Below are 48941 nucleotides of genomic sequence, written 5' to 3' on the forward strand. Positions count from 1 at the left end.
CCCTAGGCGCCGTCATGAATTAGCGGCTATGGTAGGAAAGCGGTAAGCGAAACGACTGTACGCTCTGAAAGGATTCTGGGCGTTTCCCGTTATTGCGGAAGGGAAGACTATGCAGCAGCTACCAGTGGACGAAACCATCCGAGCGGCATTGAAGAAGACTCATGCGCGCTTGCACCGCCAACATGAGCTCGTGGTCGAGTTTGGCGTAATGTCCCTGAAGGCTGCGGACTTGGATCTGTTGCTGACCCGTGCATGTGAAGTAGTCGCTGAAGGGATGAGCACTCGTTTTTCCAAGGTGCTCCAGCCAGCAGAGGACGGGGAAGGGGAAGGGTTTGTTCTGACCCACGGCGTTGGCTGGGATGCTTCTGACATCGGGCGGGCAACCGTGGGCGGCGATGTGGCTAGTCCCGCAGGCTATGCATTGGCCACCTACAGGCCCGTACTCTCGAATCATTTGGGTATGGAAAACCGCTTTCGAACGCCGGAACTGCTGAAAAAATATGGAATCGAGCGGGCCATCAATGTCCCGATCCGGGGTTTGCTCAGCCCGTTTGGTGTACTGGAAGCCGACAGCAGCAACGGGGACGATTTTGTAGAGAGCGATCTGGTATTTCTGGAAGGCATCTCGAACGTCATTTCCATGGCTGTCGAAAGAATATCTGCAGGCGTGGATGTTCCAGTTCCCGACCCTTATTCCGAGACCATTCTGAACGCAAGCCCTGACTGGGTGGATATCTTGGCCCCGAACGGCGAGATCGAGTTCATGAATGAAGCCGGGCTGACATTCCTGGATACCCAACTGACCACTGTTAAAGGTCAGCGATGGTATGACTTGTGGCCTGAGGAGTCGCGATCATTTGTTTGGGAGGCGGTAGCTAAAGTCAGCGCTGGCGAAACCATGAGGTTCGAATCGTACTGCCCAATCGCTCCCGATGAACCCAAATGGTGGGACGTGACGGTGGCGCCGATCCTCGGAGCGGACGGCAAGGTCGAGCGAATGATTGCCGTATCGCGAGATATCACCGAGCGTCATCAATATGAGGCTCAATTGCTGTCGCTCATCGAGGCTCAGAATAGCAAGCAGAACCGAAGCGACCTCTATCTCGAAGAGATCCACCATCGCGTCAAGAACAGCCTTCACCTGGTAAACACACTGCTGTTGCTACAGGCCAATCTCACGCCCGATGCAGCGGTTAAATTGCAGCTTGAAACCGCTGCAGGCCGAGTAGTGACCATTGCCACGGTTCACGAGCGGCTGTACCAGGCTGCCGAAGATCAAGAACTTCGTGCGCGTGATTACCTCACTGCTCTGTTGGGGGATCTGGGCAGAGCCTTAGCCGAGCGCAAAATTGTGCTGGACGCTGACGAGTTCGTATTGCCTTCAGAAAGAATGGCGCCCCTGGGACTGGTAATTTCTGAACTGATCACCAATGCCCTCAAGTATGGTAAGGGCAACATTGAGGTGGCCGTCAAGCATGCCGGCGACCATGCGCTACTCACCGTCAGGGATGAGGGCGACGGCTTCCCTGATAATTATCCAAAGCCGACAGGTACGGGGCTTGGCATGCGATTGGTCAAAAGCTATTCCGGTTACGGTAGCGCGGCAGTGGAGGTTGATCGGCAGGATAGTAAAAGCTGTATCCATGTACGCTTCAAACTTTAGGCGCGCCTGCACACACCGATGGCACTTAGCCAAATGCGTATGGTCGTAATGAGGCTGATTCGAGACCTGGGATCATCATTGGAGGAGTAGGGTATGCGTAACTGGGGATGGCTGATGACTGCGGTAGGTTACGCTGGGCTTTCAGGAATGTTAGCCATAATCGGCGTTGCGGTTTCAGGGTTTCACAACCTCACTAGCGAGATGCTAGGGGTGAGCCTGTTGCTAGCGGCAGCGTCATTGGCGCTGGTGTTCGTTGGTGGTCGTCTTCGAGCGAGAGGCAAACCCTTGTTGCCCATTTCGCTGTCTTCTTAACACCGCTTTCATTTTCTCTAAAAGTGGCCAGAGTGCCATGCACCCCGGCCTGGCTCATTTCAAGTTAACGGTTCTCGCTACCGCGACCGCCGCCGTGGCTGTTTTGCCCGCCTTTACGGCCAGCCTCCGAGGCACGCTCACGGTCGTTGGCAAAGTTGCCGCCTGAGCTCTGCCCGCCTTTACGGCCAGCCTCCGAGGCACGCTCACGGTCGTTGGCAAAGTTGCCGCCTGAGCTCTGCCCGCCTTTGCGACCTGCCTCCGACGCTTTCTCGCGATCATTGGCAAAATTGCCAGGATTGTTCTGAGCAGTACCACCTTGATGGCCACGATTGGTTTGGTTGTTAGCCATGATCTTTCACCTCATGTCGTCACACAGGAAAGTCTGTGTTCAACTCGGACGTCCTGGGGCGGGGTGTTTACTCAGTGGGTTTTGGCCAAGGCCGACGGGTTGCGCGAAAGAACCGGTGCAGGCGTGTGTGGCGTCCTTAAGCTTTGTTCGCGAACGTTTGGGAAAGATCAAGCTTGGCAGACGCCGACCTCCCACCCCCGTCGGCGTGGTTCAGCTGAGCGCAGAGCAGTTCCTGGAGCTGGGTTATTGGCCACGGCTTAGGAAGGAACTCCGCACCTGGCGGCAACACTCTCCCTGCAAATTCGTAGTATCCGCTCATGACAATGATGCGCGTCTGAGGTTTTTGCTGGCTTGCCATCCAGGCAAGATCAACCCCATTGAGTAAACCAGGCGTTTGTACATCCGTTATCAGCAGCGTCCAATCTTGCTTCCTCAACGCCTCATTACCGTCATCGGCAGTCGCCACCGCTGTCACCATGGCCCCCCATTCTTCCAGGTACAGGGTCAAAAGCTCTCGAATCATGGGTTCGTCCTCAACGATGAGAACAGTTGGGCGAATTATCTTCGCAGCGGAAAGCAGCTCTTTCATATGTGTACTCGGACATGCGGCTGCAGGAAGGGAGGGACATCCAGGTCTGCTTGCTTTCTTCCAGCAAGACGTAGCAGCGCGCCATCACTACGACATCGCTAGCGTTCAAGAAATTCACTCCAGCTTGAGTCAGTGCCATACATTCCCATCCGTGAGCGGATCTATAACGGGGGCGACCATCTGGACGCATCCATGCCGCTGACACCGCCCTACTGAACCTCTGCAATCTGCGTGACTCAACCCTCCATCAGCGTATGAGGCCTCCTGATGCGAACGCTCGAGAAAAACCTGTCTGCCGCCCAATTGCTGAAGCTCAATTGTTTGGCGGTTTGGTATCGGATGCTTGAAGACAGGGCATTGCGCATGGACTCGCCTGACGACTATCACGAGGAACTGCTTCGCCAGGCCGATGAGATGGATCGTCGAGGGATTATCTGCTGGCAGGAATGGCGCGATCTTCGTCTGGAGGCTGACGTTGCTTACCTGAGAGCGGTAGCAGGGGAGGACTATCACCCGGTTAAACCCACGAGCTCGTCAGCAGAGTAGGGATCGAACGTGATCTCGCAATGAAACCACGCTCATTCCTCTGTAAGCAGATCTTCTCTATCTATCCCTGCGTCGTGAATGTGTGAGTGTAAAACCCACAAGGATTCCCAGCGCCGCTGCGCCGATCAGCAGGGGCGTTTTATCTTTTGGCTTCCTCCAACCTCCTTCGATACCCCTCCCGCCACTTGGAGGCTCAAAGAGGTTGCCTGATGATGCTTCGGCTATGGGGCTGCGATTTATCCCCCAGCGCGACAGCCTTCCTGACAACAGAGGCAGGCCTGGTATCAGGTAGCTGGCCAAATGCGCGAGGCGCGCCGCAGCGCCAACCGTGGTGTGAGCACGAGGCGAGATTGCGCAGGCCACCATAGCCTTCGCCACCATTTCGGGATCGTATATGGGGCCTGGTGGTGTCAGCGCGTGCCCTGTGTAGTTGCCGCCGTCTCGGAAGCCAGGTGTGTCCATGACTGCTGGATAGATATCGCAGACATGGATGTTGGGATATTCAGTCAGCTCGCCTCGCAATGCCTCGGTCAGTCCACGTAAGCCGAATTTGCTCGCCGAATAAGCGGCGGCGTAGGGCTGGGCCACCCAGCTGCCCAGCGACAGCGTGTTGATGAGCGTGCCGTTACCCTGAGCCTTGAAGTAGGGAAGGGCGACGTAGGCACCTCGCAGGTAACCGATCAGGTCAGTCTGGATGACCTGCTCGTGCGCCTCCAACGGCGTTTCTTCGAAATTGCCGACCGCGCCGACCCCGGCATTGTTGACCCAGATATCGATCCGTCCATGTCCAAAGTCTGCGGCCTGAACGGCAAGCGCTTGAACCTGGTCGCTGTGGGTAACGTCGGTCGTGATCGCTATGGCGTCCGTACCGCAATCGGTGCATTCATCCAGTACGTCGAACAACGCCTCTTCGTCGCGTGCGGCGAGTACCAGGCGAGCACCTTTGCACGCAAAGGCATGCGCGGCTGCTCGGCCTATGCCGCTGGATGCGCCGGTGATGACCACGACCTTGCCGCGCAGAGGCCCTTTGAGCGGAGCGCCACGGACAGGCGCTTCTCGTTGCGCACCCGAGGCGCTGGGGTCAAGGGGGGCAACGGTTTCGCTGGCCTCGATCCGCGAGAGCTCAAGAGAGGTGCCATCGATCAGGGTCAACGTCAGCCCTTCCACCGTGCCTGCCTCCCGGTTTGGAAATACGGGCTCACCTTCGGCATCCAGGCTGTCGTAGATGAAGCGCGTACCTTCGAGCCAGCCCACGGCGGTGAGAAGCTCAGGGCCGAGATAATACTTCCCGTCTTGAAAGAAGCCGGGGAACTGATGAGCGCGCTCCACGTTTTCCACGCGATAGCGTTTGCCTGATTTCATGCCTGTCGCTTGATTGATCATGTTGAAACCCCTGTAAGTGGAGCTCGGAAATGTCAGCCTTTGCTGTGCTCATCGGAAGTGGGCCCGGTGCCTCGCTTGATGCCTCGCGGGCCGGCAACGCCCCAGATACCCAGGCCAACCAGCGGTAGCGCGAGTATCAGCAGAGCCCAGGCCGCTTTGACTGCATCTGACTTGTCGCTTCTGAAGACGCTGACGATGGCCCACAGATCGATCAGTAAAAGGATTGCCGCGACGGCAATCCAGAAGTAGCTGGCGATACCGTTCATGTGCTTGACTCCTCTACACGAAGTCAGGGCCCAAGGCGCCCGCTGCCGCGCCTGGCACGAGGATGACCTTGCGACAGTTGTCCTGCTTCTGATCGAACATTTTGTAGCCCATGGCCGCTTCTTCGAGGGCCAGGCGGTGGGTGACGATCAGCTCTGGTTGCAGGCGTCCTGCCTCGATGTGTTCAAGAAGTTCAGGCAAATATTTCTGCACATGGGTCTGGCCCATCTTGAAGGTAAGGCCTTTGTCGAAGGCATCGCCGAACATGAACGCGTGGATGAAGCCGGCGTACACACCGGGGACGCTGACAACGCCACCACGACGCACTGCAGCAATGCTCTGGCGCAGCGCCTTGCCGCTGCTGCCTTCGATCTTCAGCGCCGTCATTACCGTTTCGGCAGTGCTGCCTTTGGCCTCGAATCCGACCGCATCGATCACCGCATCGACCCCGCGCATGCCTGGAGTCTGACGGATGATGCTGTCGGCTGGATCGTCGTCCTGCTCGAAGTTGATGGGTATGACGCCGTAAGCCTCGCGGGCGTAAGCCAGGCGGTAGCCGTTGTCATCGACCATGAAGATGGTCTGGGCACCGAGCATTCGCGCACAGGCGGCGCTCAGCAAGCCCACCGGCCCGGCGCCGTAGATCGCCACCGATGACCCTTGGCCTATTTCGGCATTGATGACCGCCTGCCACGCGGTCGGCAGGATGTCCGAGAGAAACAGTACCTTGTCATCGGCCAGCTCGGTGGGCACTTTGAACGGGCCGACGTTGCCCTTGGGCACCCTCACGTAATCCGCCTGGCCGCCAGGGATACCGCCATAGAGATGGCTATATCCAAACAGCGCGGCGCCTGGGGGAATCCCCTTCTTGTTGATGATCGCACCACGACCTGTGTTGGTGGTTTCACAGGCAGCAAACAGATCGTGCTGACAGAAGAAGCAACTGCCGCAAGCGATCACAAAGGGAATCACTACGCGGTCGCCGATCTGCAGATTGGTGACGGCACTGCCAGTATCTTCGACGATGCCCATGAACTCATGGCCGAAGATATCACCCGCTTCGGTTTCTGGAATTTTGCCTCGGTAGAGGTGCAGGTCAGAGCCACAAATGGCCGTGGCGGTGACCCTGAGGATGATGTCGTCTTCGTGCTCGATGATGGGATCGGGGACGTTATCGACCCTGACGTCGTGTGCTCCGTGGTAGGTGAGCGCTCTCATGAGGGTAAGCTCCTGCAGGCGTTTTTCCGTGGTAGGTATGCAGGGGAAGCCAGGACAGATGGCAAAGTTCAGCCCAACAAGTCCGGTGGTACTTAAAACTCATTCTCGACGCCACCATTTCAAGCTGAACATTCCTGATCACACCGGTATCGAACGATCTGAGCCCGTGCCACAAGAGCCAGGCCGATTAAACGAGGGGCGGGGCGATGGACGACACGATGTTGGCATTCATGGTGTTCGCTGCCTCACGACCTGAAGTGCTTGAGCAGGTACAAGCGCTTACAGAAGCGGAGGCATTGGAGGCTGGCGAAGCACTCCCGGATCTGCGTGAAACCATGGCCGTTCAGATCCTCACTGCTGAAGCCAAGGCTCAGCGCAAAACCCTGGCCACGCTCGTTGAGGTGATTTTGGGCAAGGTCGTCATCGAGCCCGATACGGCCACCAATCCCGGTGCCTCCAGCCTTGAAAAATACAACCTGAATCGCCCCGGGTTTCGTGGAGGCCGTTTCGTTTAAGTCAGGCCGCAATGGCCTGACCTGCTTGTTGCTGGTGGAAGTTTGCCTCAGCCTCCGCAGGCGGGATATAGCCGATTGAGCTCAGCAACCGCTGGTGGTTGTACCAGTGCACCCATTTCAAGGTCGCCATCTCAACAGCCTCGCGGCTCTTCCACGACTGGCGGTAGATCAGCTCGGCCTTGTACAGCCCGTTGATAGTCTCAGCCAGGGCGTTGTCATAGCTGTCGCCCTTGCTGCCAACTGAAGGTTCAATGCCGGCCTCTGCCAGTCGCTCGGTATAGCGGATCGAGACGTACTGGCTGCCACGGTCGCTGTGATGGATCAGGCCACCCGTACGATGTGGCTGGCGGGCATACAGGGCTTGCTCCAGGGCATCCAGCACGAAGTCGGTCTTCATGCTGGTACTGACTCGCCAGCCGACGATACGGCGTGCAAAGACGTCGATCACGAACGCCACATACAGCCAGCCCTGCCAGGTCGACACATACGTGAAGTCCGATACCCACAGCTGATTTGGGCGGTCGGCATGGAATTGGCGCTGCACGCGATCCAGCAGGCAGAGCGACTTGTCGCCGGCCACCGTTGTGCGCAGGATCTGGCCGCGCCTGATGCCCTGCAATCCAGCCCGACGCATCAACCGCTCTACCGTACATCTGGCCGCCTCGATACCTTCTCGCCTGAGTTGCTTCCAGACTTTCACTGCGCCATAGCACTGCATGTTGGTGTCCCACACCCGCTGGACTTCCAGGGTCAACGCGTCATCACGCTTAGCACGGCAGCAGCGTAGTGCCGGGTTGCGTTGCTGTGCCGCGTGCCTGCGGTAACCGGACGGGGCGATTTGCAAGACACGGTAAATCGACTCGACCCCGAGACGGTCACGATGCTGATCGACGAATGCCCTCAGGACTTGGTGCGGCGGTCGAGCTCCGCCTGGGCAAAATACGCACTGGCCAGGCGCAGGATCTCGTTGGCTTTGCGCAGCTCGCGATTCTCTCGCTCCAGGGCCTTGATGCGCTCACGCTCTTCACTAGTCTGACCGGGGCGCTGCCCCACATCTGTCTGCTGGCGACGAATCCAGCCATGCAGGGTTTGCGCGGCACAGCCAATCTTCGGGGCAATGGCCTCAATGGCCGCCCACTCGGAGGGGTAGTCATTCAGGTGTTCCAGAAACATGCGCACGGCACGTTCACGGACTTCAGGGGAGCAGGTCGTAGTCTTTCTCATGGCCTCATCTTCTCAAGAGTTGAGGCCTCCACGAAACCCGGGGCTATTCAGAATAGATTGTCTGCGATGATGTCATTAAGCTATGATCGTGAAATTACTTATCAAATACGCTAGAGGATCCCTTTGAGGATATTGATCCCTTTGAGGATATTTAGTGCTTTCATTGTCTGAGCCAGTGTGAATGAATAAGCCGGTTAAATTTCTAAAATTTCTTTGGTCGCCTCCGCAGTCTGTCGAGATGCTTATCTGGATGGTTGTGCCATTACTTTTGTTCTTCCGTCAGACATATGTTTACGGGTACAGAGCTATTGATTATTCTCTTCAGGAAAATTTTGGATTAATTATTGTTTCTACGCTATTTATCCTTTTTCCAATATTCTTTAGGCAAATATTCTCAAGCTTTCCTTTGGAGTTTTTGCTGAAAGGTAAGGCTTTCCATCAGGCATCTGCCAGTCTAGAACATAATGTCCCACCAAGGGTTGGGGATGGTTTAGACGGTAGCCATGCAAAGCGTTCTCGCGTTGCAAGCGGAGCGGATCTCCTGTTTGATCAGGCTGAAAATTCCCGCAATTTGGCCAGAAGCATTTATGGGCGTGCTGGCGTATATCTACTTCTCGGTATATTGGTGGCATTTTCCGGCCTTGCTTTTTTCTATATCCAGACGCCCGTTTTAAATGAGCCGGGTCAGCTGATCGATAAGCTGCTGCTTTTGGCGCCAAAGTTCGGGATACTATTCTTTATTGAGTTTGTTGCTTTCTTTTTCTTGAGGCAGTATCGATCGGCTATGGATGAGTTTAGGTATTACGAGTCGATCGCAAGAAGGCGGGAGGAAGTCAGCGCGCTGCTCATACTCTCAGCTGAATCCGAGCCGAAGATCAATTTGATGGAGCTTCTGAAAAGCGACTGCTATTTCTCAAAGATTTCCGCACTTGAGAAAGATCAGTCTACAGAGATCCTTGAAGCCAGAAAGCTGGAGAAGGGTGAACTTGAGCTCTTGGAAAAAGTCGTAGATACGCTTGCTAAAGTTAAGCGCTGAGGATAAATAGGCTGCCATTCCTTTTGGCGATTCCAGGTTCTCGGAAGGGCGGCGTCACCCCATCGGCATTCGTGTAGAGGCTACATGCTGATAGGTGGCGCATCCAAGTGTCTGCTTTCGTAGCATCCCTATCAGCGCAACCCCTGTGATCTTATTCAGATTGGGCGATGTCCATCCAACAACTCTTGCCCTTGGCGAACCACAGATGCAACGGTCTCAATGGTTGAATTCAGATTTTGGGCCTCTTCCGGCATTCTAAGACTAAGGTAAGTGTCCCGAATTACCGATACTCGGATAAGGATTTCCTTAAGCATATTGTTGTAGAGTCTTATCTGTAGCCAGAAAAAATTAAGATTTTTTTCTTTATATAGCTGCGAAAGCTGATATTGCATTGTTCCAAACCTTCGGAAAAGGCCAGGCTCCTTTTCAAGCTCGTCGTCGATATAGTCGCCAGGATCTTCAATTTGCCTAAGTTGATGTATGAGGAGTTTGCTGCTGTATCGATGCGGGTTGTTTATTGATTCTATTTTGTAGAATTCAAGATAACCGCTGCTCTGCATGAATTCAGATATTTGTTGGTCGTACTCTGGGTGAGCAAGCAGGAAGCTGTTGACATCATCAAGCGCTTGGATATCCCATTTTTTAGCCAGTTCCTCATTCTCACCTACTAGATGTCTGACCTTGCCTAGCCAGTCATAGGTTTGCCGCTGATGCGTCTGGTTTGGATCCTCCGTCATCGCGAAGGTAACCTCTGCTTCGCTAGCAGGCCTAACCACCCCTGGAACGGGCTCAAAGGCTTGACACAGCGAGAGTTGTCTCGGAGTGCAGAACGCGGGATTTCTCAAATTGATGAGATTGAAGTTTGCGTGTTCAAAGGACTTAGCTACCAAGCGAGAACAGAACTGTCGTTCACTTTCCTTGTGCCGCAGTAGCGATCTCGCTCTTACCGTGATTGCCTCATTGACCGAGTAAAGACTTCCAACCTTCGATTGTGCATAGTCGCATATAGCGTTTACCTCTTCTTCGGAAAGTGGCCGTTTGGCGCGTAGTACAAGAATATCAGTTGCTTTGTCAAAGATCAGGCGCTGTGGACTTTTGGAAAACACACCATCGAGAGTAGCTTCGATTGTGGTTCCTCCGATGTAAAGGGCAGCATGAGAGTATCTGCTTGCGGTGGCGGCTCGGATCCCCAGACTGGTGAGGCTCTTATCACCGGTCAGAAGGATATCGGCACGGCGGAGCAGTGAACGCTCTAGGATGAATTTATTGGAAGACATCGAAAGTCCTTCTTCTAGTTCTCAAATATGATTTTAATTGAGGGGTAGTGACGAAGGCCACGATTGGCATTTCTGCCGCCTGCGGCTCATCGGCGCCTAGTCCTGGTATGGCCGGAGACATGGTGCGATCTCACCGCCACGGGGCCATTGCGGGTGTTTCGGATGTGACCGCTTCGAACGTGTCCACTGACATGCTGAAAGATCGGCCAATCGGGCAGGAATGACAGCCCCTGTGTGTGGTGCCTGTAAACCTCAGGCATGTATTTCTTCAGGTACTCCTCCAGCGAGTCCTCTGCCACCTCGAAGTTGTAGACCCGCCAGTAGGCCTCGACCAGGTCTCGGTTTCGACGAAGGTAGTAGCGCTCGAGCCATCCTGGGTTATCCGTCTCGTATTCGTATTTTGCCAAGGCAGCAGCGTCGCTCAGCGATGCCTTGAAGCCCTCCTTCCAAGCCAGGAGCAGCATCAGGAGCACGCCTACGACGGCCATGTGATCTTTGTCGTAGATGAAGAAGTAGACGGCTGCCGGCGAAGCAAATCCGAATGCCAGCCAGCCAATAAGAGTGAAGGGAAAGAACAGGATCGGAGCAATGAGCAGGACAACCGCGGAGACGAACCAGGCTCCGAGAACGCCCGACAGCTTGAGCCAAATGTTCGGCATGAGTTCCCTCTGATCAACCAGTTCTGAGCCTGAAGGCCTAAACGAGCGTTACGAAGTGATGGCTATATGGTGGCAGGTCGATGGTAGCCTAACGGCTGACTAGCAAGGAATACGTGAACGATTTAGGGCGCTTTTTAGGTGCAGGAATGGCGGTTTGGAAGCGGGATGATAACGGGGGAGGCGACGTGTACGAGGGGGTGAAATGAGTACTTATATTCCAGAAACGAAAACCCCGGCTCGAGGCCGGGGCGGGTGTTTCGTGGTCTTTGCAAGGAGTCGTAAGCTTTCGCTCATTGGAGCTCAATGCCAACCGTTTCTCAATCCTACGAGCGGTTGACACTGATGTCAACCCCCTTTATACAGGCACCTGGCCAGTAGGAAGCCGAGCATGCCTCACACCATCCAGTATAGACCCCAGCTGATCGACCACCTCATCAGCTCTCACCGAATCGCCAGTTACAGCAAGGTATTTTCGACCAGCAATGACGCTGAGCTAGTGGGGGCCTACCTGTGGAACTCGCACGTTTGTGGGGTTCTCTACCCCCTGCTCAGCGCGGCGGAGGTCACGTTACGGAACTCGATTGACACCGCCCTGACGGCTGATCTTGGGAAATTTTGGTGGAAGGCAAAGACGCTTAAGTACAAGAGCTTTACTCCCGGAGGCCAGGTGCCCGATGCGGTCGCGAAACTGACTAAAAATTTCGGGTCAGCCTTCAACACCGCCTGGTACGAGCGCAAAAGCCGGCAGGTCAGTGGGCAGCCAGACCACCAAGAGGTCGTATCCAAAACGGAATTTTCCACGTGGGAATTCGTTCTGGACAACGAATATATGGGTAACAACCTTATCTGGCCGAAGAATCTTGGGCGGGTTTTCAAGGGCCAGTGGCCAACGAGTCAGGCGAGCGCCATGCTGGCCGGGTGCAAGGATCAGGTTGCGCCGGTACGGAAGTTCCGAAATCGAGTGTTCCACCACGAACCCGCTTGGAAGCGCTTCAACGTCAATGATGAACACCAAGCAGTGGCCCACCTGCACGAGAAAATCAGCAAAATCACTGAGCTGATCTCATGGATTTCGCCCGAAAAGATCGACCTTCTAGAGAGATCCGGGGTGATCCGAACGGCCTACCGTGCCTGCTCCGTGGCCGAAATCGAACGGTTCAAGTACCAGTCCAAGACGAGCACGGTCAACAGCATGGTCAAGCTCATCAAGGTTGCAGAGGCTGCAAGCGCTGGAAATGAGGTTATGAAAATCGCGTTATATGGAAAGCGGAAGGCGGTCTATACCCTTCAGGCTGACTGATAGGTGTTCTGCTGGCCGCCTCCGAGTCCTGCCCGCCCTCCCGGTATCAACCAGGCCAGCGGGCATCATCCTTCAGCTCTCTGTGGAGCTACGCCGACTGCTCTGGCACAGGTTTCAAGTTCAGCTGGGCTTCAAAGATCAGCAGGTCACTTTCTTCGTTCCGTCTCATCAGCCCGATTACATGGGAGCTGACCTCGATCTCACCATTCGCATTCATGCGCACATACCGAGGGTATCGATCAAGCAACAGTTCGGATAATCCGCGACTATACCCCTCGCGAATCAATTTGATTTTTGATTCATCGTCGGTACCGTACTTCACTCGCTTGTAGAAGCTAGGCTCTACGGCGCCCACTCCATTGAGGATCTCAAGGAATCTGAAGATTTTGTTGTCAAAAAAGTCGTCTTCGTCTTTGAGCCTTACGATTGCGAGATTGACTCGTTCTACGTCGTTCTTTCGTGAAATTCTTACATAGTGAGCACTATGGCTATTTTTGTACTTGGTGTCGCCCCAGCTGGACACGTATACATAGTCAGTGCCTTTCGTTTGGGGGAGATCTTCCCAGTATTTTAACGTGTGTCTGATGATTTGTTTTGTAGTGCGTTTTTTTAGTTTCCAATCCAGGAACATTGCGTAAAAGTCCAACGCTGCCTGATTTTTTAGGCGCAGCATGTCGCTATTTTTTGTTCCTGCATGAAACTTTTCGATGAAGCAAGTCTTGATGTCGGTTAAGAGCCGGTCGGCGGTATTGATTGGCCCATTCGCCTCGAGTGATAGGCTAATGGCTTCGTCCACGTCTTCTTCTGAGGCAAATACGTCGATTTCGCTGACGCTGTTGGCGATCATTAAGCGGCCAACCTCTGTCTTTACATATTTGCATTCTTCGCCAGTGACAACGCCTGGCTGAAGGTTTTCAAGCCTTGATACCGCGTCCTTGTGGCGTAGGGCGGCCTTGTCATCACTTATGTCAGCTGCTTCGAGGAGAACATTGTTGACCGTGTCTTCGTCTTCTTTCGAGACGTTTACGGAATTTTCGTAGAACGTCTTGAGGTTCGCTCTCTTGTGGGTGTATTCATCAACACCCAAAAGGTAAATGCTGGATTCAAGCTTTTGCAGCGCAGAACCCGCCTTGGGGTCAAATACCTCACTAAATCTGTTTACCCGACCAATCAAATTTTTGAACTGTGATGACGTCAGGTTTCCTATTCCTTTGGAGTAGTCAAATATAAACAGTCGCTCGATTGGTAAATTTACTCCTTCAAGCAACGTTGAGTTGCATACCAGGTATTTCATCGCCTTGGACTTATTGAACAGATTTTCAAGATAAAGACGGATGGTATCTGGGATTGAACCGTGATGGTACATCACACCCTTTCGTAGGCAAGCGATGAGCCGATAGCGCTTGTCGAACGTTTCCTCGAGTTCGTCGCAAGCTGTTTGAACCAGTGGGCATTCAATGTTTGGCAAGCTCTCGGCTAGTTCGAGCGCAAATTGCTCGATCCGTTTTTTCGTGTTTCCGTAGATAATGTTCTTGGCAAGGGATTCATTTTTAATAAGGTCAAAGCAGTTCTTGTGCTTGCGATCTAAGTCAATCCAGTGGTTAAGGAAATGATCATAGAGCTTAAGCTTTCCATCATCCTTTCCGGTTCTGAAGTCCCTAACAAGGAAACGCTCGGATTTTATATACTCATCAATCCTGAATCCCTTCGGTGTCATGTCCAAGTAGCGAACACGAACATTAAGCTCATTGCAAAGGAATGGAGTTAGAAACTTGAAGGAAGTGTCGGGGTTGCGAGCTCCCAAAATACATAGCATCGTGGCCAATAGTTCGTTGCGGCTATCGCCCTGGAGGAGGTTGTGCGCCTCGTCCACGAACACCATGTCGAATTTTAAATAACTATGCTCGTTAAGCATGCGATTCAGTCGTTCTTGAGTCAGTACAAAAACGCGGCAGTTTCGCTCAGGAGAATACATCTCGGGGTGCGTGATGACTTTGCCCATGTCGTTGATGTCAGCATAAATCAACCGCTTTTTTGTCTGAGCCAGTAAGGCTTTTGAGGGTACAAGAATGAGTACACGTTTTTCAGGGTTGTCTCTAACGGACTTAATGATCAGCTCTGATTTGCCGTAAGAGGTCGGAGCTACTACAACTGATGAATTTTCATACTCAGCTTGTACGAAAGTTCTCAAGGTGTCCTGCTGCTCTGTAAGCACCATCTCTTGATCGCGGAAGGTATCTACGTAGCTACTTACGATGTTCTGGATAAAAGAGTTGCTCAGCCGTTCATCTTGCTCAAACGACTTTCCGATAACGGCAGAAACTGGGAGAAGCCCGCTGTTCACGGCTACGTCGTAAAGAGGCTCGTATCGGCCAGTAAGGTTTCCATAAAGCAGGGTGATTCGATAACCTAGGCGCTTAATTTCTGCCGCGCTGTGATTAAGTAGTAATACAGCGATAGCGAGAAGTTTTACAGTTTCCCCATCGGACATTTCATGACCGCGCAGAAGGTTCATGTAAATGTCTTTGAAACGGGTTTTTGCTAACTCCTTGATGGTGAGCTCTTGCATTTAGCATCCTGCCTCTGTGCGAAGGAAGTCTTCTAGCTTCTGAAGCGTTCCTTTCTGAAGCGATAGCACTAGAACGGTTTTGAATATCGGGTTGGCTATCAGCTTGTTTGTGAAATGTTCGACTGTCTTCTCTTCTACTTTTCGCGTCGCATCGTTGAATAGCGCAGATACCAGAACGACATTGTTGTCTGAGGCAACAGCAGTGTTCAGGTAGGCGTTGTCACCCTCTAGACCTAGAATCTCAAGAACTGATTCTTTGTAGCCTTTACTTTCATTGATTGATTTCTGGGCGGCATTGATCGCGTTGTGCCAATGGTTCGTCTCGGCCTCGGCAAGTCGGCCCTTTAAGTCATCTCGAGCCTTGGCCAGCAATGCGCTAGTAGCTGCGCAAGAGGTTCTTGTGCCTGCTCCGCCCGACTTTACCTCGGTGATCCACACTTCATTCGAAGCGGATTCGTACAGGACGAGGTCAAAGCCTTTCCTGATGTGTTTTTCTTCCATGTTGAAGAGCGGGGAAATGACATCGAAGCTATCGAGCTTTTTAAGAATGATCACGTGTGCCAGGAGTTCTCCAAGCATACCAATTCGCGTCTTATCTTCTTTAGTCGAATAGCGATCCCAGAATGATTTGAGGGTGGCTGCATACTTGAACATGATTGAGCTGCGGCTGGCGAGATCGGCGCCATGGCAGATACGCGTTAGGTTGTCTCGTATCGTGGTCTTTAGCTCATCAGAAAAGTTTTCAACACAGCACACTGCGTACTGACCGGTTTGCTTGAAAATTACGCCATCCATAACACGATCTTTCCAAAGGGGCCGCAGCCTTTGCTTTCCCCATCGCCGTAGGCGACAGGACTCGAGGATCTGGCAGAAGAATCAGCTCCCCGGTGAGCGTCTGCGCTCGCGATCAGAGAGGCAATTCACGGCAATCAATGCCATGGAGGCACTGTGCCATTTAGTAGGAAGTATAGCGAGAGGTGTCTTTCACACCCCGAGATTTTCCCGCTCCCAAACTTAGCGTGGATTACCGTTTTAGGGTGAGGGGCGCGGGGTGTCAATCGTTGTGGAGCTGGATGCAGTCTGCGCACATTTTGGCTGTCAATATGTCCTCAAAATACCTGCAGAAGCGTCAATCCAGGGCGAATCCATTGACAGTCAATCACCGTCAATGGGTATGCGGGAGAAACCCAGGTTTTCTGCTGGTTTGAGCGTGTCAATCTATGCATCGCAGTTGCGATGCGGGGCATTATTGGCCAGATGACCCGCTGGTGGCCGAGGCCACCGCGCGGGCCAAGCCTCGCGGAACCTGAAGGCCTGGTTGACTGCGGTCAGCCAATCGGTTTGAGAAGGAACGTAAGTACCACACCTTGCTCTACGTTCAGCAGCGCCACAAGGTCTCCGTTGATGTGGGGTTCATCCATGATGCCCCCCACCCGGTAGCCTCGATGGTCGCGCAGATGGCAAACCAGGCCTTCCTCGGTCAATTGCAGCGGTTCGATTTTCCAGTCGTCGGTGACTTGGGCAAACCAGTAGAAACCCAGGTAGCCATTGAGGCTTACACCCAGCTTTTTGGTCTCTGGGCGCCCTGGAATGCTGATGTGGTAGTGCAGGCGGTTTTCGCTGCCTGACTGGTAATGAAAGTCCATCGTCGGCGAGTCGTGGTTGCCGCCGGCCTGCAACCAGTCATCCTCAGGGGTGACGCCCCAACTGAACTTGTCGGTGCTGCGGCTCAGGCGCAGCGGGATGTTGCCTTTGGCGCCGCGCACGTACAGCTTGCCGCGAAACGATCTGGCAAACCCGGTTTGAATGGCTTCGTTCATGGTGTGCTCCTCGATTGGCATTGAGGGGGCACCCTAATGCCAAGTGCGCAGACCACAGCAGATCGAAAGCCTTCCCTTGTTGGTTCAAGTGCTGGCTTCGCTCTCCAGCAGCATGAACAGGCGGTACAACACCACAGTGCTGAACAGCTGCAGGAAGCCACTGAGGCTGTCCATGGCCAGCTCCATGCCGGGCGATGGCTCGGGGAAGGCCATCAGCAGCAGCCCGTCGATCAGCCAGATCGGTGCCAGCACGGCCACCACGCAGATCATGATGCGCATGAAGTGCCCGGTGGTCATGGCTGCGCTTTCGCGCATCGCCTGTACCACGGGGCGGCCGCGAAGTACCAGCAGGTACTCGGCGAACACCAGGTTGATCATGATCCACACGCCCGGGAAGATGAACAGCGCCAGGCCCGCCATGATCAGCAGTGAGCTGATGAGGATCAGCAGGGCCAGCTGCGGCCACAGTTGCAGGGCGCGGGCGAACAGATCGCGCTTGGCGATGTCCTGGCCGTTGCTGCGGGTGTGCAGGTAAAGGATCAGCGCGGCGCTGTACAGCGGGTAGAACAGCAGGCTGACCAGCATGCCGTAGGCCGGTGATGCCTGGTCGCCCAGCTGCCGGTACAGCAGTTGGGTGAGCAGGGCTTCCAGCACCACCAGCGGCAGGCACAGCTGGAGGATGTTCGGCAGGTGGCGGCGGAAGAAGTACAGGGAGTCGCGCAGAACGCTCAGCGGATTCATCAGTCAACATCGCATGGCAGTTAAAACAGGGGCCTAACTTTAGCCCAAAGCGGGCTTGCGGCTGTCACTTGCTGAAAAAAGTTTCACCGCAGCGGTGATTGAATCCCGCGCCGGTACGCCCCATCTTTGACGCTGTCCGTTGTCCCGCTACCCCACGAGGTCGCCCCATGAACACTGAAGAACAAACCCTGATCGACGGCCTGTTCAGCCGCATCAAGCAAGCCGAAGACCCGAGCCAACCGCGTGACGCGCAGGCCCAGGCGTGTATCGAGCAACACCTGCGCCAGCAGCCGGCGGCGCCTTACTACATGGCCCAGGCCATCCTGGTGCAGGAGGCGGCAATCAAGCGCCTCGACGAGCAGAACAAGCAACTGGAAGCCGAGTTGCAGCAGGCCCGGGCTCAGGCCCAGGCCGCACAAGCCGCCACCAGTGCGCCAAGCAATGGCGGTGGTGGTTTCCTGTCCAGCATCTTTGGTTCGGGTGGGCGTAACGCGGCCCCGGCTGTGCAGCCTCAGCGCCCTTCGGCGCCGCCTGTAGCGTCCGGTGGTGGCTGGCGCGAGCCGTCGGCACCTGGCTTCTCCCAGCCGCAAGCGCAACAGCCCGGCTTTGGCGCGGGGCCAGCGCGCAGTGGTGCCAGCAGCTTTCTGGGTGGCGCCATGCAGACCGCAGCAGGGGTAGCCGGCGGTGTGTTGCTGGCGCAGGGCATCAGCAGCCTGTTCAGCCACAACTCGCAGCCGCAAGAGGTGGTCGAGGTGATCAAGGAAGAGCCGACACCGGCCAGCGACAGCGGCGGCTGGAACGACCAGGGCGGGCAGCAGCAAGTGGCTGACAACGATGGTTGGGGCAATGACCAAGGTGGTTATGCCGACACCGATTACGGCAGCGATGATGGCGGGTTCTTCTCGGACGACGATTCGTACGTCTGACAGGTCTGGCATACTGCTGGCATTTCTGGGGGCTGCTTTGCAGCCCTCTGTATTTCTGGCCGACCATGAGGTTCAAGGTGAAAAAGATCGCGCTGTTCGCCGATGTGCAGAACCTCTACTACACCGTGCGCCAGGCTCACGGCTGCCATTTCAACTACACCGCGTTGTGGTCCGACGTCAGCCGTGAAGGCCAGATCGTCGAAGCCGTGGCCTATGCCATCGACCGTGGCGATAGCAAGCAACAGCAGTTCCAGCAGATCTTGCGCAACCTCGGTTTTGATGTGCGCCTCAAACCCTTCATCCAGCGCAGTGACGGTTCGGCCAAAGGTGACTGGGATGTGGGTATCACGCTGGATGTAATCGATGCAGCCAGCCGGGTCGACCAGGTGGTGCTGGCCTCTGGTGATGGCGATTTCGACTTGCTGCTGGAGCGGGTAATCCAGCGCCATGGTACCGAGGCCGTGGTATATGGCGTGCCTGGGCTCACCGCCTTGTCGCTGATCCGTGCTGCCACCCGTTATGTGCCCATCGAGGGTAAGCTATTGCTCAAACATTGAGGCCCTTGCATGGAACGTATTGCTGTCATCGACTTTGAAACCACCGGTATCACCCCCAGTGCAGGTTGCCGTGCCACCGAAGTGGCGGTGGTGATGCTGGAGGGCGGGCGCATCGTCGAGCGCTACCAGAGCCTGATGAACGCGGGCGTGCCGGTACCGGCCTTCGTTGCCGGGTTGACCGGGATCACCACCGCCATGCTGCGCAGCGCGCCGCCGGTGGACAAGGTAATGAACGAAGTGGCCGAGTTTGTCGGCGACACCCCGCTGCTGGCACACAATGCGGCGTTCGACCAAAAGTTCTGGGATTACGAACTGAGCCGCATTGGCCGCAGCCGCAGGCAGTCTTTCGCCTGCTCCCTGCTGCTGTCGCGGCGCCTGCTGCCAATGGCGCCGAACCACAAGCTGGGCACCCTGACCCGCTGGGCCGGGCTGCCGGACACCGGTACCGCGCACCGGGCCATGGCCGATGCCGAGATGGCGGCCAACCTGTTGCAACACCTGGCCGGTGAACTGCGTCAGGCCCATGGTATCCAGCAACTTTCACACGACTTCCTGTGCCGCTTGCAGAAAGTGCCCGCCGCGAAGATTCGCGAAACCTTGGCCAAATACCGTTAAGGCTCCCCACCACCCAAACCGAACGCACCAAAAGTGTGCCGCTCATTTGCGCCGGTTCTGTAACGTATCTTCACCCAGGCAGGCCGTTAAACTGAGTCACCCGTAAACGGATTTCGAGTTTTTCCCATGCCTGCCGCCCGTCGTTTCCCGCTGTTGCTCATTGGTGCTTTCCTGGCCTTGTACCTGGTCTGGGGGTCTACCTACCTGTTCATTCGCATCGGCGTGGAGAGCTGGCCACCGATGCTCATGGCCGGCGTGCGCTTCCTGATTGCCGGGGGCCTGCTGTACGGCTTTTTGCGCTGGCGTGGCGTGCCGGCACCGACCTGGCCGCAATGGCGGGCAGCGGGGGCGATCGGCTTTCTGCTGCTCAGTTGTGGCAACGGCGGTGTGACCGTGGCCGAACACGCTGGGGTGGCGTCGGGTGTGGCGGCGCTGGCAGTGGCGACAGTGCCGTTGTTCACTTTGCTGTTTGGCCTGTTGTTCGGGCACCGTAATTCGAAGCTGGAGTGGGCGGGCATCGCTTTGGGTCTGGTGGGCATCGGCATGCTGAACATGGGGTCCAACCTGCAGGCGAGCCCGATTGGTGCGGCGCTGATCATTTTCGCGGCGGCGTCGTGGGCATTCGGCTCGGTGTGGAGCAAGACCTTGCCGTTGCCCCAGGGGCCGATGGCCAGTGCTGCGGAAATGCTGGTGGGTGGTGCGGTGCTGTTGCTGGGCAGCGTGCTGTCGGGCGAGCGCATGACGCAGATGCCGACCGCAGCAGGTTGGGGGGCGTTGGCCTACCTGGTGTTCTTCGGCTCGATCCTGGCGTTCAGTGCCTACATGTACCTGCTCAAGCATGTGCGCCCGGCTGCCGCCACCAGCTATGCCTACGTCAACCCGGCAGTGGCGGTGTTGCTGGGCATTGTCTTTGCCGGTGAACAGATTGGTGCCGAAGAGTGCGTGGCCATGGCAGTGATCATCGGTGCGGTGGTGCTGATCGGCCTGCCACAGTGGCGCAAGGCGCCCCAGCCCCCTCAGCCGTTGAAAGGCGAAATCTGCAAGTAGGCAGGGGCGATGCGGTAAACTTGCCGCCTTCGCTGAACCCCCTGACGGTATTGCCATGAATTTCGCCAAACTCGGCCTGATCGAACCGCTGCTGCGCACGCTGCAGCAGCTGGACTACACCACCCCGACCCCGGTGCAGGCCAAGGCTATCCCTGCCGTGCTGGCTGGCCGCGACCTGATGGCCGCAGCCCAGACCGGCACCGGCAAGACTGCGGGCTTTGCCTTGCCTGTGCTGCAGCGCCTGGCGCTGGAGGGTGAGAAAGTGGCCAGCAACTCGATCCGTGCGCTGGTGCTGGTGCCCACCCGCGAGCTGGCCGAGCAGGTACACAACAACGTGCGCGAGTACGCCGAGAACCTGCCGCTGAGCACTTACGCGGTGTACGGCGGGGTCAGCATCAACCCGCAGATGATGCGCCTGCGCCGTGGCGTCGACCTGCTGGTGGCCACCCCGGGCCGCTTGCTCGACCTGTTCCGGCAAAACGCGGTGAAGTTCAACCAGGTGCAAACGCTGGTGCTGGATGAAGCCGACCGCATGCTCGACCTGGGCTTTGCCGAAGAACTGCAATCGGTGTACGCCGCGCTGCCACGCAAGCGCCAGACCTTGCTGTTTTCCGCGACCTTCTCTGACCAGATCCGCATGCTGGCGGGGCTGGCGCTGAATGACCCGCTCAGCATCGAAGTGAGCCCGCGCAATGCCACGGCCGCCAGCGTCAAGCAGTGGCTGGTGCCTGTGGATAAAAAGCGCAAGGTCGACCTGTTCTGCCACCTGCTGCGCAAACAGCGCTGGAAGCAGGTCCTGGTATTTGCCAAGACCCGCAATGGCGTTGACCAGCTGGTTGAGCGCTTGCTGGCTGAGGGTGTGAATGCCGATGGTATCCACGGTGACAGGCCGCAAGCCACCCGCCAGCGCGCGCTGGACAGCTTCAAGGCCCGCGAGGTGCAGGTACTGGTGGCGACCGACGTGGCGGCCCGTGGCCTGGACATCGATGATCTTCCGTTGGTGGTCAACCTCGACTTGCCGATCGTGGCCGAGGACTACGTGCACCGCATCGGCCGTACCGGGCGAGCCGGCAACAAGGGCGAGGCGATTTCGCTGGTGTGCGCGGATGAAGTGCAATTGCTGGCGGCCATCGAAGTGCTGACTCGCCAGACACTGCCGCGCCATGAAGAGCCGGACTTCATCCCCGATCACCGGGTGCCGATGACCGATGCCACGGGCCAGGTGATCAAGAAGCCGAAGAAGCCCAAGAAGCCGAAAGAGAACAGCGCCAAGCGTGGGCTGGGGCGCTGGATGGATAGCACTGAAGCGGGTAATGCAGAGCCGGCGGTCAAGGCGGTGCGCAAGGTGCCAAGCTTCAATGGTGGGCCGCGTAAGCGTAAGCCTTGAGATTTTTGGGGCCGCTTTGCGGCCCCGGCAATCTATCAGGAATCCCGCGCCAGCCAATCCGCCGCCGCCCGCCCGGCGCGCAAGCCGCTGGCAAAGCACGCCGTCAGCAAATACCCCCCGGTCGGCGCCTCCCAGTCCAGCATCTCGCCGGCACAGAACACCCCCGGCATGCCCTTGACCATCAACCCTTCATCCAGCCCCTCGAAGCGCACCCCGCCAGCACTGCTGATCGCTTCATCCAGCGGCCGCGTACGCACCAGTGTGATCGGCAATGCCTTGATCGCCTGAGCCAGCGCCTGCGGGTCGGCAAAGGTCGCCTGATCGGTCAGCTCGCGCAGCAACGCAGCCTTCACTCCGTCAATCCCCAACTGGCTGTGCAAGTGTTTGGCCATGGAGCGCGAGCCGCGTGGCTTGGCCAGTGCCTGGGCAATCTTGTCCACAGGCTTGTCCGGCAGCAGGTCGAGCAACAGCAGCCCACGGCCTTCGCGATTGATGGCCTCGCGCACCAATGCCGACCAGGCATATACCAGGCTGCCCTCCACCCCTTGCACGGTGAGGATGAACTCGCCCTTGCGCGGTGCGTTGCCCGGAACGCTGAGGGCAATGTTCTTCAGCGGTGCGCCCGCGAACTTGTCCTTGAGCAGTGCGCTCCAGCCCTCAACTTCAAAACCGCAGTTACTCGGCTGCAAAGGCGAGATATCCACAGCCCGTTCGGCCAGCAGCGCTTGCCAGCTGCCGTCGGAGCCCAATCGCGCCCAGCTGCCACCGCCCAGCGCCAGCACTACGACCGCAGCCTTCACCGCACGCTCGCCCTGTGGATAAGCAATCCGCAAGGCGCCATCCGCGTCCCAGCCCAGCCAGCGGTGTCGGGTGTGGATAACTACCCCGGCGTCGCGCAGGCGCTTGAGCCAGGCACGCAGCAGTGGCGCGGCTTTCATGTCGGTGGGGAACACCCGGCCCGAGGTGCCGACGAAGGTCTCGATGCCCAAACCGTGAATCCACTGGCGCAAGGCGTCGGCATCGAAGTCGCGCAGCAGCGCATCGATTTCGCCCTGACGCCCGGCATAGCGGGCAACGAAGGCCGGGTAGGGCTCGGAGTGGGTGATGTTCATGCCGCCAACACCCGCCAGCAGGAACTTGCGGCCCACGGAAGGCATGGCATCGAACACCTCGACCGCCAGGCCCGCGTGGGCCAGTGCTTCTGCGGCCATCAGGCCGGCAGGGCCGCCACCGATGACGACAGCGAGGGGAGAGGGGGCGGGGTTGAGATCGGGCATGGTGGGCAGCAGGCTGTGGAAAAGAGGCGCATTCTAGCGCAGCGCTGCCCATGGAAGCACTGGTCAAAAAACAATCAGTATCCTGCAGGCCTTGCCCGCAAAGGGCTACAGCGCCTTTCCCGCAGGTTATCCACAAGCGGTTCCACAGTCATTGTGAACAACCGATGACCCGTGCAGCGCTGTGGTGAAGAATGCCGTGGCGCCTGGCCAAGGCCTCGCGGTCCTTGCTGTAGCCGCCGCCGATCACACCCACCACCGGGATATCGCGGCCCAGGCAATGGCGCAGCACTGCTTCGTCACGGGCAGCAACGCCAGCGTCGGTCAGTTGCAGGTAACCCAGCGCGTCGTCCTTGTGCACATCGACGCCAGCGTCATACAACACCAGGTCGGGTTGGTAGAGGGGCAGCAGGTAGTTGAGGGCGTCGTCCACCACCTTCAGGTAGGCTGCGTCGCCCATGCCGCGTGGCAGGGGGATGTCCCAATCGCTTTGTGCCTTGCGCGCCGGGAAGTTTTGTTCGCAATGCAGCGACACGGTGATAGCCTCGGGTGTGTCGTGCAGAATGCGTGCGGTGCCGTCGCCCTGGTGCACATCGCAGTCGAAGATCAGCACCCGGTGTACCCGGCCAGCCTCCAGCAGGTAGCGGCTGATCACGGCCAGGTCGTTGAAAATGCAGAAGCCGGCGGGGTGGTCGTAATGGGCGTGGTGGGTGCCGCCAGCGAGGTGGCAGGCGATGCCGTGCTGCAGCGCCATTTCGGCGGTCAGCAGCGAGCCACCTACGGCGCGTACGGTGCGCCGGGCCAGGGCTTCGCTCCAGGGCAGGCCGAGGCGGCGCTGGTCCTCGCGGGACAGTTCGCCGTTCATGTAGCGTTCGATGTAGCTGCGGTCGTGGGCCAGGGCGAGGATGTCGTTGGGGCAGATGTCCGGGCGCAGCAGGGCCTGATCAGTGGTCAGCCCGCTGTCGACCAGGTGGTCGTGCAGCAGGCGGAACTTGTCCATCGGGAAGCGGTGTTCGGCGGGGAACTCCGGGCTGTAGTCTTCGTGGTAGATCAGCGGCAGCGGCATGGGGTGTTCGCAATCGGGGCCAGTGCTGATCTTGCCAGTTATCGCCCTGCGCTGGCCAATACGCGTTGCCAGTCCGGCTCGTTAAGGCGCCCGAGGATACGCGCCTTGCCGTTGCCATCCACCGACACGAACAGGGCGCTGGCATAGCCGCTTTCACGCTCGCCCCCCACAACGTTCTGCTGGCGGGCGAAATGGTCGATGCAGCCGTTGTGGGTTACCAGCACCAGGTTATGCCCGGGCCGTTTATGGGCCAATGCCTCACTGGCGAATTGCTTGTCGCAACCTTCCAGCCAGTCCTCGCTGGCCACCGCCTGGCCGAGGATGAAGTGCGCGGTTTGCCGGGTACGCAGTTTCGGGCTGCTGAGCAGGTCGGCATTGTCCAGGCCCAACTGGTGCAGCCCCTGGCCAACGCGGCCAGCGGCCTGGCTGCCGGCCACGGTGATACCGGTGGGGTCGTCCAGGCAGGGGCCGGGCGCGCTGTCGCAGCGTTCGGCGTGGCGGATCATCACGATCACTGCGCCATCGGCCCAATCCTGCAGCAGGCCGCTGTCACTCAGTTGTTGCTCGTTGCCAAGGTCCACGATATGCGTCCTCGTCGCCAGCCAGGTGGTCAACGCCGCCACGACCATGCACAGGCCAAGGGCGGCACCGAGGGCTTTGCGGGACAGGCGTCGCTTGCGCCGGGCGTGGATGGCAGGGTGCCCCAGGGTATTGCTCGATAGCATGCGTTGCTCCATTTGGCATGGCCGCGCTTGGCGCGGCAGTGATGGCGGCATCCTGCCAAGCACCCTGTCGGGAGGCAGTGAAGGGCATGTGAAAATTGCATTCGGCTGATGGCGGCTGGGTGAAACCTGCGCCCGCGCCTACGCTGTAAACTGCAACACGGCAAAACCGGAGCAGGCCCGATGACCCCCATTCTTGAACTGGAAAGCGCACGGCTGGTGCTGCGCCAATGGCATGACGACGACCTGCGCGAGTTCGCCGCGCTGTGTGCAGACCCCCAGGTAATGCGCTACTTCCCGGCGCCGCTGACGCGCCTTGAAGCGGCTGCACTGATTGGCCGCGTGCGTGGGCACTTCAACGAGTACGGTTTTGGTTTATGGGCGCTGGAGCGCAAGGACAGCGGTGCGTTCATCGGCATGACCGGGTTGTTGCATGTCGGCTTCGATGCCGATTTTGCGCCGGCTGTGGAGATTGGCTGGCGCCTGGCACGGCGGCACTGGGGCCTGGGGTTCGCCAGCGAGGCGGCGTGGACCTGCCTGCGTTGTGCTTTCGCCCAATTGCGCCTGGAAGAGGTGGTGTCGTTCACTAGCGAGAGCAACCTGCCGTCGCAGAAGGTGATGCAGGCCATTGGCATGCAGCAGGACCTGAACGGCAGCTTCGAACACCCCCGCCTGCCCGAGGGCCACCCGCTGCGCCCGCATGTGCTGTACCGCATCGACCGCGCACACTGGGAAAAGACCCTGCGTGCCTGAATGCACGGCCATGCCCGGCGCGAATGACAAACCCTGTATCATTTGCCCTTATCAAAGAGCGCTGTAGAGACGTGTTGCCTTGCGAGGAGAACCCCCAATGAGTCATGTGTTGGACGACCTGGTCGACCTGTTGAGCCTCGAAGCCATCGAGGAGAACCTGTTCCGTGGACGTAGCCAGGACCTGGGCTTCCGCCAGCTGTACGGTGGGCAAGTGCTGGGCCAGTCCTTGTCGGCGGCCAGCCAGACGGTCGAGGACGCTCGCCATGTGCATTCGTTGCACGGCTACTTCCTGCGCCCGGGCGATGCCAGCCTGCCGGTGGTGTACTCGGTTGACCGCGTGCGCGATGGCGGCAGCTTCAGCACCCGGCGGGTGACGGCGATTCAGAAGGGCCAGACCATCTTCACCTGCAGCGCGTCGTTCCAGTACGACGAGGAAGGTTTCGAGCACCAGGCGCAGATGCCAGACGTGGTCGGCCCGGAAAACCTGCCCACCGAGGTGGAGCTGGCCCGCGCCATGGCCGACCAGCTGCCAGAGCGCATTCGCGACAAGGTGCTGTGCGCCAAGCCGATCGAAATTCGCCCGGTCACCGAGCGCGACCCGTTCAACCCCAAGCCTGGCGACCCGGTGAAGTACGCCTGGTTCCGCGCCGACGGCAACCTGCCCGACGTACCTGCCCTGCACAAGTACATGCTGGCCTACGCCTCGGACTTCGGCCTGCTGACCACGTCATTGTTGCCGCATGGCAAATCGGTGTGGCAGCGCGACATGCAGATCGCCAGCCTCGACCATTCGCTGTGGTTCCATGGCAACCTGCGTGCCGACGAGTGGCTGCTGTACGCCACCGACAGCCCGTGGGCCGGTAATTCCCGTGGTTTCTGCCGTGGCAGCATCTTCAACCAGGCCGGGCAACTGGTGGCATCGTCGAGCCAGGAAGGCCTGATTCGCCACCGTAAGGACTGGGCATGAGCCTGGGCGAGGTACGCAACTGGGTGTTCGACATGGACGGCACCCTGACCGTGGCCGTGCACGATTTCGCCGCCATACGCGTGGCGCTGGACATCCCGGCCGAGCACGACATCCTCACCCACCTGGCGGCCTTGCCGGCAGACGAAGCGGCGGCCAAGCATGCCTGGCTGCTGGAGCACGAACGCGACCTGGCGCTCGCCTCCACGGCGGCCTCCGGGGCGGTGGAGCTGGTGCGTGAGTTGGCCGAGCGTGGTTGCCGGCTGGGTATTCTCACCCGCAATGCACGTGAGCTGGCGCATGTGACGCTGGAGGCCATCGGCCTGGCGGACTGCTTCCCGGTGGAGCACATTCTGGGACGTGACGAGGCCGCACCTAAGCCGAGCCCGGATGGGTTGCTGAAGATTGCCAGTGCCTGGGGCGTGGCGCCGAGCGAGCTGGTGATGGTGGGGGATTACCGGTTCGACCTGGACTGCGGGCGCGCGGCGGGCGCGCGGACGGTGCTGGTGAACTTGCCGGATAACCCATGGCCGGAGCTGGTGGATTGGCATGCTGCCGATTGCCGGAAATTGAAGGTGATGCTGGGTTGACCGTTGTGTCGCCTGTACGGGCCCTTTGGCGGGCATGCCCGCGAAAGGGCCTGACCTGTCTATGCTGAACTCCACTCTTTCCCCTGATACGGAGACCCACCCATGACCAGCAAAGCCATCTACGTACAACCCGGCGGGGGCTACGACAAGGTCGAGGTCGGCACCCGCGAGGCTGCCGCGCCCGAGGCCGGCGAGATCACCGTGCGCTTGCACGCCAGCTCCCTCAACTACCACGACTTCGCCGTGGTCAGCGGCATGTGGGGCCCGAGCGAGCGGCGCATCCCCATGGCCGATGGCGCCGGCGAAGTGGTCGCGGTGGGGGCTGGTGTCACCGAGTTCCAGGTTGGCGACCACGTGGTCAGCACCTTTTTCCCCGACTGGCTCGACGGCCAGGCCAATGTCGAAGGCTTTGCCAGAGTGCCCGGCGACGGCATCGATGGTTATGCCCGGGAACAGGTCACTGCCCGCGCTACCGCGTTTACCCTGGCACCCAAGGGCTTCAGCCACGCCGAGGCGGCTACGCTGACTACAGCCGGCCTTACCGCCTGGCGTGCGTTGATGAGCGATGACCACCTCAAGCCGGGCGACACGGTGCTGGTACAGGGCACGGGTGGCGTGTCGATCTTCGCCCTGCAGTTCGCCAAGCTGGCCGGTGCGACGGTAATCGCCACCTCGTCCAGCGATGCCAAGCTGGAGCGCCTCAAGGCCCTGGGTGCCGATCACCTTATCAATTACAAGAGCACCCCGGCCTGGGGTGAAAAAGTGCGCGAGCTGACCGGTAATCGCGGCGTCGATCATGTGATTGAAGTGGGCGGCCCGGCGACGTTGGAGCAGTCGATGATTGCCGCGCGCATTGGTGGGCATGTGTCGCTGATCGGCATCCTCACCGGTGTGGCGGGGCAGTTGCCGCTGGTACAGGCGCTGGTGCGACAAATTCGCCTGCAAGGTGTGCTGGTGGGCAGCCGCGCGCAGCAACAGGCGATGGTGCGGGCAATCGATGCCAACGGTCTGCGGCCAGTGGTGGACAAGCACTTCGAGCTGGAGCAGATCGTCGAGGCGTTCCGTTACCAGGAAAGCAACCGGCATTTCGGCAAGATTTGCCTGACCTGGTGAGGTGAGCCGGCCGGATGTAACGGCCGGGTGGGCACAACATCTAATCCGGCAGCAACCGGTCACGGCTGTTGGACAGGTGCAGGCAGATCGCCGCCCGCGCTGCATCCGGGTCTTGCCGGCGGATGGCATTGAGCACGGCCTCATGCTCCAGGTTCGCCAGGTAAGCCTGCCGCGCCAGCTTCGCCCCACCGCGTTCGGCCAGCGCCATGCGGTTGCGGGGGATCAGGCTGTTGCCCAGTTGCAGCAGCATCTCGGTGAAGTACAGGTTACCGGTGGCCTCGGCAATCAACAGGTGGAAGCGCCGGTCCGCCTCGATGCAGCTGTCACCGGCCGCCGCCAGGTCCTGGTAGTCATCCAGTGCCTGGCGCATGCGAGCCAGGTGCCCCTCGTCACGGCGCAGCGCGGCCAGAGCCGCGGCCTGGCCTTCCAGGCCAATGCGCAGCTCCAGCAGGTCGCGCACATTGGCTGCGCTCTCCGCGCCGATGCGCAGCCCCGCCTGTGGCTGGCGCTCCATCACGAAGGTACCGATACCGTGGCGCGGCTCCACCAGCCCCGAGGCCTGCAATTTCGACAAGGCTTCACGCACCACCGTGCGGCTGACGCCATGCTCGCGCACCAGGGTGTTCTCCGAGGGCAATTTGTCCCCAGGCCTGAAGGTGCCCAACAAAATCTGTTGGGTCAGGCTGGAGACCAGGTCATGGGCGCGGCTATGGCCGCGTTTGTGCGTGTGTTCGGGGTCCATGGTGTGCGCCACTTCTTGCTGTGCTTGTACGACAAGTTAAACCATAAAAATATTTTTTGCCGTTTTTTTCTGTTTCCAATCCCAAGATTAGCCGCTGTGTTTTTGCAAGATCGCAGCAAATTGGCATTATGACAGCTTGTATTTTGCGTATTTGTCGACTTTATTGATCTTGTCGTACAACTTCGCTGGGCATATGCTCATCCCACTGCCATGTCAGACAACTCAGACCCGCACAAAAACAATTAGTGGGAGATTCACAAGTGAACGACACCCTCGCTCCGTCTGCCCGGACTGAAGGCGACGCGTTGGCCAGTGCCGTGGCCAAGGTCAAGCGCCACGTCCTGCCGCTGTTCGTCATCATGTTCATCGTCAACTACCTCGACCGCGTCAATATCGGTTTCATCCGCCCGCACCTGGAAAGCGACCTGGGCATCAGTGCCGCGGCTTATGGTTTTGGTGCCGGCTTGTTCTTCATTGGCTACGCCTTGTTCGAAGTGCCTTCGAACATGTTGCTGCAGAAGGTGGGCGCGCGGCTTTGGCTGACGCGCATCATGTTCACCTGGGGGCTGGTGGCCACGGCCATGGCCTTTGTGCAGAACGAAACTCAGTTCTACGTGCTGCGCTTTTTGCTGGGTGTTGCCGAAGCGGGCTTCTTCCCCGGTGTGATCTACTACTTCACCCGCTGGCTGCCAGGTGCGGAGCGTGGCAAGGCGATTGCCATCTTCCTCAGCGGCTCGGCGCTGGCCTCGCTGATTTCCGGGCCGCTGGCCGGTGCGCTGATGCAGATTCAGGGCCTGGGTATGCATGGCTGGCAGTGGATGCTGTTCATCGAAGGCATGGCCTCGGTGGTGCTGTGCTTCTTCGTGTTCTTCTGGCTGGATTCCAAACCACAGGATGCCAAGTGGTTGAGCCAGGCCGAGCAAGACGCGCTCGTGGCTACCATCGACCGCGAGCAGCGAGAGCGCGAAGCGGTGGGGGCGGTCAAACCATCGGCCTGGAGCCTGCTGAAGGACCGCCAGATTGTCCTGTTCTGCCTCATCTACTTCTGCATCCAGCTGACTATCTACGCTGCCACCTTCTGGTTGCCGAGCATCATCAAGCGCATGGGTGACCTCAGCGACTTGCAGGTAGGCTTCTTCAACTCGATCCCGTGGCTGATCTCGATCCTGGCCATGTATGCCTTCGCTGCCGGTTCTGCGCGCTGGAAGTTCCAGCAGGCGTGGGTGGCCGGGGCGCTGGTGGTCGCTGCCATCGGCATGTTCGTGTCCACCACCGGCGGGCCGGTGTTTGCCTTCGTGGCCGTGTGCTTCGCCGCCATCGGTTTCAAGTCGGCGTCGTCTCTGTTCTGGCCGATTCCACAGGGTTACCTGGACGCCCGCATCGCGGCGGCCGTGATCGCCCTGATCAACTCGGTCGGCAACCTTGGTGGCTTCGTCGCCCCTACCACCTTCGGTTTTCTGGAGCAGCAGACCGGCTCGATCCAGGGCGGCCTATATGGCCTGGCGGTGACCTCGGTGCTGGCGGCCATAGCCATCTTCTTTGTACGCACTCGCCCGAAGGGCGCCCCTTCTGACGACCTCAAGGCCCGTTCGGCCCTGGGCCAGACCCACTGATGACTGCGAGACAACAACCATGAATATGCAGACCAATCCCGCCGTTCACACCAGCACCCCAGTGGTCACCGACCTGCGCGTGATCCCTGTGGCTGGCCATGACAGCATGCTGCTCAACCTCAGTGGCGCCCATGGCCCGTTCTTTACCCGCAACGTAGTGGTGCTGCGCGACAGCGCTGGCAACACCGGGCTGGGTGAAGTGCCGGGTGGGGAAAAAATTCGGCAAACCCTGGAAGACGCCCGCAGCCTGGTGGTCGGCCAGCCGATCGGCCATTACCAGCGCGTGCTCAATGCCATGCGCCAGAGCTTCGCCAACCGCGACTCGGCGGGGCGCGGGCTGCAAACCTTCGACCTGCGCATTACCGTGCATGCGGTAACCGCCATCGAATCGGCGCTGCTCGACCTGCTCGGCCAACACCTCAACGTGCCGATGGCGGCATTGCTGGGTGAAGGGCAGCAACGCGATGCCGTGAAGATGCTGGGTTACCTGTTCTACATCGGCGACCGCCAGCAGACCGACCTGGCCTACCGCAACGAAGCCGATGCCGAGGATGACTGGTTCCGCGTGCGCCACGAAAAGGCCCTGACCCCGGAAGCAGTGGTGCGCCTGGCGGAGGCCGCCAAGGCGCGTTATGGCTTCAGTGACTTCAAGCTCAAGGGCGGTGTACTGCGGGGAGAAGAAGAGATGGAGGCGGTAACGGCCCTGGCCGAGCGCTTCCCCGAAGCCCGTATTACCCTCGACCCGAACGGTGCGTGGTCGTTGAAGGAAGCCATTGCCCTGTGCCGCGACAAGCACGACGTGCTGGCCTACGCCGAAGACCCGTGCGGTGCCGAGAACGGTTACTCGGGCCGCGAGGTGATGGCCGAGTTCCGTCGCGCCACCGGCTTGCCGACCGCCACCAACATGATCGCCACCGACTGGCGGCAGATGGGCCATGCAATCCAGTTGCAGTCAGTGGACATCCCGCTGGCCGACCCGCACTTCTGGACCTTGCAGGGTTCGGTACGGGTGGCGCAGATGTGCAATGACTGGGGGCTGACCTGGGGTTCGCATTCGAACAACCACTTCGACATTTCGCTGGCGATGTTCACCCAGGTGGCGGCTGCGGCGCCGGGCGAGATCACTGCGATCGACACCCACTGGATCTGGCAGGATGGCCAGCGCCTGACCCGCGAGCCGCTGCGCATTGTCGACGGGCATGTACGGGTACCGGCACGGCCGGGGCTGGGGGTGGAGCTGGATGAGGATCAGCTGGCCAAGGCGCATGAGTGCTACCGCAACATGGGCCTGGGCGCGCGGGATGACAGCGTGGCGATGCAGTTCCTGATTCCGGGGTGGAGCTTCGATAACAAGCGGCCTTGCCTGGTGCGTTAAAGCTGCCGGCCTCTTCGCGGGCTTGCCCGCGAAGAGGCCATCACCTTTTATCCTGCTTCAAAGAAGGTCCGCGCCATCTCTACAAATGTCCCCAGCACCGGGTTGGGGTTATCCCGGCAGTAGGCCAAAAATATCTCTGCCTGCTGCTCCATCCCCACCAGCGGCCTGAACACCACCTGTTCCAGGCGCAGCGCCTGCGCCGAGGCCGGTACCACCGCGCACCCCAACCCCACATTGACCAGGCCCAGAATAGAATGCGTCTGCCCCAGCTGGTGCAGGTACTTCGGCTGCACTTCGTGCCGCGCAAACAGGTTGGCAATGCGGTCATGGAAGTAGCGCCCTTCGTTGGCGCTGTACATCACGAAAGGCTGCTCATCGAAGTCGCTTGGCCTGATCCGCTCGCGCGGTGCCAGCGCATGCCCGGCGGGCAGGGCGGCGACGAAGGGTTCGCGGTGAATCGGCAGGTACTCCACGCGCGCACTGGGCAGCACCTGGCGCACCAGGCCGACATCGATCAGACCGGCTTCCAGGTCGTGCACCTGGGTACTGGAAACCCGTTCGCTGAGCACCAGTTCGATATCCGGCAGCGTCTGCCCGGCATGCACCAGCAAGCGCGGGATCATGCTGTAGGCCCCCACCGCAGTGAAGCCCAGGGTCAGCCGGCCTGCCTCGCCATGGGCGATGCGCCGTGCCGAGTGGCTGGCCGAGTCGGCGATTTGCAGGATGCGCCGGGCGTCTTCAAGAAAGCTCTGGCCCGCCAGGGTCAGCCGCGCCTGGCGGTTGTTACGCTCAAGCAGCAGTACACCCAGGGAATGTTCCAGCAGTTGTATCTGCCGGCTCAAGGGCGGCTGGGTCATGTGCAGGCGGGTGGCGGCACGGCCGAAATGCAGCTCTTCGGCAACGGCCACGAAGCAGCGCAACTGGTGCAGCTCCATGATTCAATTCCTGAATTATTCGATCCAGTATCTATATTAGACCTGTATCAATTGCAGGCCTAGCATCGAGTCATGTCTTCGAACTGCCGGATGCTCGACATGAACGAAAATGCCATCGAAGTGCTGCTGACCCAGCCAGTCCCCGAGGCCATCGATGCCCAGCTGGTCAGCGCTTATCAGGTGCATCGCCTGTATCAACAGCGCGACCCGCAACAGCTGATCAACGACGTTGGCCCACGCATTCGCGGTGTGGTCACTGGCGGTGCCAAAGGGCTGTCCAATGCGCTGATGGATCAGCTGCCCGCGCTGGAGATCATCGCCATCAGCGGCATCGGTACCGACGCCGTGGACCTGCGCCATGCAGCCAGCCGCGGCATCCATGTCACCACAACACCGGGTGTACTCACCGCCGACGTGGCTGACCTGGCGATGGGCCTGATCATCAACACCTTGCGCCGTTTGGGCGAGGGCGAACGGCTGGTGCGCGATGGTTTGTGGGGCAAGGTCGACCTGCCGCTGGCGCGGCGGGTCAGTGGTATCGACCTGGGCATTGTCGGGCTTGGCCAGGTGGGCAAGGCGATTGCCCGGCGTGCGGCGGCATTCGACATGCGCATTGCCTACAACGGGCGGCGTGAACAGCCGGAAACGGGCTACCGCTATGAGGCTGACCTGGTCGAGCTGGCGCGGTCGGTGGACGTGCTGGTGGTCGCTGCCTCCGCCGATGGCGGGCAGGTGTTGGTAACGGCCGAGGTGCTGGAGGCACTGGGGCCGAATGGTTACCTGATCAACGTGGCGCGCGGCAAGTTGGTGGATGAAGACGCGCTGGTCGAGGCATTGCGCGAGCAGCGTATCGCCGGCGCCGGGCTGGACGTGTTCGTCGATGAGCCGCAGGTGCCGCCGGCCTTGCGTGACCTCAACCAGGTCAGCCTTCAGCCGCATCGGGGTAGTGCCACGTTGCAGACTCGGCTGGAGATGGGGGGCATGGTCTTAAGCAATCTGGAGGCTTGCTTCCGGAGTGAGATGCCGCCGAATCGGGTGGTTTACCGCTAGGGCCTCTTCGCGGGCGTGCCCGCGAAGAGGCCAGTACAAGCAGCTCAAAGGCCCAAGGGCCACACCTTCTCTTCACAAGAACAATCGCTTCCATCGAGAAGCAAGAGGGTCCACATGAACAGCAAATCCGCCGTCGCCGCACCGCAGGCCGTGGCCGGGATCGGTCGCCATCGCTTCCTGGTCCTGGCGCTGATCTTCGTCATCACCGTCATCAACTACGCCGACCGCGCCACCTTGTCGATCACCGGCACCGAGGTGCTCAAGGACCTCGGCCTGGACCCGGTCATGCTGGGCATGATCTTTTCTGCGTTCGCCTGGGCCTACGCCCTGGGCCAGGTGCCCGGGGGCTGGTTGCTCGACCGCTTCGGTGCCCGCCGCGTGTATGGCATCAGCCTGATCCTCTGGTCGCTGTTCACGCTGCTGCAAGGGACTGTCGGCTGGATGGGTTTGGCCGGTGTGTCTGCTGCGGTGGCGCTGTTTTCCATGCGCTTCATGCTGGGCCTGGTGGAGTCGCCTGCGTTCCCGGCCAACTCGCGCATCGTCAGTTGCTGGTTCCCCACCCGTGAGCGTGGAACCGCCTCGGCGCTTTTCAACTCGGCGCAGTACATGGCTGTGGTGGTATTTGCCCCGCTGATGGCGTGGATGACCCATACGCTGAGTTGGGAGCAGGTGTTCATCTGGATGGGGGTGTTGGGGCTGGTACTGAGCGTGGTGTGGTTCCGCCTGTACCACGAACCGCACAGCGCGCCAGGCTTGAGCCGCGAAGAGCTGGATTACATGCGTAAAGGCGGCGCGCTGGTCGACCTGGAAAAGGAACGCAAGGCGACCCAAAGCAAACCGACCCGTGCCGAAGTGATGCAACTGTTCACCAGTCGCAACCTGTGGGCGGTGTACCTGGGCCAGTACTGCATCACGGCGCTGACCTACTTCTTCATCACCTGGTTCCCGATCTACCTGATCAAGGGCCGTGGCATGACCATCATGGAGGCAGGCTGGGTGGCTGCGTTGCCGGCCATCTGTGGTTTCACGGGCGGCATCCTTGGCGGGTTCATTTCCGATTGGCTGATCCGCCGTGGCGTGCATCCGTCCAGAGCGCGCAAGACCCCGTTCATCGTTGGCATGGCGCTGTCCACCAGCCTGGTGTTGGCCAACTACATGGATAGCAACGCGGCGGTGATTGCCATGATGACCCTGGCCTTCTTCGGTAAGGGCCTGGCAGCGGTGGGTTGGGCGGTGCTGTCGGATGTGGCGCCGAAAAAGATGGTTGGCCTGTGCGGCGGTGTGTTCAATGGCATCGGCAACGTTGCCGGTATCGTCACCCCGCTGGTGATCGGTTATGTGGTGGCCAGCACCGGCTCGTTCCATAACGCACTCTGGTTCGTGGCCGCCCATGGCGTGCTGGGGATCTTCGCTTACCTGTTGCTGGCCCGACGCTTCGAGCGCACCGGGCAGGCGTAGGCAGACGCCTTGGCAACAGAGGCCCCGGGAGACCGGGGCTTTTTTGTGGGCGCTCAAACGTGGCCAGACCCGTTGGCACATTCAAATGAAAAACAAAAGCTTCAGACGGCCCGATGGCGCGATCGGGCATGCCGTTCGCGACATCTGGCGTTAATGGAATTGCCCTGTCGTGATCGAACAGTTCCGGGGCGTTCTCGTGTAATTTCCCACAGCCTTGCGGGGCTTAAATGAAGCCCGAACCGCAATGACACCTTGCTCTGTGATGCGTGCCAAAGATCAACAACAGCGCGCGAGCAACCTGTCGACTTATTGATTTGAAAGGAGATATTTTCGCCTACGCCTGCCCGTCCATCCTTGTGTCAGCAAAAAGAGAACAACATCAATGAACACCGTGGGATCTGATGGCAACCTTGCACAAGGTTTCAAGCCACGTCATGTAACGATGCTGTCCATCGCCGGCATCATCGGCGCCGGACTTTTCGTAGGCTCTGGCCATGCCATCGCGGCGGCCGGGCCAGCTACCATAATTTCCTATTTCGTGGCCGGGACCCTGGTGGTTCTGGTTATGCGCATGCTCGGCGAAATGGCCGTGGCGCACCCTGACACCGGGTCGTTTTCCACCTATGCCGACCAGGCCATCGGCCGTTGGGCCGGCTACACCATCGGCTGGTTGTACTGGTGGTTCTGGGTGTTGGTGATCCCTATCGAAGCGCTGGCCGCCGGGCATGTGTTGAACGCCTGGTTCCCGCAGGTGGACAGCTGGATCTTCGCCCTGGCCTCGGTACTGCTGCTCGCTGGCACCAACCTGTTCAGCGTGGCCAAGTACGGTGAGTTCGAGTTCTGGTTCGCCATTCTCAAGGTAACGGCGATTTTGGGTTTCATCGGCCTGGGCTTTGCCGCGCTGATGGGCTGGCTGCCTAACCGCGAGGTCAGCGGCCTGAGCAGCCTGATGGCCGAGCACGGCGGCTTTACGCCGAAGGGTTGGTCGGCAGTGGTGGGCGCGTTCATTACCGTGATGTTCAGCTTCATCGGCACCGAGGCGGTGACCATCGCTGCGTCCGAGTCCAGCGACCCGTCGCGCAACATTGCCAAGGCCACCCGCTCGGTGATCTGGCGTATCAGCACCTTCTATATCCTGTCGATCTTCGTGATCATCTCGGTGGTGCCATGGAACGACCCGCAATTGGCCGTGGTGGGCTCGTACCAGCGTGCGCTGGAAATCATGAACATCCCCAATGCGGCGTTCATGGTCGACCTGGTGGTGCTGGTGGCCGTGACCAGCTGCATGAACTCGTCGATCTACATTGCTTCGCGCATGATGTACTCGCTGGCCAAGCGCGGTGACGCCCCGGCCTTCCTCAACAAGACCTCCAAGGTTGGCGTGCCACGGGCTGCAGTGTTTGGCAGCACCCTGATCGGCGCGGCCATCGCCATCCTCAATTACTTCGCGCCGAAGGGCGTGTTCGAGTTCCTGCTGGCCAGCTCTGGCGCCATCGCCCTGCTGGTGTACATGGTCATCGCCATCTCGCAGCTGCGCATGCGCCGCCGCCTGGAGCGGGAGAACACCGAGCTGAAGTTCCGTATGTGGCTGTTCCCGTACATGACCTGGGCGGTGATCATCTTCATCGCCGGGGCACTGGCGGTGATGATGTACACGCCTGAGCACCGGGCGGAAGTGAGTTCGACCTTGGGCCTGGCGATCGTGATTTCCTTCCTGGGGATCGTGACTTCGCGGGGCCATGCGCAACCGGTGGGGGCGCGTTCGATGGGGTGATTGAGTTCACCTGGCAGTAAGGCAATTGCCCTGGCGATAGCGCGTGAGTTCACCGGCTTTTGTCGGTGTTGGCAGGCACAAAAAACCGGATCAATGTCCGGTTTTTTTGTGCCTGCATTTCTGGCTAGGGGTTCATGTTCCAGATGTCGTCTGCGGCTCATTCAATGTCGAAATCCGGCCGCATTTCCGTGCTGCAGTCGGGGTGTAGTGGCGGAGCGTGAACTCCAGTAAAAATAAATGAGGTAATTTCTCATTCTCGTTCGGCTTGTGTAGATAAGGCCGGATTACAGGCCAGTCAGCCGACCCCCGACACGGAGCGAGAGAATGAGTTTTACCCCGGTTTCACAGCGCACCCCATTGAATCGTGCCCTACACGCGGCACTCTTTGGTCTGGTTGTCAGCACTTACGCGCTACCGTCGTTGGCGCAGCCTTCGAGCGCTGAACACAGCAGCCCGCTCAAGCAGTGGAACATTCCCGCCGGCCCGCTGGCACCGGCACTTGACCGCTTTGCGCGGGAGGCGGGGATCAGCCTTTCTTTCGAAGCGCAGAACGTGGCCAACCGCAACACCCAAGGGGTGCAGGGCGCGCTGGATACCCAGTCGGCATTGTCGTCGTTGCTGCAAGGGACCGAGTTGCAGCTTGAACAGCAAGGCCCTGCTGCCTACCTGGTGGTGCCGCAGCCAAAACCTGCCGGCCCGCTGGAGCTGGGTGCGACTGAGGACTATCGCCTTGCGCCCATCATCATCAACTCCAAGGTCAAGGCCAGTGCCGATGACGACATTAACTCGGTGGTTGCCAAGGAACTGTGGGTAGGTGGCAAGGTGGCGACCAGCATCCTCAACACGCCAGCTTCGGTGTCTGTGGTCACCAACAAGGAAATGCAGCAGCGCAGTGTCAGCACCACGGAAGAGGCGCTGCAATACACCCCTGGCGTGGTCAGCGACTTCTACGGCTCGGACGACCGCAACGACTACTTCCAGATTCGCGGCTTTCAGGCCACCACGTACCGTGACGGCCTGACCTTGAGCTCGATGCGGGGTGTGCGCGAAGACCCTTACGCATACGAGCGCATCGAAATTCTGCGAGGCGCCAACTCCACCCTGTTCGGCCCGGCAGACCCGGGTGGCTCGTTGAACTTCGTGACCAAGCAGCCGCGCTTCGAAAAGTTTGGCCAGGGTTACGTGACCTATGGCTCCTATGACCATGCCGAGACCGGCATCGATGTGGGTGACGCCCTGAATGACGAACAGACTTTGGCCGGCCGCTTCACAGCCAAGATGCAGAACAGCGACCGCGAGTACGACCATTCGCAGGACGACAACCGCTTCGTGATGGGTGGGCTGACCTGGGCACCTACCGACTTCACCTCGGCCACGGTGATCCTCGACTACCTGAAGACCAACAGCTCGCCAAACAGCGGTGGCTACCCACTGGACAAGGAATACGACCGCAGCGATTTCTACGGCGAGCCCGGCTACAACTTCCACGATGTCGAGCGCACCAGCCTCAGCGGCAACATCACCCACGACTTCGACAACGGCTTTACGCTGCGCAGTAACCTGCGCTACAGCGAGTTGAGCGATGACTTTGGCTATGTCTACCTGAGCGACAGCGCTTCGCGGGTGGGTACCACCATACCGCGCTATGTATTCGGGACTGACAGCGATGCCGACCAGCTCAACGGTAACCTGATGCTGCAATACGATGCCCAGTTCGAGCACATCGACAGCAGCACCCTGGTGGGTGTGGAATACCTCGACTCGACCACCAAACAGAGCTCCGTCTACAGCCTGGCCCCCTCCATCGATATCGCCAACCCGGTATTCACCGGCGTGCCGGGCGGTGTTACGCCCTATACCCGCAAGAAAAACGACGCCACCACCAAGGCCGTGTTCCTGCAGCAGAACCTGTCCTTCTACGACCGCCTGATCGCAACAGCGGGTGTGCGTAATGACTCCATGGACCTGTCCAGCACGGAGTACGTTGGCGGGGTGAACAAGCAAAGCGACAACTTCTCTGAAACGTCCTACCGTGGCGCGCTGACGTACATCGTCAACGATGAAGTTTCCACTTACGTGAGCATGGTGGAGTCGGTTTCGCCTCCGCAGGTTGGCGTAACGCCGCAGACCGGCAGGCAGTACGAAGTGGGCGTGAAGTACTCGCCACTGGGCATGGATGCGTTGTTCTCTGCTGCCGTTTATGACCTGACCCAGGAAAACGTCACTATCGCCGTCGTGCTGCCGAGCGGCATCATCGAGCAGCAGACGGTGGGTGAGTCACGGGCACGTGGCCTGGACCTGGAAGCCAAGGCGCAAGTCACGCAAAACCTCAGCCTGATCGGTGCCTATTCCTACATGGAAACGGAGGTGCTGCGCGGCGCGCTGTATGACGGCACTTCGCTCAAGGGCAAGGAATTCACCGTGGCGCCGAAGCATACGGCCTCGCTGTGGAGCTACTACGACATTGCCAACACGGATGTGAGCGTTGGTCTGGGGGCTCGGTACGTAGGTGGCTATTACATGGATGCTGCCAACACCAAGAAAAGCGACGGCACCACACTGTTTGACGCGGCGCTGAACTACAAGATTGCCAAGGGGACAGACCTTGCGCTGAATGTGAGCAACCTGTTTGACGAGCAGCATGTGGTGGGGTCGGGGACGGCTAACTACTACAACCCGGGGCGGGAGGTTACGGCCAAGTTGAGTTATAGCTGGTAAGGCCTGGGTCTGGGGCGGGTGGCTGTTGGGGAAGTCAGCCCGCCTCTACCGCACTTCAAACAACTGAACGAGGTAAGATTAAGGCGAATTGCCATTATTCGCCTGGGTAGTGTCCTGGGCACTCATGGAACGGTAAAGACCAGCAACAATCCCCAGGAAGGACTAAATGCGCACACAGGTAATTATTGAGGATCACGTCCTACCACAGTTGCTCACCTCGGCAATCGAAGCGTACGAGGTGTCGCACAGGTCGCACGCGCGAGGCAAGAGCAACAAAAAGCTCGAAACATTCGGTTTGCTGTGGGGGTATGCCTTGCCCGTGCGCAACAACCAGCCTGCGCGCTTGGTTGCGGTTGTAGCAACGGTCGAAACGTCTGCACTCAGACACTCGGAATGGGTAAAGCCCGATTTTGCATCCATCGCGATGAAGCGCGATTTCTTTGCAGAGTACTGGCCGCAACTGGAGCTTATCGGCACCTTTCATTCGCACCCCTACGAAGACCTCAGCGAGGTCAACGACGCGAAGGGCTGGCGAGCTTCTGAGGCTGATATGGAGTTTTGGCCCGCGTTTCACGAGTTCGTCTGCCCAGACATGGATGAACTGGCGCATCTGGTCATTGCAGTTACCGGCCTTGCTCGCAAAGGTTCGGCAGAACCCCAGCGTTTGCTGGGTAGCGAGTACACCTCCGGCTATGTGATCAGTGCCGAAAAGCGCAAGCTCTGGATCAAGGGGTACACCACGTCGCTCTACGAGGAAATCGATGAAGATGCCCCTTTCGATGAAAATTTCATGGCCGGCGACATCGAGATGGAACACTCCTACGACGTATGGGAAGACGAAGACGTGCTGCTTGAAATACCCTCGCTGGAAGCGCGCTTCAGGCACGAACTACTGCGCAAGTAAGCCGGAGATAACCCCGGCATTCAGGCATTAGTCATTCATCAGCCACGGCTTCAGTTCCTTGAGGTTGCTTACCACCAGCTGCTGGGCTTCGGGCAGTACCGCCATGTTGCGGTGGTCAATTTGGTACCGCTGTAACACGTACTTCACCAGCGCCCTGCGGCTGGGCACTACCAACCGCCCATCCGTCATGCCGAAGTCGGTTTCGATGATTGCCTTCTGCGCCGCGTTCAGCCGCTCATCCGGCGCGAAGATAACCGGCACCTCGACATTCCAGTCTTCATCCTGCTCGCGGGTGTTCGGCGAGGCGTCGAGCAAGTCTGGTTGCCCACGCAGGCGGCTGAGCACGAAGTCGCGATACTGACCGTTCTTTTCGCAGTAGGCCCGCACATGCCAGCGCATGCCGGTGTACACCAGCGTGTGCGGGGCGATCAGGCGCACCTCGACGTTGGGGGTGTTGAAGGACACGTATTCGGTTTCCAGCCGCCGGCCTTCACGGCAGGCCTTGAGCAAAGGGCGTAGCACCTCGGGCCGAATGGGGCGATCAGGCACTTCCAGCACCCGAGTATGCGCATAAGCCAGCGCCAACCCGTCGATGTGCGGGGCGCGTTCATTGTTCTGATACAGCAGGTGCAGATAGGCGCTGGCGCTGTTGTCGATGAATAGCGGCTCGAACTGTCCGCTAGGTACATAGCCCTTGATCTGCTTGTCATACGTCAAGTTTTCGGGCGCATGCTCGGTGATGTAGGTGTTGATGTCCTTCGACGCTTGCTGGCGGCTGATGCCAAAGCTCTGCATCAGGTGGCCCGTGGTCAGCCGGCCTTCCCACCAGGCAACAGTTTCGATCAGGCGATAGCGAAGTGCCAAGTCCCAGCGTACCTGCTCGATGGATTGCTTGCGTTTCATACCCTCTCCATGTGCGCGATTACTTTACCTGTATAAGTCTACATTCTGGACGTGTAGTTTTGCATTACATATCTTTGGCTCGTCTTCGGAATACATCGGGGGCTGCAAAGGACATGAGTATGACAATGCCGGAAGTGGTTGCGACGGGGGCCCTGGTGGCGATGGGGATCATTCTGCTGGTGCTGGTTCAGCAGGGGTTGAGGCTGGGTGAGCTTGGGAAGAAGGTGGAGCACTGCCAGAAGGATTTGCGCTGGTTGCAGATTTGGGAGATGGAGAACCGGGAGCTGAGGGCGGCGGTGCGGGCGGAGAGGGAGCATGTGGGGCAATTGCAGAGGAAGGTGGTGATCTTGCAGGACCTAGCCTTCGGGGATGGGCGGCAAGTATGAGTAACATTGAGGGGGGCAGCGACTGCCTGCCGCTGGAAATACACTGAGCTGCACCACCCTTGATAGCGCGGTTTTGATCATAGCAGCGCAAGTGAACACGGTAATGATGCTAGCCAGAACTATGGCCAAATGCCATTATTGAAAACAGTTTTGATATCGACCTTTTCAGCCTTGGTCCCCACTAAGCCTGGTACAGGTAGCGGACCAACAACTTCTCGAACGGAATCTGGTATGACCACCGAAAAAGCAGAAAGCAGCTCATCACTGATGAAGATGGTAGAAGCCATTGCCATCAGTCCTCAGGATGCACGGGAGCTGGTCGCTCAGTACCAGGCTCAAGCCCGCAACGCCTCGCCGTCTGCAACCGAGCAGAAAATTGAGGACGTGGTTGTAGACAAGATCATCAGCCGGTACTCGAAGCTGGCCGCCACATCCGGTGCTGCCACCGCACTTCCAGGTGTTATCCCTGGGATCGGCACCGCCGTGAGCGCAGTGGGCGGAGGGCTGGCGGATATTTCAGTGTGCATGAAGCTGCAGATTGATATGACCATGTGCCTTGCAGTGGCGATCAACGGCAAGATGTCCAACGAAGATGCTAAGCACATGTCGTACATTATTGCGTTGTACGGTTCGCTGGAGCAGATGGGGTCTGCGGGAACGACCAGAATCGCTAGCAAAGCGGGGGTACGCATGGTCAAAAAGTACCTGACAGGGCCGGTGCTTGTGGTGATCAAGGACTTGTTTGCGAAGATTGGGATTTCGTTTACCCAGAAGGCTGCAGCGAAGGTCATTCCGTTTGGGATTGGAGTTGTGGTGGGAGGGACGGCGAACTATGCGCTTACTAAGTATGTGGGGAAAACGGCTCGGGATGCGTTTCGGTTGAGTGTTAAGGAGGAGGTTGTTGCGGAGTAGTGGGCGGTGTTTGAGTTGTGTGGATAGGCTTGAAATAAAGCTCAGTGGTATCGTTTTTGCAGGGTGGGTCGTCTGGTAGGCAAGGGGGCCGGGGTAATTTGAAACCGGTCGGTATCTGTCTGTTTTTGCTGGTAAATAATTTTTTGCTCAACTTGCTTGGAATACCAGTTGGAACTCTGCGTGGTCTGGATTCCGATGGACGGTGCCTTTTGAGAACCGTCCCCAAAAAATGAATCGGGGCCGAATCTATAAAGCAAATGGTCATCCAGTTGATCGTTGCCCCTGCGCTTGCCGGTACAGGGGCTCCTAGCAAACGATACCGTCAATGATTGCCAGGTTGGCTAAGCCGACTCTCGAAGTACTGCGCAGTCTCTTCGTCGGTGCAGTACAGGTAGCAACCCTTCATCCCGCGTGTCATTAGGGTTCGGTACGTATTTTTGATGATCAGGTCTGTTTCACTTTTCGCGAGGGTAGGTTGCTCTTTCATCATTTTTTTCCAGCCGCGAATCGATTTATCGTGCTTGTCGCGCTCGTCCGGGGATGTCACTACCTGACCGTCACGTACGACTAGATCTGGCCCGATAATCACGCCGATGTAGTCGACTTCCAAACCTTGGCAGGTATGAATGCAGCCAACCTGCTCAATGGATTTTTCAGCGATGATCCATAGGCTGCCATCCTGATCCAGGTTCCATTGGCGTTTGTAGTCACCAATCACGATATCAGCAGCGGTGGGGTCTTTCTTGCTCAACCAAGGCCAGCAATAGCCCGCGACCACACGAGCTTTGTTTCCGTGGTTTTTCTCGTTGATTGCGTCATGCATCGCCTGAGGTGAGTCGAACACCTTAAACTCGTACTCTTGGGTCTCAAGCGTCGGATTTGCCGTCGAGCGAATGCCCAGCATGTCATCCAGCCATGCCAGGTAACCGTCAGAACCACTGCAGCGAAACTGCGAAGACAGCACGTGCTCTTCAACCACAGCACCCTTGGCTTTTGCAAAGGCGCGTATCGCCTGTTTGCTGCCGATATCGCTCAAGGTTACACGCTGGTCCTCATCAATAAAGAAGATGGAGCATTTCGCTGAGTCAATCAGCTCCTTAATCTGGTTTTCCCCAAGGTTTCCGTAAAGCCCACTTTTCTCATTTAGCCGATGAGCTTCGTCCACGATAAGCGTATCGAATGTGTTGGGCTCGGTGTCGATGAATGCCCCAGAGCCTGAAAAGAAATTCGAGAAATGGCTGCGCTTGATGGTGCCGACCAGTTTGCTTTCGTAGACCTTGCGTGGGGCTGCATTCTTGGAGACGTATTTGCTCATCAGCTTCAATTCGGTGAGCTTCACCAGCAGATTGATAGCCAGAACAGTTTTCCCGGTGCCTGGTCCACCTTCGATGATCATCACCTTGGGTGCTTGGTCCGAGGCTTCGCTTGCCGCCGCAAGCGCCGACTCAAAAATTGCTTTCTGATCGTCAATCAATACGAACTCGGGTTTGCCTTTCATCAACCCCGCGAGGGCTTCAGCTAGTGCTTTGGATGGGCGAATTTTTCCTTCGGACAGCTCGTAAAGAACCTCTTTGTTGTCGCCATGACTTATATGCTTTTTCAGAAAGGTTCTGAGTTTACTGAGCTCTTCCGGGCCTTTCAGAAACAGCGGAGCCTTGCTGATGTGGGGCTCATAGTGGGCTGAATCTATGACCCCGTCGCTGACGTAGTTATGGAGGTAGGCACACGGACGGATTTCGATGCTTTTGTCATACACCGCCTCGTTGAAGCCTTCCAGCAGCGCTGCATAGGACCATACCTGATAGGACGGGTGAATGGTCTCAATGAGGCCGCCACCCAACGCCGTTTTGACGATGGCGTCTTTGGTTGTGGCGTTGGCCTTGCTCCATTGCTTCAGCTCGATCAGTACGGCCTTTTTTGCCTGGTTTTCGTCGCGACCGGTGAGTAGAAAGTCGATTCGCTTCGACGACTGCGGAATGTGCAATTCAATGGCCAGGCCTGCATCGCTCGGGAGGCCCTCATCTCTAAGGACCTTGGCCATGTACGTCAGGGACCCTTGCCACGACCTGATTTCCGAGGAGCCAACGTTCTTGCCGGTAGCTTCCTTGTAATGCCTGAGGATCACCTCCTCAATGTCATCGTTATCGTTGTCTTTAAGAAATTGCTGTTTGGTCGCAGCGTAAACGATCACGGGTTGTCCTTAGGTGCGTGTTGGTCAAAGTCGGTCGTACTTTTTGCTGGTGCTTCTGGCTTTTTCTACGGGGTACTTCTGGCCATTCGAGGCGAGTTTCTGTGTCACCGCCTCATTGAGGTCAATGCCAAGTACGCTGCTCAGGCGAACCAGGTACATCAGTACATCCGCCAGTTCATCCTTGATGGCTTGGCCGATTTCGGGGTCTGTTGCGGCGGAGATCGAGTCGGCATCGCTCATCCATTGGAAAATCTCGCACAGCTCGCCTACCTCTCCAGTGAGAGCCAGGATGAGATTTTTGGGAGAGTGGAATTGCTGCCAGTCGCGATCATCTGCGAAACGCTGAAGGGATGCGGCGAGCTTCACTACGTCAACCAGTGGCGCGGATGAGCTGTCAGAGTCACTCACGGTGCTATCTCTTGTGTATCAATGGAGGAGAAAAATCGTAGGAATGCGGCCGAGGATTGTAAGAGTTTTCTCTGTTACGTAGGGCTTTTTGTAGTTTTTATCCTTACGGACCTGCCGGCCAGGCTACTCTGCAGCGCTCGCATGCTAGCTAGGCACATGGCGAGATTGTTACGCAGTGCCTAGCTGGCGTTCCGGGCGTGATTAAGGTGGCTGGTGATAGCAGGACTGTGCAGGGAGACCTTGAGGCCAGTGCATTTGCGGTAAGTCTTAGCCTTTCGATAGTCAAATACACCGGTCGCTCCTTGCCGAAGCTGTGCTTGTCCGTTCTGTGATTGACCTCCTAGCCTCACTCCATAGCCATGGATGCTGCAGTGGGTTTACGAATTCGACGTAAGGCTTGTCATAATTGGCTTTCTTGCTTGACACATGTGTGCAATTGGTTAGCATTGAAGGTCATATGCACGTGATACGCTGAGGAAGTAAAAATGCAGGTTAGATCGGAAGACATCATTGCGCTGATAGAAGCCTCTCTTGAAGCTAATTATTCCGATGTCCGCTCAGCCAGCAATAAGATCGCTAAATCTATAAGCAATTATGATTTAGAGTCGGCGCAAAAAATTAAGTCGATCTTGCGAAAGAGAGGTGTACCGCTTCAGAGTTCGGGGTACATGGAAAGTCTGCCGGTCGACACTAAATCACGCATGCCTTTGTTGGAGGAAGCCCAATGGCCGGTGAGCCCCTTGTTTCTCAATGGTGATGCCAGAAATGTATTTCAAACATTTATTGCTGATGTAATAAATATTGATGAGCTGATTTCACACGGGCTTGCAGGGCGCCTCAACCTTTTATTGTCGGGACCTCCAGGCACAGGTAAGACCTTGATTGCTGGTCACATAGCCGCTCAGCTTAATCGACCATTATATGTTGTTAGGCTTGAGTCAGTTATATCATCCCTGTTGGGAGATACTGCAAAAAATCTTCGGCAGATATTCGACTTTGCTCCCAAGAAGAATGCTATTCTTTTTTTGGATGAAGTGGACGCAGTAGCGAAACTTCGCGATGATCGTCACGAATTAGGTGAGCTAAAAAGAGTGGTTAATACCTTAATCCAGGGCTTAGACTCTCTTGATGATCACTCAGTTGTCATAGCAGCCACAAATCACTCTGGGTTATTAGATCCAGCAATTTGGCGGCGTTTTCCATACAAAATCAAATTCCAGACCCCAGATTGCGATATGAGAGAAAATCTCTGGAATCATTTTCTGTTTTTAGACTCTGGAGAAGAAGGTATAAACAAGCTTCTCGCAGAGTTGTCTGAAGGGCTCAGCGGCGCCGATATTGAGAGCATATCTATAGCCACGCGACGGAAATGCATTTTATCAAAATCAGAAATAAATCTTGGCTCTGTAATCAGCGCGGTTGTCGAGAGCACTCTAGGGAATACCGCCATGCCAACAAATGGAGAGCTTTCAATTACTGAAAAGAAAAACATCTCTCGCTTGCTTCATCGAGAATACAATGTTACTCAAGTTGACTTGGCAAAAATTCTAAGTACTAGCCGACAAACCATATCAAGTTACTTAAAGGACTAAAAAGTGGCAGCCAACAATGGAACTCCGCTGATCAATCCGGTGCTCAATTTTTTAAGAAAGCCGGCACCTTCAGCAATTAAAGGGGGAGGGAAAAATGAGAAGGATGTACGACAAAATCGTCTTCTAGCTCAGAGGGCGAAGTTGTCAGAAGCCTTCGATAGCTTCAGTAAACAAGTGGGTGAAATTAAAACCCATGCAAATAAGACTCATCTTGTCGTAAGGATGTTCAGCGATTCGCACGCCTCTACTTGGACTCCAAAAGACATTTTTTCCAGTAACTATGGCTGCAGAATTGTGGCGCCGGCATTTGATGGCTATCTCTTGGAAAGCGATGTAAAGGCCTTCGATGTCATCTCGAAGCGTTTGAAAACCGCAAAAAATATTGTGGAGCGCGTTGATATATCGCGCGTGGAGTCAGTTAGCCTATTCAATGCGTTCGAAACTTTTCGTGGAAAAACTGCAGAAGAATTTTGGGGGGCTGAAGGGCAAGGAGATTGCAAGCAATTTAGTTTTTGGCTTCTTCCCTTCTCTAATGAGGAGGCTAGATTGTCAGTTGTTAGCGACTTATTAGAGCTATATCGGAAGAAGAAAATTTCTTTTGGTGATGAACGGTTTTCAAACTTATTTGACGTCAAGGCAGAAAGTGAAGAGCCTGACGAAAGCATTGATCCGGTATTGCTGTATGCTTGCCAGCAATACCTTGAGTCAGGAATCGCTTCCTTCTCAGCTGAGGTGGACTCAGTTCATACCCTCCAAGAGATTGCAGCGTCAGGGACAACATATCGTATTGAGCCTGTCTCAAGCATTACATCCAATTCGACTCCTCCGGGCCAGGGCGCTGAGCCAGATCTATCAAGCATATCTCCACAAGATCTCCCTATCGTTGTGGTAATTGATGGAGGGCGCTCGGCTGCAAGTTACAAACCGTTTGAATACTGGGCAGCTCCTCCTTTAATCGACGATTTTGTGGCAAATAGAATTCACGGTAATCAGATAACATCTCTCGTGTGTAACGGACATGCGTGGAACAATAACCTAAATCTTCCAGAATTGAATTGTCGGTTCGCAACCGTCCAAGCAATTGCAAAGGATGGAACGAAGAAACAGCCAACCCAGAATCAGTTCCTTAACTACTTGAAAGATGTTGCTGCTGCCACCAATACCTTTGCAAAGGTATGGAATCTGTCATTTAACGAAATAGCCCCGTCAGCGAATCCCAAAGAGATTAGTTTTCTTGGGCATGAGATCAATAAAATTGCTCGTGAGTATGGGATTTTACCGATTATTTCGATTGGCAACGTTTCAAACTCCAACCTAAAAAAGTTATGTCCGCCCGCGGACTGTGAGGGAGCTTTGACGGTCAGCGGTCGTACTGCCAGTGCCGTGGGCGTCCCTTCGCAAGCATGCTCACTTAGCTTGAAGGGGCCAGCCCCAGCAGGGATGAAAAAGCCGGACCTTTCATGGTTCTCAAGCCTTCGGATGATTGGCGGTGTTACTAAGG

At 57.7% G+C, this 48941-nt stretch carries 45 protein-coding genes and 1 other annotated feature; of the genes, 25 read left to right on the forward strand and 20 right to left on the reverse strand.

Features of this window, described 5'->3' with window-relative positions; all coding sequences use genetic code 11:
- Positions 1 to 109 precede the first annotated feature (109 nt).
- A complete protein-coding gene (locus tag PM2_RS26015) occupies positions 110 to 1663 on the forward strand; it encodes a sensor histidine kinase (RefSeq protein ID WP_028697816.1) in 1554 nt (517 codons plus the stop codon).
- A gap of 376 nt (positions 1664 to 2039) precedes the next feature.
- Here PM2_RS26015 and PM2_RS26020 read toward each other — a convergent pair whose 3' ends face one another.
- Positions 2040 to 2324, reverse strand: coding sequence for a con-10 family general stress protein (locus PM2_RS26020; protein ID WP_028699941.1), 285 nt, complete (start codon positions 2322 to 2324; stop codon positions 2040 to 2042).
- 136 nt (positions 2325 to 2460) lie between these two features.
- On the reverse strand, positions 2461 to 2913 hold the full coding sequence (locus tag PM2_RS26025; protein WP_009681427.1) for a response regulator: 453 nt from the start codon (positions 2911 to 2913) through the stop codon (positions 2461 to 2463).
- Between the two features lie 267 nt (positions 2914 to 3180).
- Between PM2_RS26025 and PM2_RS26030 the strand changes: the two genes are divergently transcribed.
- The gene (locus tag PM2_RS26030) at positions 3181 to 3459 is read left to right on the forward strand and encodes a hypothetical protein (protein ID WP_028697813.1); all 279 of its coding nucleotides are present in this window, start codon (positions 3181 to 3183) and stop codon (positions 3457 to 3459) included.
- Between the two features lie 57 nt (positions 3460 to 3516).
- Here the strand turns inward: PM2_RS26030 and PM2_RS26035 are convergent, their stop codons facing one another.
- From PM2_RS26035 to PM2_RS26045, 3 genes are read right to left on the reverse strand one after another with little or no spacing between them, the layout of a single operon-like run.
- A complete protein-coding gene (locus PM2_RS26035; RefSeq protein WP_028699940.1) occupies positions 3517 to 4842 on the reverse strand; it encodes an SDR family oxidoreductase in 1326 nt (441 codons plus the stop codon).
- Between the two features lie 32 nt (positions 4843 to 4874).
- Positions 4875 to 5108, reverse strand: coding sequence for a PLDc N-terminal domain-containing protein (locus PM2_RS26040; RefSeq protein WP_028697811.1), 234 nt, complete (start codon positions 5106 to 5108; stop codon positions 4875 to 4877).
- A 13-nt stretch (positions 5109 to 5121) separates the two neighbouring features.
- Complete coding sequence (locus tag PM2_RS26045) at positions 5122 to 6324, reverse strand: zinc-dependent alcohol dehydrogenase (protein ID WP_028697810.1); 1203 nt, start codon at positions 6322 to 6324, stop codon at positions 5122 to 5124.
- Between the two features lie 206 nt (positions 6325 to 6530).
- Here PM2_RS26045 and PM2_RS26050 point away from each other — a divergent pair, with 206 nt between their 5' ends.
- The gene (locus PM2_RS26050; protein ID WP_028699939.1) at positions 6531 to 6839 is read left to right on the forward strand and encodes a hypothetical protein; all 309 of its coding nucleotides are present in this window, start codon (positions 6531 to 6533) and stop codon (positions 6837 to 6839) included.
- A 1-nt stretch (position 6840) separates the two neighbouring features.
- On the opposite strand, the gene PM2_RS30375 is transcribed toward PM2_RS26050, so the two are convergent.
- Positions 6841 to 8063 (reverse strand): IS3 family transposase gene (locus PM2_RS30375; RefSeq protein ID WP_154670344.1). Its coding sequence is split into 2 segments (ribosomal slippage): positions 6841 to 7778 and positions 7778 to 8063, totalling 1224 coding nucleotides; the frame shifts between segments, so codons are not numbered across the junction.
- Positions 7669 to 7785 (reverse strand) — a sequence feature (AL1L pseudoknot). It overlaps the preceding gene by 117 nt.
- Positions 8064 to 8244: 181 nt before the next feature.
- Between PM2_RS30375 and PM2_RS29570 the strand changes: the two genes are divergently transcribed.
- Positions 8245 to 9099 carry a hypothetical protein gene (locus tag PM2_RS29570; protein WP_049275214.1) on the forward strand — a complete coding sequence of 285 codons (855 nt, stop codon included), beginning with the start codon at positions 8245 to 8247 and terminating at the stop codon, positions 9097 to 9099.
- A 155-nt stretch (positions 9100 to 9254) separates the two neighbouring features.
- Here PM2_RS29570 and PM2_RS26070 read toward each other — a convergent pair whose 3' ends face one another.
- Positions 9255 to 10376, reverse strand: a complete 1122-nt coding sequence (locus tag PM2_RS26070; RefSeq protein ID WP_028699936.1) for a YiiX/YebB-like N1pC/P60 family cysteine hydrolase — start codon at positions 10374 to 10376, stop codon at positions 9255 to 9257.
- Positions 10377 to 10462: 86 nt separating this feature from the next.
- Positions 10463 to 11035, reverse strand: coding sequence for a hypothetical protein (locus PM2_RS26075; protein ID WP_028699935.1), 573 nt, complete (start codon positions 11033 to 11035; stop codon positions 10463 to 10465).
- Positions 11036 to 11423: 388 nt separating this feature from the next.
- Between PM2_RS26075 and PM2_RS26080 the strand changes: the two genes are divergently transcribed.
- Positions 11424 to 12335 (forward strand): CAAX amino protease, encoded by a 912-nt coding sequence (locus PM2_RS26080; protein WP_028699934.1) that lies wholly within the window; start codon positions 11424 to 11426, stop codon positions 12333 to 12335.
- Between the two features lie 88 nt (positions 12336 to 12423).
- Here the strand turns inward: PM2_RS26080 and PM2_RS26085 are convergent, their stop codons facing one another.
- The 4 genes from PM2_RS26085 to PM2_RS26100 all read right to left on the reverse strand — a co-directional run bounded on the left by PM2_RS26085 (position 12424) and on the right by PM2_RS26100 (position 17465).
- Positions 12424 to 14904: a DEAD/DEAH box helicase gene (locus PM2_RS26085; RefSeq protein WP_028699933.1), complete on the reverse strand. Its 2481-nt coding sequence runs from the start codon at positions 14902 to 14904 to the stop codon at positions 12424 to 12426.
- Positions 14905 to 15699: a Hachiman antiphage defense system protein HamA gene (locus PM2_RS26090; RefSeq protein WP_028699932.1), complete on the reverse strand. Its 795-nt coding sequence runs from the start codon at positions 15697 to 15699 to the stop codon at positions 14905 to 14907. It abuts the gene before it with no gap.
- Positions 15700 to 16232: 533 nt separating this feature from the next.
- The gene (locus tag PM2_RS26095) at positions 16233 to 16724 is read right to left on the reverse strand and encodes a hypothetical protein (RefSeq protein WP_016712139.1); all 492 of its coding nucleotides are present in this window, start codon (positions 16722 to 16724) and stop codon (positions 16233 to 16235) included.
- 84 nt (positions 16725 to 16808) lie between these two features.
- Positions 16809 to 17465: a YciC family protein gene (locus PM2_RS26100; RefSeq protein WP_016712138.1), complete on the reverse strand. Its 657-nt coding sequence runs from the start codon at positions 17463 to 17465 to the stop codon at positions 16809 to 16811.
- 167 nt (positions 17466 to 17632) lie between these two features.
- Here PM2_RS26100 and PM2_RS26105 point away from each other — a divergent pair, with 167 nt between their 5' ends.
- The 5 genes from PM2_RS26105 to rhlE1 all read left to right on the forward strand — a co-directional run bounded on the left by PM2_RS26105 (position 17633) and on the right by rhlE1 (position 21997).
- On the forward strand, positions 17633 to 18391 hold the full coding sequence (locus PM2_RS26105) for a DUF2076 domain-containing protein (protein WP_028699931.1): 759 nt from the start codon (positions 17633 to 17635) through the stop codon (positions 18389 to 18391).
- A gap of 65 nt (positions 18392 to 18456) precedes the next feature.
- Entirely contained in the window at positions 18457 to 18948 is a 492-nt protein-coding gene (locus PM2_RS26110; RefSeq protein WP_174442282.1) for an NYN domain-containing protein, read from the forward strand.
- Positions 18949 to 18957: 9 nt separating this feature from the next.
- Positions 18958 to 19563: a 3'-5' exonuclease gene (locus tag PM2_RS26115; protein WP_028699929.1), complete on the forward strand. Its 606-nt coding sequence runs from the start codon at positions 18958 to 18960 to the stop codon at positions 19561 to 19563.
- Positions 19564 to 19689: 126 nt separating this feature from the next.
- On the forward strand, positions 19690 to 20610 hold the full coding sequence (gene yedA / locus PM2_RS26120; RefSeq protein WP_016712134.1) for a drug/metabolite exporter YedA: 921 nt from the start codon (positions 19690 to 19692) through the stop codon (positions 20608 to 20610).
- Positions 20611 to 20665: 55 nt separating this feature from the next.
- Entirely contained in the window at positions 20666 to 21997 is a 1332-nt protein-coding gene (rhlE1, locus tag PM2_RS26125; RefSeq protein WP_016712133.1) for an RNA helicase RhlE1, read from the forward strand.
- A gap of 35 nt (positions 21998 to 22032) precedes the next feature.
- Here rhlE1 and PM2_RS26130 read toward each other — a convergent pair whose 3' ends face one another.
- From PM2_RS26130 to pmrG, 3 genes are all read right to left on the reverse strand, one after another.
- Positions 22033 to 23274 carry a TIGR03862 family flavoprotein gene (locus PM2_RS26130; RefSeq protein ID WP_016712132.1) on the reverse strand — a complete coding sequence of 414 codons (1242 nt, stop codon included), beginning with the start codon at positions 23272 to 23274 and terminating at the stop codon, positions 22033 to 22035.
- Positions 23275 to 23422: 148 nt separating this feature from the next.
- Positions 23423 to 24337: a histone deacetylase family protein gene (locus tag PM2_RS26135; RefSeq protein ID WP_016712131.1), complete on the reverse strand. Its 915-nt coding sequence runs from the start codon at positions 24335 to 24337 to the stop codon at positions 23423 to 23425.
- Positions 24338 to 24375: 38 nt separating this feature from the next.
- Positions 24376 to 25062 carry a lipopolysaccharide core heptose(II)-phosphate phosphatase PmrG gene (gene pmrG / locus PM2_RS26140; protein WP_019097495.1) on the reverse strand — a complete coding sequence of 229 codons (687 nt, stop codon included), beginning with the start codon at positions 25060 to 25062 and terminating at the stop codon, positions 24376 to 24378.
- A 180-nt stretch (positions 25063 to 25242) separates the two neighbouring features.
- On the opposite strand from pmrG, the gene PM2_RS26145 reads away from it, so the two are divergent.
- The 4 genes from PM2_RS26145 (at position 25243) to PM2_RS26160 (ending at position 28479) form a co-directional block, all read left to right on the forward strand.
- A complete protein-coding gene (locus PM2_RS26145; RefSeq protein ID WP_019097494.1) occupies positions 25243 to 25812 on the forward strand; it encodes a GNAT family N-acetyltransferase in 570 nt (189 codons plus the stop codon).
- 97 nt (positions 25813 to 25909) lie between these two features.
- A complete protein-coding gene (gene tesB, locus PM2_RS26150) occupies positions 25910 to 26779 on the forward strand; it encodes an acyl-CoA thioesterase II (protein ID WP_016712127.1) in 870 nt (289 codons plus the stop codon).
- Positions 26776 to 27366 carry an HAD family hydrolase gene (locus tag PM2_RS26155; protein ID WP_016712126.1) on the forward strand — a complete coding sequence of 197 codons (591 nt, stop codon included), beginning with the start codon at positions 26776 to 26778 and terminating at the stop codon, positions 27364 to 27366. Before tesB ends, PM2_RS26155 begins: the two co-directional genes overlap by 4 nt.
- Positions 27367 to 27468: 102 nt before the next feature.
- On the forward strand, positions 27469 to 28479 hold the full coding sequence (locus PM2_RS26160; protein WP_016712125.1) for a zinc-dependent alcohol dehydrogenase family protein: 1011 nt from the start codon (positions 27469 to 27471) through the stop codon (positions 28477 to 28479).
- A gap of 40 nt (positions 28480 to 28519) precedes the next feature.
- Here the strand turns inward: PM2_RS26160 and PM2_RS26165 are convergent, their stop codons facing one another.
- A complete protein-coding gene (locus PM2_RS26165; protein ID WP_016712124.1) occupies positions 28520 to 29221 on the reverse strand; it encodes a FadR/GntR family transcriptional regulator in 702 nt (233 codons plus the stop codon).
- Between the two features lie 260 nt (positions 29222 to 29481).
- Here PM2_RS26165 and PM2_RS26170 point away from each other — a divergent pair, with 260 nt between their 5' ends.
- Complete coding sequence (locus PM2_RS26170) at positions 29482 to 30834, forward strand: MFS transporter (RefSeq protein ID WP_016712123.1); 1353 nt, start codon at positions 29482 to 29484, stop codon at positions 30832 to 30834.
- Positions 30835 to 30853: 19 nt separating this feature from the next.
- Positions 30854 to 32209 carry a glucarate dehydratase gene (gudD, locus tag PM2_RS26175; protein WP_019097490.1) on the forward strand — a complete coding sequence of 452 codons (1356 nt, stop codon included), beginning with the start codon at positions 30854 to 30856 and terminating at the stop codon, positions 32207 to 32209.
- Positions 32210 to 32256: 47 nt separating this feature from the next.
- Here gudD and PM2_RS26180 read toward each other — a convergent pair whose 3' ends face one another.
- A complete protein-coding gene (locus PM2_RS26180; RefSeq protein WP_028699928.1) occupies positions 32257 to 33144 on the reverse strand; it encodes a LysR family transcriptional regulator in 888 nt (295 codons plus the stop codon).
- 99 nt (positions 33145 to 33243) lie between these two features.
- On the opposite strand from PM2_RS26180, the gene PM2_RS26185 reads away from it, so the two are divergent.
- The 5 genes from PM2_RS26185 (at position 33244) to PM2_RS26205 (ending at position 41048) form a co-directional block, all read left to right on the forward strand.
- Positions 33244 to 34194: a 2-hydroxyacid dehydrogenase gene (locus tag PM2_RS26185; RefSeq protein ID WP_025754304.1), complete on the forward strand. Its 951-nt coding sequence runs from the start codon at positions 33244 to 33246 to the stop codon at positions 34192 to 34194.
- Between the two features lie 114 nt (positions 34195 to 34308).
- On the forward strand, positions 34309 to 35652 hold the full coding sequence (locus tag PM2_RS26190) for an MFS transporter (RefSeq protein WP_028699927.1): 1344 nt from the start codon (positions 34309 to 34311) through the stop codon (positions 35650 to 35652).
- A 382-nt stretch (positions 35653 to 36034) separates the two neighbouring features.
- Positions 36035 to 37426, forward strand: a complete 1392-nt coding sequence (gene gabP, locus PM2_RS26195; protein WP_016712116.1) for a GABA permease — start codon at positions 36035 to 36037, stop codon at positions 37424 to 37426.
- 324 nt (positions 37427 to 37750) lie between these two features.
- The gene (locus PM2_RS26200) at positions 37751 to 40144 is read left to right on the forward strand and encodes a TonB-dependent siderophore receptor (protein ID WP_028699926.1); all 2394 of its coding nucleotides are present in this window, start codon (positions 37751 to 37753) and stop codon (positions 40142 to 40144) included.
- A 166-nt stretch (positions 40145 to 40310) separates the two neighbouring features.
- On the forward strand, positions 40311 to 41048 hold the full coding sequence (locus tag PM2_RS26205; RefSeq protein ID WP_028699925.1) for a hypothetical protein: 738 nt from the start codon (positions 40311 to 40313) through the stop codon (positions 41046 to 41048).
- A gap of 27 nt (positions 41049 to 41075) precedes the next feature.
- Here PM2_RS26205 and PM2_RS26210 read toward each other — a convergent pair whose 3' ends face one another.
- Positions 41076 to 41951, reverse strand: a complete 876-nt coding sequence (locus PM2_RS26210; RefSeq protein ID WP_028699924.1) for a helix-turn-helix transcriptional regulator — start codon at positions 41949 to 41951, stop codon at positions 41076 to 41078.
- A 119-nt stretch (positions 41952 to 42070) separates the two neighbouring features.
- Here PM2_RS26210 and PM2_RS26215 point away from each other — a divergent pair, with 119 nt between their 5' ends.
- Positions 42071 to 42337, forward strand: a complete 267-nt coding sequence (locus PM2_RS26215) for a hypothetical protein (RefSeq protein WP_028699923.1) — start codon at positions 42071 to 42073, stop codon at positions 42335 to 42337.
- Positions 42338 to 42568: 231 nt separating this feature from the next.
- Complete coding sequence (locus tag PM2_RS26220) at positions 42569 to 43249, forward strand: EcsC family protein (RefSeq protein WP_028699922.1); 681 nt, start codon at positions 42569 to 42571, stop codon at positions 43247 to 43249.
- Between the two features lie 322 nt (positions 43250 to 43571).
- On the opposite strand, the gene PM2_RS26225 is transcribed toward PM2_RS26220, so the two are convergent.
- Both PM2_RS26225 and PM2_RS26230 read right to left on the reverse strand, forming a co-directional pair.
- Positions 43572 to 45440 (reverse strand): DUF2075 domain-containing protein, encoded by a 1869-nt coding sequence (locus PM2_RS26225; RefSeq protein ID WP_028699921.1) that lies wholly within the window; start codon positions 45438 to 45440, stop codon positions 43572 to 43574.
- A 24-nt stretch (positions 45441 to 45464) separates the two neighbouring features.
- Positions 45465 to 45848: a nucleotide pyrophosphohydrolase gene (locus PM2_RS26230; RefSeq protein WP_028699920.1), complete on the reverse strand. Its 384-nt coding sequence runs from the start codon at positions 45846 to 45848 to the stop codon at positions 45465 to 45467.
- 485 nt (positions 45849 to 46333) lie between these two features.
- Between PM2_RS26230 and PM2_RS30380 the strand changes: the two genes are divergently transcribed.
- A complete protein-coding gene (locus PM2_RS30380; protein WP_028699919.1) occupies positions 46334 to 47440 on the forward strand; it encodes an AAA family ATPase in 1107 nt (368 codons plus the stop codon).
- A gap of 3 nt (positions 47441 to 47443) precedes the next feature.
- Positions 47444 to 48941: S8/S53 family peptidase (locus PM2_RS30385; protein WP_155276341.1), on the forward strand; the 1498-nt coding region annotated here is incomplete at its 3' end.

This window comes from Pseudomonas monteilii NBRC 103158 = DSM 14164 (assembly GCF_000730605.1).
Classification (GTDB): Bacteria; Pseudomonadota; Gammaproteobacteria; order Pseudomonadales; family Pseudomonadaceae; genus Aquipseudomonas; species Aquipseudomonas monteilii.

What these genes read in the sequence shown, in the direction of transcription:
- PM2_RS26015 (WP_028697816.1), top strand. Translation starts at nt 110, where the DNA reads ATGCAGCAGCTACCAGTGGACGAAACCATCCGAGCGGCATTGAAGAAG.
- PM2_RS26020 (WP_028699941.1), bottom strand. Translation starts at nt 2,324, where the DNA reads ATGGCTAACAACCAAACCAATCGTGGCCATCAAGGTGGTACTGCTCAG.
- PM2_RS26025 (WP_009681427.1), bottom strand. Translation starts at nt 2,913, where the DNA reads ATGAAAGAGCTGCTTTCCGCTGCGAAGATAATTCGCCCAACTGTTCTC.
- PM2_RS26030 (WP_028697813.1), top strand. Translation starts at nt 3,181, where the DNA reads ATGCGAACGCTCGAGAAAAACCTGTCTGCCGCCCAATTGCTGAAGCTC.
- PM2_RS26035 (WP_028699940.1), bottom strand. Translation starts at nt 4,842, where the DNA reads ATGATCAATCAAGCGACAGGCATGAAATCAGGCAAACGCTATCGCGTG.
- PM2_RS26040 (WP_028697811.1), bottom strand. Translation starts at nt 5,108, where the DNA reads ATGAACGGTATCGCCAGCTACTTCTGGATTGCCGTCGCGGCAATCCTT.
- PM2_RS26045 (WP_028697810.1), bottom strand. Translation starts at nt 6,324, where the DNA reads ATGAGAGCGCTCACCTACCACGGAGCACACGACGTCAGGGTCGATAAC.
- PM2_RS26050 (WP_028699939.1), top strand. Translation starts at nt 6,531, where the DNA reads ATGGACGACACGATGTTGGCATTCATGGTGTTCGCTGCCTCACGACCT.
- PM2_RS29570 (WP_049275214.1), top strand. Translation starts at nt 8,245, where the DNA reads ATGAATAAGCCGGTTAAATTTCTAAAATTTCTTTGGTCGCCTCCGCAG.
- PM2_RS26070 (WP_028699936.1), bottom strand. Translation starts at nt 10,376, where the DNA reads ATGTCTTCCAATAAATTCATCCTAGAGCGTTCACTGCTCCGCCGTGCC.
- PM2_RS26075 (WP_028699935.1), bottom strand. Translation starts at nt 11,035, where the DNA reads ATGCCGAACATTTGGCTCAAGCTGTCGGGCGTTCTCGGAGCCTGGTTC.
- PM2_RS26080 (WP_028699934.1), top strand. Translation starts at nt 11,424, where the DNA reads ATGCCTCACACCATCCAGTATAGACCCCAGCTGATCGACCACCTCATC.
- PM2_RS26085 (WP_028699933.1), bottom strand. Translation starts at nt 14,904, where the DNA reads ATGCAAGAGCTCACCATCAAGGAGTTAGCAAAAACCCGTTTCAAAGAC.
- PM2_RS26090 (WP_028699932.1), bottom strand. Translation starts at nt 15,699, where the DNA reads ATGGATGGCGTAATTTTCAAGCAAACCGGTCAGTACGCAGTGTGCTGT.
- PM2_RS26095 (WP_016712139.1), bottom strand. Translation starts at nt 16,724, where the DNA reads ATGAACGAAGCCATTCAAACCGGGTTTGCCAGATCGTTTCGCGGCAAG.
- PM2_RS26100 (WP_016712138.1), bottom strand. Translation starts at nt 17,465, where the DNA reads ATGAATCCGCTGAGCGTTCTGCGCGACTCCCTGTACTTCTTCCGCCGC.
- PM2_RS26105 (WP_028699931.1), top strand. Translation starts at nt 17,633, where the DNA reads ATGAACACTGAAGAACAAACCCTGATCGACGGCCTGTTCAGCCGCATC.
- PM2_RS26110 (WP_174442282.1), top strand. Translation starts at nt 18,457, where the DNA reads ATGAGGTTCAAGGTGAAAAAGATCGCGCTGTTCGCCGATGTGCAGAAC.
- PM2_RS26115 (WP_028699929.1), top strand. Translation starts at nt 18,958, where the DNA reads ATGGAACGTATTGCTGTCATCGACTTTGAAACCACCGGTATCACCCCC.
- yedA (WP_016712134.1), top strand. Translation starts at nt 19,690, where the DNA reads ATGCCTGCCGCCCGTCGTTTCCCGCTGTTGCTCATTGGTGCTTTCCTG.
- rhlE1 (WP_016712133.1), top strand. Translation starts at nt 20,666, where the DNA reads ATGAATTTCGCCAAACTCGGCCTGATCGAACCGCTGCTGCGCACGCTG.
- PM2_RS26130 (WP_016712132.1), bottom strand. Translation starts at nt 23,274, where the DNA reads ATGCCCGATCTCAACCCCGCCCCCTCTCCCCTCGCTGTCGTCATCGGT.
- PM2_RS26135 (WP_016712131.1), bottom strand. Translation starts at nt 24,337, where the DNA reads ATGCCGCTGCCGCTGATCTACCACGAAGACTACAGCCCGGAGTTCCCC.
- pmrG (WP_019097495.1), bottom strand. Translation starts at nt 25,062, where the DNA reads ATGCTATCGAGCAATACCCTGGGGCACCCTGCCATCCACGCCCGGCGC.
- PM2_RS26145 (WP_019097494.1), top strand. Translation starts at nt 25,243, where the DNA reads ATGACCCCCATTCTTGAACTGGAAAGCGCACGGCTGGTGCTGCGCCAA.
- tesB (WP_016712127.1), top strand. Translation starts at nt 25,910, where the DNA reads ATGAGTCATGTGTTGGACGACCTGGTCGACCTGTTGAGCCTCGAAGCC.
- PM2_RS26155 (WP_016712126.1), top strand. Translation starts at nt 26,776, where the DNA reads ATGAGCCTGGGCGAGGTACGCAACTGGGTGTTCGACATGGACGGCACC.
- PM2_RS26160 (WP_016712125.1), top strand. Translation starts at nt 27,469, where the DNA reads ATGACCAGCAAAGCCATCTACGTACAACCCGGCGGGGGCTACGACAAG.
- PM2_RS26165 (WP_016712124.1), bottom strand. Translation starts at nt 29,221, where the DNA reads ATGGACCCCGAACACACGCACAAACGCGGCCATAGCCGCGCCCATGAC.
- gudD (WP_019097490.1), top strand. Translation starts at nt 30,854, where the DNA reads ATGAATATGCAGACCAATCCCGCCGTTCACACCAGCACCCCAGTGGTC.
- PM2_RS26180 (WP_028699928.1), bottom strand. Translation starts at nt 33,144, where the DNA reads ATGGAGCTGCACCAGTTGCGCTGCTTCGTGGCCGTTGCCGAAGAGCTG.
- PM2_RS26185 (WP_025754304.1), top strand. Translation starts at nt 33,244, where the DNA reads ATGAACGAAAATGCCATCGAAGTGCTGCTGACCCAGCCAGTCCCCGAG.
- PM2_RS26190 (WP_028699927.1), top strand. Translation starts at nt 34,309, where the DNA reads ATGAACAGCAAATCCGCCGTCGCCGCACCGCAGGCCGTGGCCGGGATC.
- gabP (WP_016712116.1), top strand. Translation starts at nt 36,035, where the DNA reads ATGAACACCGTGGGATCTGATGGCAACCTTGCACAAGGTTTCAAGCCA.
- PM2_RS26200 (WP_028699926.1), top strand. Translation starts at nt 37,751, where the DNA reads ATGAGTTTTACCCCGGTTTCACAGCGCACCCCATTGAATCGTGCCCTA.
- PM2_RS26205 (WP_028699925.1), top strand. Translation starts at nt 40,311, where the DNA reads ATGCGCACACAGGTAATTATTGAGGATCACGTCCTACCACAGTTGCTC.
- PM2_RS26210 (WP_028699924.1), bottom strand. Translation starts at nt 41,951, where the DNA reads ATGAAACGCAAGCAATCCATCGAGCAGGTACGCTGGGACTTGGCACTT.
- PM2_RS26215 (WP_028699923.1), top strand. Translation starts at nt 42,071, where the DNA reads ATGACAATGCCGGAAGTGGTTGCGACGGGGGCCCTGGTGGCGATGGGG.
- PM2_RS26220 (WP_028699922.1), top strand. Translation starts at nt 42,569, where the DNA reads ATGACCACCGAAAAAGCAGAAAGCAGCTCATCACTGATGAAGATGGTA.
- PM2_RS30380 (WP_028699919.1), top strand. Translation starts at nt 46,334, where the DNA reads ATGCAGGTTAGATCGGAAGACATCATTGCGCTGATAGAAGCCTCTCTT.